The 44,828-nt window shown below is 41.2% G+C and carries 36 protein-coding genes, 6 tRNA genes and 1 riboswitch (1 of these 43 only partly in view); of the genes, 30 read left to right on the top strand and 12 right to left on the bottom strand.

The genetic code is table 11. The features are described 5' to 3' along the window. Positions 1-89: 89 nt before the first annotated feature. Together Q0C76_RS06105 and mprF are read right to left on the bottom strand one after the other, a co-directional pair. Positions 90-1,445: a ClC family H(+)/Cl(-) exchange transporter gene (locus Q0C76_RS06105; RefSeq protein WP_295730990.1), complete on the bottom strand. Its 1,356-nt coding sequence runs from the start codon at positions 1,443-1,445 to the stop codon at positions 90-92. Between the two features lie 30 nt (positions 1,446-1,475). Beyond that, a complete protein-coding gene (gene mprF / locus Q0C76_RS06100; protein WP_295730987.1) occupies positions 1,476-4,061 on the bottom strand; it encodes a bifunctional lysylphosphatidylglycerol flippase/synthetase MprF in 2,586 nt (861 codons plus the stop codon). Between the two features lie 155 nt (positions 4,062-4,216). Here mprF and Q0C76_RS06095 point away from each other — a divergent pair. Continuing rightward, positions 4,217-4,291 (top strand) — tRNA-Asp (locus Q0C76_RS06095). Between the two features lie 52 nt (positions 4,292-4,343). Beyond that, positions 4,344-5,234: an RluA family pseudouridine synthase gene (locus tag Q0C76_RS06090; protein ID WP_295730984.1), complete on the top strand. Its 891-nt coding sequence runs from the start codon at positions 4,344-4,346 to the stop codon at positions 5,232-5,234. A 56-nt stretch (positions 5,235-5,290) separates the two neighbouring features. Here the strand turns inward: Q0C76_RS06090 and Q0C76_RS06085 are convergent, their stop codons facing one another. Then, the gene (locus tag Q0C76_RS06085; protein WP_295730981.1) at positions 5,291-5,884 is read right to left on the bottom strand and encodes a DUF4811 domain-containing protein; all 594 of its coding nucleotides are present in this window, start codon (positions 5,882-5,884) and stop codon (positions 5,291-5,293) included. Next, entirely contained in the window at positions 5,884-7,365 is a 1,482-nt protein-coding gene (locus Q0C76_RS06080) for an MDR family MFS transporter (protein WP_295730977.1), read from the bottom strand. The genes Q0C76_RS06085 and Q0C76_RS06080 overlap by 1 nt, the downstream gene beginning before the upstream one ends. Positions 7,366-7,506: 141 nt before the next feature. Between Q0C76_RS06080 and Q0C76_RS06075 the strand changes: the two genes are divergently transcribed. The 5 genes from Q0C76_RS06075 to Q0C76_RS06055 all read left to right on the top strand — a co-directional run bounded on the left by Q0C76_RS06075 (position 7,507) and on the right by Q0C76_RS06055 (position 12,974). Continuing rightward, a complete protein-coding gene (locus tag Q0C76_RS06075) occupies positions 7,507-7,950 on the top strand; it encodes a MerR family transcriptional regulator (protein ID WP_295730974.1) in 444 nt (147 codons plus the stop codon). Positions 7,951-8,018: 68 nt separating this feature from the next. After that, positions 8,019-8,363 (top strand): hypothetical protein, encoded by a 345-nt coding sequence (locus Q0C76_RS06070; RefSeq protein ID WP_295730971.1) that lies wholly within the window; start codon positions 8,019-8,021, stop codon positions 8,361-8,363. A 70-nt stretch (positions 8,364-8,433) separates the two neighbouring features. After that, positions 8,434-9,600, top strand: coding sequence for an MFS transporter (locus Q0C76_RS06065; protein WP_295730968.1), 1,167 nt, complete (start codon positions 8,434-8,436; stop codon positions 9,598-9,600). A 185-nt stretch (positions 9,601-9,785) separates the two neighbouring features. Continuing rightward, the gene (locus tag Q0C76_RS06060; protein WP_295730965.1) at positions 9,786-11,618 is read left to right on the top strand and encodes a ribonuclease J1; all 1,833 of its coding nucleotides are present in this window, start codon (positions 9,786-9,788) and stop codon (positions 11,616-11,618) included. 132 nt (positions 11,619-11,750) lie between these two features. Continuing rightward, the gene (locus Q0C76_RS06055) at positions 11,751-12,974 is read left to right on the top strand and encodes a CPBP family intramembrane glutamic endopeptidase (protein ID WP_295730962.1); all 1,224 of its coding nucleotides are present in this window, start codon (positions 11,751-11,753) and stop codon (positions 12,972-12,974) included. A 133-nt stretch (positions 12,975-13,107) separates the two neighbouring features. Here Q0C76_RS06055 and Q0C76_RS06050 read toward each other — a convergent pair whose 3' ends face one another. Further along, positions 13,108-14,643, bottom strand: coding sequence for a multicopper oxidase family protein (locus Q0C76_RS06050; protein ID WP_295730959.1), 1,536 nt, complete (start codon positions 14,641-14,643; stop codon positions 13,108-13,110). A 210-nt stretch (positions 14,644-14,853) separates the two neighbouring features. Between Q0C76_RS06050 and Q0C76_RS06045 the strand changes: the two genes are divergently transcribed. The 3 genes from Q0C76_RS06045 (at position 14,854) to Q0C76_RS06035 (ending at position 16,894) form a co-directional block, all read left to right on the top strand. After that, positions 14,854-15,321 (top strand): universal stress protein, encoded by a 468-nt coding sequence (locus Q0C76_RS06045; RefSeq protein ID WP_295730956.1) that lies wholly within the window; start codon positions 14,854-14,856, stop codon positions 15,319-15,321. A 179-nt stretch (positions 15,322-15,500) separates the two neighbouring features. Then, positions 15,501-16,184 (top strand): VIT family protein, encoded by a 684-nt coding sequence (locus Q0C76_RS06040; RefSeq protein ID WP_295730953.1) that lies wholly within the window; start codon positions 15,501-15,503, stop codon positions 16,182-16,184. Between the two features lie 17 nt (positions 16,185-16,201). Next, on the top strand, positions 16,202-16,894 hold the full coding sequence (locus Q0C76_RS06035; RefSeq protein ID WP_295731002.1) for a VIT family protein: 693 nt from the start codon (positions 16,202-16,204) through the stop codon (positions 16,892-16,894). Between the two features lie 119 nt (positions 16,895-17,013). Here the strand turns inward: Q0C76_RS06035 and Q0C76_RS06030 are convergent, their stop codons facing one another. After that, positions 17,014-17,919 (bottom strand): cation diffusion facilitator family transporter, encoded by a 906-nt coding sequence (locus Q0C76_RS06030; RefSeq protein WP_295730951.1) that lies wholly within the window; start codon positions 17,917-17,919, stop codon positions 17,014-17,016. A gap of 136 nt (positions 17,920-18,055) precedes the next feature. On the opposite strand from Q0C76_RS06030, the gene Q0C76_RS06025 reads away from it, so the two are divergent. The 4 genes from Q0C76_RS06025 (at position 18,056) to Q0C76_RS06010 (ending at position 20,774) form a co-directional block, all read left to right on the top strand. Further along, positions 18,056-18,709, top strand: coding sequence for a metal-dependent transcriptional regulator (locus Q0C76_RS06025; RefSeq protein ID WP_295730948.1), 654 nt, complete (start codon positions 18,056-18,058; stop codon positions 18,707-18,709). Positions 18,710-18,802: 93 nt separating this feature from the next. Further along, positions 18,803-19,555 (top strand): threonine/serine exporter family protein, encoded by a 753-nt coding sequence (locus Q0C76_RS06020; RefSeq protein WP_295730946.1) that lies wholly within the window; start codon positions 18,803-18,805, stop codon positions 19,553-19,555. An 11-nt stretch (positions 19,556-19,566) separates the two neighbouring features. After that, a complete protein-coding gene (locus tag Q0C76_RS06015) occupies positions 19,567-20,022 on the top strand; it encodes a threonine/serine exporter family protein (protein WP_295730944.1) in 456 nt (151 codons plus the stop codon). A 77-nt stretch (positions 20,023-20,099) separates the two neighbouring features. Further along, positions 20,100-20,774, top strand: a complete 675-nt coding sequence (locus Q0C76_RS06010) for a phosphatase PAP2 family protein (protein WP_295730942.1) — start codon at positions 20,100-20,102, stop codon at positions 20,772-20,774. 27 nt (positions 20,775-20,801) lie between these two features. Here the strand turns inward: Q0C76_RS06010 and Q0C76_RS06005 are convergent, their stop codons facing one another. Continuing rightward, positions 20,802-21,605, bottom strand: coding sequence for an alpha/beta hydrolase (locus tag Q0C76_RS06005; protein ID WP_295730940.1), 804 nt, complete (start codon positions 21,603-21,605; stop codon positions 20,802-20,804). Between the two features lie 40 nt (positions 21,606-21,645). Here Q0C76_RS06005 and Q0C76_RS06000 point away from each other — a divergent pair, with 40 nt between their 5' ends. The 5 genes from Q0C76_RS06000 to Q0C76_RS05980 all read left to right on the top strand — a co-directional run bounded on the left by Q0C76_RS06000 (position 21,646) and on the right by Q0C76_RS05980 (position 24,897). Next, positions 21,646-22,104, top strand: coding sequence for a GNAT family N-acetyltransferase (locus tag Q0C76_RS06000; RefSeq protein ID WP_295730937.1), 459 nt, complete (start codon positions 21,646-21,648; stop codon positions 22,102-22,104). Between the two features lie 40 nt (positions 22,105-22,144). Beyond that, a riboswitch (Lysine riboswitch) is annotated at positions 22,145-22,321 on the top strand. Positions 22,322-22,383: 62 nt separating this feature from the next. Then, a complete protein-coding gene (locus tag Q0C76_RS05995; protein ID WP_295730934.1) occupies positions 22,384-23,862 on the top strand; it encodes an amino acid permease in 1,479 nt (492 codons plus the stop codon). A 179-nt stretch (positions 23,863-24,041) separates the two neighbouring features. Beyond that, positions 24,042-24,683, top strand: coding sequence for a deoxynucleoside kinase (locus Q0C76_RS05990; protein ID WP_295730931.1), 642 nt, complete (start codon positions 24,042-24,044; stop codon positions 24,681-24,683). Between the two features lie 53 nt (positions 24,684-24,736). Further along, positions 24,737-24,809, top strand: a tRNA-Val gene (locus tag Q0C76_RS05985). Between the two features lie 5 nt (positions 24,810-24,814). Further along, positions 24,815-24,897 (top strand) — tRNA-Leu (locus Q0C76_RS05980). A gap of 211 nt (positions 24,898-25,108) precedes the next feature. Here the strand turns inward: Q0C76_RS05980 and Q0C76_RS05975 are convergent. Then, positions 25,109-26,005, bottom strand: coding sequence for an IS3 family transposase (locus Q0C76_RS05975; RefSeq protein WP_295730928.1), 897 nt, complete (start codon positions 26,003-26,005; stop codon positions 25,109-25,111). Positions 26,006-26,247: 242 nt separating this feature from the next. Next, a complete protein-coding gene (locus Q0C76_RS05970; RefSeq protein WP_295730925.1) occupies positions 26,248-26,538 on the bottom strand; it encodes a helix-turn-helix domain-containing protein in 291 nt (96 codons plus the stop codon). A 220-nt stretch (positions 26,539-26,758) separates the two neighbouring features. Between Q0C76_RS05970 and Q0C76_RS05965 the strand changes: the two genes are divergently transcribed. The 5 genes from Q0C76_RS05965 to Q0C76_RS05945 all read left to right on the top strand — a co-directional run bounded on the left by Q0C76_RS05965 (position 26,759) and on the right by Q0C76_RS05945 (position 28,964). Beyond that, a tRNA-Gly gene (locus Q0C76_RS05965) sits at positions 26,759-26,830 on the top strand. A 5-nt stretch (positions 26,831-26,835) separates the two neighbouring features. Beyond that, positions 26,836-26,909: transfer RNA gene (locus Q0C76_RS05960), tRNA-Arg, on the top strand. Positions 26,910-26,986: 77 nt separating this feature from the next. Beyond that, a tRNA-Pro gene (locus tag Q0C76_RS05955) sits at positions 26,987-27,060 on the top strand. 262 nt (positions 27,061-27,322) lie between these two features. Beyond that, positions 27,323-27,763: a hypothetical protein gene (locus Q0C76_RS05950; protein ID WP_295730922.1), complete on the top strand. Its 441-nt coding sequence runs from the start codon at positions 27,323-27,325 to the stop codon at positions 27,761-27,763. A gap of 337 nt (positions 27,764-28,100) precedes the next feature. Next, positions 28,101-28,964 carry a YitT family protein gene (locus Q0C76_RS05945; protein ID WP_295730918.1) on the top strand — a complete coding sequence of 288 codons (864 nt, stop codon included), beginning with the start codon at positions 28,101-28,103 and terminating at the stop codon, positions 28,962-28,964. 66 nt (positions 28,965-29,030) lie between these two features. Here the strand turns inward: Q0C76_RS05945 and glnA (Q0C76_RS05940) are convergent, their stop codons facing one another. The 3 genes from glnA (Q0C76_RS05940) to Q0C76_RS05930 all read right to left on the bottom strand — a co-directional run bounded on the left by glnA (Q0C76_RS05940) (position 29,031) and on the right by Q0C76_RS05930 (position 33,519). Next, complete coding sequence (glnA, locus tag Q0C76_RS05940; RefSeq protein ID WP_295730915.1) at positions 29,031-30,356, bottom strand: type I glutamate--ammonia ligase; 1,326 nt, start codon at positions 30,354-30,356, stop codon at positions 29,031-29,033. Positions 30,357-30,644: 288 nt separating this feature from the next. Beyond that, a complete protein-coding gene (glnA, locus tag Q0C76_RS05935; protein ID WP_295730913.1) occupies positions 30,645-31,970 on the bottom strand; it encodes a type I glutamate--ammonia ligase in 1,326 nt (441 codons plus the stop codon). Between the two features lie 22 nt (positions 31,971-31,992). Next, entirely contained in the window at positions 31,993-33,519 is a 1,527-nt protein-coding gene (locus Q0C76_RS05930) for an amino acid permease (RefSeq protein WP_295730910.1), read from the bottom strand. A gap of 617 nt (positions 33,520-34,136) precedes the next feature. On the opposite strand from Q0C76_RS05930, the gene adhP reads away from it, so the two are divergent. The 6 genes from adhP to rpoC all read left to right on the top strand — a co-directional run. Further along, positions 34,137-35,162 carry an alcohol dehydrogenase AdhP gene (adhP, locus tag Q0C76_RS05925; RefSeq protein WP_295730907.1) on the top strand — a complete coding sequence of 342 codons (1,026 nt, stop codon included), beginning with the start codon at positions 34,137-34,139 and terminating at the stop codon, positions 35,160-35,162. A gap of 168 nt (positions 35,163-35,330) precedes the next feature. After that, a complete protein-coding gene (locus Q0C76_RS05920) occupies positions 35,331-35,798 on the top strand; it encodes a CtsR family transcriptional regulator (protein ID WP_295730904.1) in 468 nt (155 codons plus the stop codon). Between the two features lie 17 nt (positions 35,799-35,815). Continuing rightward, positions 35,816-38,302, top strand: coding sequence for an ATP-dependent Clp protease ATP-binding subunit (locus tag Q0C76_RS05915; protein ID WP_295730901.1), 2,487 nt, complete (start codon positions 35,816-35,818; stop codon positions 38,300-38,302). 135 nt (positions 38,303-38,437) lie between these two features. Then, positions 38,438-39,028 carry a TetR/AcrR family transcriptional regulator gene (locus Q0C76_RS05910; protein WP_295730898.1) on the top strand — a complete coding sequence of 197 codons (591 nt, stop codon included), beginning with the start codon at positions 38,438-38,440 and terminating at the stop codon, positions 39,026-39,028. 272 nt (positions 39,029-39,300) lie between these two features. After that, on the top strand, positions 39,301-42,891 hold the full coding sequence (locus tag Q0C76_RS05905; RefSeq protein ID WP_295730895.1) for a DNA-directed RNA polymerase subunit beta: 3,591 nt from the start codon (positions 39,301-39,303) through the stop codon (positions 42,889-42,891). A gap of 17 nt (positions 42,892-42,908) precedes the next feature. Then, a protein-coding gene (gene rpoC / locus Q0C76_RS05900) for a DNA-directed RNA polymerase subunit beta' (RefSeq protein ID WP_295730892.1) crosses the window boundary here: on the top strand, positions 42,909-44,828 show its 5' portion. Its footprint extends 1,746 nt past the window's final position; the window shows 1,920 of its 3,666 coding nt (coding positions 1-1,920); it begins with the start codon at positions 42,909-42,911; the stop codon falls past the right edge of the window.

Below are 44,828 nucleotides of genomic sequence, written 5' to 3'. Positions count from 1 at the left end.
AAAAGAAGAACCGTTCGGAATTTTGAGAATTCCGAACGGTTCATTTATTATAAAGGACTTATGTCACAGCCCCTTTTGGCTAACTTTCCTTAATGAGAATGAACAGCCGAAACTGGACCAAACATTTCTTCACGGAGGGCACCATAAATTGGTTTACCACCAAGGAGATCATTAACAATATACGCAATAAACGTCATTAATGTAATGGGGAGGACTTGATCGACTGAACCAATCATTTCGGTTAATAACATAACGGCAGTGAAGGGGGCTCCTTCAATTGCCCCAAAGTAAGCGGACATTGTCGCAACGACGATGTTGATAAAGGCTTGCTCTGGGATGGCCTTGAATTGAATGAGTAACGCAGCAATAATACTGCCCAGGATTGCTCCTAAGACGAGGATGGGCATGAAAATACCGCCGGGCACGGTTGCTCCATAACTAATCATTGATAAGGCAAACCGAATTACAAAGAATAAAATTAGTAGCCAAATCAATTTTGATAAATTTTGTAGATATGCTGGATTAACTCCCATTTTGGCAATTTGGTTAATGAAGACGTGGCTACCACCAAGGATTTGCGGGTTCCAGAGACCGACTGGAATGATGAGGACCAGCGGAATAATGCTATGGTATTGACTAGGTAATTTAGGAACCTTGCTATACCACCAACGGAGATTTAACAAACAGTATTGGTAAAAATAAGCTAATCCCCCAATAACAATCCCAAATAATGCAACATAGAGGTATGAGCTGGGTGGGAGGTTAATGGTAATTGGCAAATACAGACAAGGTTTAGTACCGAAAAATAAAATAGTGACAGCATCGGAACAAATCGCGGCTGCCAAAGCCGTAATCCAGATTTCAGGTTGAAAACTAAAAATAATTTCTTCTAATAAGAACATTGCCCCGGCAATTGGTGCGCTAAAGGCCGCCGAAAGACCAGCCGCCACCCCACAAGACAACAGCGCGCGCGTTAGCTCTTGGCGATCTTTAAAGAGTTGTTCAGCCACCCCCTGGCCAATGGCCGCCCCCATCTGGATACAGGGGCCTTCGCGTCCGAGAAAGAGACCTGGACAAATGGCCAACAGTCCACCAACAAATTTACGCCATAAAATTTGCCACCAATTCATGGCATTTTGATTTTTGAGGATTGCCTCGATTTGTGGGACCCCGGAACCGACTAAGTTAGTTTGGTAGGGGTGCACAATTTTCCCAATTAATAGGGTGATTAAAATCATTAAAATAACATAGCCAATCACTAACCAGTAATTAGTTCGCATGATAGGATAAATTAATTGCAATCCCTGTAATGTTAAATCAATGATGCGACGAAAGAGGCTCACCACTAGACCGGTAATGAATCCAACCAAACACGCTTGTAAAATGAGACCAATAAAATGAGATTTGAATGGGGGATTTAAAACGTCCCGGGCTTTTTTAATCATAAGGCACCTCCAATGATGAATACGTTAGTTTTATTTCCACCATACGATCCAAGAGAAGCGACGTCGTGGTTCGTCAATTCGTTGATTAACCACACTCAACAACGCTAACATTGAATCAATGAGGGAAGATTTTTTACGGAAGACTGTATATTTTGGGAACCAACACGAAGCATACTTGTCCTTATAGTGACGGAGTCCCTGAAATCCATACAAATGGTATCCGTATTCATATATAAAGTGGGCGACTTTTTCTTCAATAAAGCTATATTGGGAAGCACCGACGTTCGATAGTGGTGCCATCCCTAAATCAAAGAATTCATACCCATTGTCTTGGCCATACTGGAACATAGAAACGAAAATTTTATCCATAATTCCGGAAGGTGCATCACGACGGTGGCGCATCAAATCGATAGTTAAAAGCTTTTTACTACCAGTTGGCATCAAGGTGGCAAACGCCACTAATTGTCCATTCGCCGAACGGACTAAAGCGACTGGCGCCTCGTTGATATACTGAGGAGAAAAGAAGCCTAAAGAGAAGCCCTTTTCCACTTCATTTCCCAACCAGTTATCCGAAACCACTTTTAGTTCCTGCATGAGTTGATCGGTGAATGGTGGTTGAACAATTTCAAACGTATACCCCTCACGATCAAACTTGTGCATCAAGGCCCGTTGCGAGCGTTGTTTTTTGCCAGCTAAGGTAAAGTCCGCAAGTTTCACCCAGCCGTCTTCACCGGTTTTGATAAAATCAAAGCCAAATTCATGAAGATCCAGAGTCGTGCTGCTGTTAACTTCATAGAAAACTAATTGATATCCATAACAATCGGCTTCGCGTAAAAACTGTCGAATTGCGGGAACTTTCATTGCCTGGTTACCAACTGGATCCCCCATAATAATTAACTTGTCGTTTTTTCGCCGGTACATGAAAAATAGTTGGTCATGGTGATCAGTAGTGTAATAATAAATGTTTTTATCACATAGCATTGCTAAATGGCTTGTTTCATTGCCGCCAAATTCTTTAATAATTGCGGTGACCCGCGGCTTATCTAATGGTTGCTGACCAGTAAATGGATCCTTGCCACCCATTAAGTAACGGAGAATGAGAAACATGATCACAAAGCCCAGAATTAGGCCCAGAAAACCGGATAACCAGATTTTTTCACCAGGAAAAAGGAGAAACTGCGGAATCGAGTGGTTAGCAGCGTAATGAGGAGTATTAATGATGCCAACAATAATGTAGAGAATTAAACTACCAACGAAAATAATACTATCGACGATGAACTTACCTGTTGAATACTGAAGCTTTTCGCGGTAGGGAACGTGGCGCATTAAAAAGACCAGAATAAGGATGATGAACAGAAAAATTGTTAACGATACTGTACCGAGATTAATAATCGTATTGGTAATACCAATCACAAGAACGATGACTGTCGGCCAATAAGCACGTTTGACTTTCGATTCCAGTCCACGAGCACAGGCTAACATTGCAATGGCAAAGATAATTGTGGTTAATTGGTGGAGGAAGAAGAAAGTAAACGGGTAGAAACGTTGGAGTAAACGATTATTATCCGTTAGATCTGGAACCGAAGCCGCCAGCAACATTAAAATCCCAGAAATATACATAAAACAGGTGATGAGCCAATGAGCTGTTTGCCGAGCAATTGATAGTGGAATATGATCAAAGAATTCATCTAACTGGCTAAATAGGTGATGCACAAAGAAGATGGCTCCAATGATAATCGGGACAATATAATAGAAAACCCGGAATAAAAGAAGCCAGACGATCGTTGTGGCCCGTGGAACGCCTAAAACAGTTAATTCAAACATCATCATGACATCGAAAGAGCCAATGGCTCCAGGAAGCATGGAAACGACCCCTAACACTTGAGCCACCACATAGAGCGGGAAGACGGTCATTAGGTTGATATGGACGTCCATTAACCCACCAATGAGGATAAAAAAGAGCGCCACAAATAGCCATTCTAAGGTGGAACTGAACGTTAATAACGTTTTAATTTGAGGAGTTAATCCCTGAAAAAGTTTTGAGTCATGGCGGCGGGTAAAGAAAAAGACGATGGGAAAGTAGCAACCACCACCAATTAACCAGATGGTGTAACGATTAAAGTGCCCACCGTCATGAAAACCATACATGACAAATAAGGCTAGCCAACACAGAATGGATAAACCAGCAAGCAAGAATACGGCAATTTTGGCAATTGCCAGTAAAATCTCATTCCGGCTGGCTTTTTTACCATAAAAGTAGGCCCGTAACGTGGCGCCGAGTAAGCCGCCGAATCCGGCAATATTGGTTAATGTATTGGTGATCCAACCGCTACGAAAGATATAAAGTTTGCTGAAGTGGCCGGGTAGAAGTTTTGTAATGGCCAGGTCGTAGCCGAGCATTGGTAAAACAGCAATTAATCCACAGATCGTCATTATTAAAATGTTGGATACTGATTGATCCTGCAGGTCCACGCCGACCTGTGCCCAATGGACATCTTTGAAAAAATTACTTAAAGCAATCACAACGAAAACAATGACTGAAGCCACGAAGACGGTTTTAATTACTTTAGCGTATTTATTCCAGAGATTAACGATTTTCTGGAGTGCGTTTGACATAATGAAAGATACTCCTTATTTGTAATAAGTTTATAACCTTATAATAGATTAATCAGCAGGGAGATGCTAGTAACCCATAAGATAAACGGCAAGATTTTGAAAAAATGATTGACGGGGTTATGAAGATCACGTATACTACTAATTGTTGTAAAAATGGTCCGTTGGTCTAGTTGGTTTAGGACGCATCCCTGTCACGGATGAGATCACGAGTTCGAGTCTCGTACGGACCGCTAATCAAAAGCTGGGTTATCCCCAGCTTTTTTCGTATTCTAAGGAGTAATTATGGAAAATACTTGGCAATACCATGGCACGACACCAATAAAAATCAAACGTTATTTAAGTCAATTGGGGATGGGACATCGTCTCTTTAATGACATCAAAAACGGTGATGGTCAGTTGTTAGTCGATCATCGGTTGGTTCGCCCGACAACGCAAATCTTACCAAACCAAACGTTAACGATCCGTGTTCATCCTGAGACGCCAGATAGGGACGTGACAGCTAGTGAAAAACCAATCAAAACGGTTTTTGAAGATGCCAATTGGCTAGTGGTGAATAAGCCGGCAGGTCTTGCGTCAATTCCAGGTCCGACTGAACACCAGGATACGATTTTGAACCGCGTCAAGGGCTATCTCATCCAGCAACAGGATGAAAATCAGCGGCCACACTTAATTACCCGCCTGGATAAATATACGAGTGGACTGCTACTGGTGGCCAAACATCGGGTGGCCTCCAGTATGATTAGTCAGCAAGTTGAACACCATACCATGCAGAAGCGTTATCTTGCACTGGTGCAGGGGAAGGTTCAACCAAAACACGGGGTCGTTCAACAGCCAATTTTACGGGTAGCTGGTCAAGCAGCACGGGTAATTGATTCTGCTGGTCAGCCGGCAACTACAGAATATTGGGTTCAAGCTAGTAACGAGCAGTATAGTTTAGTTCAGTTGCAACTGCATAGTGGACGAACCCATCAAATTCGGGTGCATATGCAATCCCTGGGTCATCCGTTGGTTGGTGATCATCTTTATGGTGGCCCAACAGACTTAGTTACCCATCAAATCCTTCATGCTGACCAATTACGTTTTCGTGATCCGTTTACGGAACGAACATTACAGTTCACGGCACCAATGCCTGAAGAACAATTGATGATCTTAGAACAAATTAATTTAGCATAATCACAAAAAGAAGCGACTGCTGAAATTTTAGCAGTCGCTTCTTTTTATTCAGTAACTTAATTGGATTGCTGACGTAATTTTTGCATCATTGCTGCTTGTTCAGCAGGACTTTGCGTGGTTAATTGCTTTTTGAGCCGTTGAGCCTGTTTAACGGTTACCCGAAGATATCCCTTCGGGTAATAGAGCGTATTGGTTCGATGGACAAGTTTATTATTAATCCCTGATCCAATAAATAAGAATTTAGAGAATTGATTTTGGTAACGCCAGCGAGTTTCCGTTGTAACGAGGCGCGCCTGCTGTCCAGTAGTTGTTTTAGCGGTGCTGTAAGTTAGCTCGTTAGCCTCAGTGTGCTGACTTTGTTTTTGATGTGGTGTGGTTTTATAAATAAACACATTGTCTTGGCCAGAAGTACCAACTGGCTGGTATAAGTTAATGGGGAGCTTTGGCCCGGCCGCGGAGTAAATCACTTTTGAAGTGGTTGTGGTAACCTTCTTCATTCCCCAATGATGGGAATAATTAGCGGTCACTCCAGCAGTAGTGAGCATAAAGAGAATGGCAAACACTCCAGTACCGATTTTCCGCCCCTTTTTTAGAAACATTGAACATAGGTATAGCCCGACCGCGGAGGCAAAAGATAAGTAGATTAACATTAATCGATTCCCTCCTTACTGAGTGAAATTTCTTGAGCGCTTTTATCTTTTAAGAGGAAAGTGGCGAGAAACCCAATGAGCGAAAACGCTACGGCAAACCAGAAAGAAGCATGATACCCCTTTAAAGTAGCATCAATCATTGCTGACTTATATTGTAAAGGAGCAGCCGTTAGGAGGCGCTTGGCTGGTTCGGCATGTTGAGTAACGTTTGTTAAGACGGACATTAAAATGGCTGTCCCAACTGAGGTGGCCACTTGGCGCATCGTATTATTGACGGCCGTTCCATGGGCAATTAAGGAGAGGGGCAGGGCATTCATTCCAGAAGTTGTTACTGGCATCATGACCATCGAAATCCCAAACATCCGCACTCCGTATAAGATGATAATATCAATCGTAGGGGTATCACGGTTGACGAAGGCAAATGGTAACGTTCCAATCGTTAAGATAAACATCCCAGTAGTCGCAAGACGACGCGCCCCATACTTATCAAAGAGATTTCCGGTAATTGGACTCATTGCACCCATAAAGATGGCTCCAAATAGCAAGGTCAAACCAGACCGAAAGGCAGACATTCCGTGAACAATTTGTAAGTACATTGGAATAACAAGTTCGACTGCCACCATTGCCATCATCGTAATGGAACTTAAGAAGGTTGCCAGAGTAAATTCAAAGGTTTTAAAAACTCTAAAATCGAGGAACCGATTTTCGAGATGGTTTTGCCGGAGAACTAGGAGACCAACCAGGATAAAGCCAGCGATAATGGTGATTATGACTTCTGCATTGAGCCACCCCTTGTCACCAACGGTCGAAAAACCATATAACATGCTACCGAAGCCAAGCGTTGAAATAATTAATGAAGGTAAGTCAAGTTTTGGCTGACTAGTTTTAATCACGTTTTTTACTAAGAACGGAGCGAGGACAATGACAATGGCAACGATTGGGGTAATCATTGCAAAAAGATCCCGCCAGGAATAATTGTCAATGACCCAACCAGAAAGCGATGGGCCAATTGCCGGAGCAAGACCAATTACCAAGCCATTAATTCCCATGGCTGACCCGCGTCGTTCTGGAGGAAAGATGGTTAGCATGATGGTTTGCATGAGAGGCATCGTCACACCAACCCCAACTGCCTGGATTAACCGGGCAAGTAATAAAGTACCAAAATTTGGTGCTAACCAAGCAGTAATCGTTCCAATTTCAAAGATAATCATTGCGGAAGTATATAGTAACTTCGTGTTGAAGCGATTGCTGAGGTAAGCACTGACGGGGATCATAATTCCGTTAACCATTAAGAAACCAGTGGTTAACCATTGAACCGTCGAGGTGTTAACGTTAAAGGCCTTCATTAAAGCAGGAAAGGCAGTTGCTAAAATTGTTTGATTTAAAATGGTGCAAAATGAACCGATTAACAAGATGGCGACCATTAGTGTTCGATTGTATGGTTGGCCATTCACGTCAATGGTTTGTTTTTCATCATCCAATTAGAAAACCTTCTTTCATTTCAAGATATTGGCAATAACAAGTAATATAGAACTATCACAGATCTTTGTCAAATTATTTGACAAAGATCTCAGGAAAGCTATTATTAATGATAAAAGATTTATGAAATGGAGGATTGGTTCGTGAAATCCTTAGCTAAGGAGTTACATCAAACATTCTTTAATGACAAATTACAGATTACGTTAAGCGAGCTTAGTGAAGCCTGCGGAGTATCACCAAGTCAAATTCGCTATTGGGAGAAAAAAGGTTATATTCAGTCGACTCAAAACAAGAAAAACCAAAGTCATAAATATACATTCAAAGCATTAAGCGTGGTAATGGGGATTAAGTATTATTTGGATCAAGGGTACACATTATCCACGGCCTTTACAAAACAGCAGCAACAGCGGAACATTATTCGCTGTGTAAAAAGTTTTGCAGTTAATCGAATTCAGGACATTAAATTAAATGGTCAACTGGTTGAAATTGACTTAGGGCCATTGAAAGATGAGCCATTGAAACATGTGGTGGCAATGGTTGAGTCAAATGGTGATACTAAATTAGAATTAAAATCAGCCGAGAATTAATTTAACGAAAACGTTCTCACGGTGTTATTCTGAAGATAGTGATAGATTTAATGAAGGGAATGACTAAAGTGAGTGAGCAATTAGTTGATTATGCAACGCTTGATGATGAGGCTAAAGAGCAAGCACGGCAAGATTTTATTAACTATTATGTTCGACAATTCAAAGTTGATAATTTGGAAGTGATTTCTAGTTTAGCGGATGACCGTGACTTAGCAATGGTCAATCACTTGTTAGAAGAAAATCGATATCAAACAGTTGATCAGTTAATTCCACTATGTGAACGAATGGTCGCTAATTCGTTTGATCTCTTGATTGACAAGCTGGGGGCTCAATTTCAATTAAATGGCGAACCGCAGCAAACATGGTCAGCTTGGGAACAGGCAATTCACGATCAATTACCAGTGGAAGATTAGTTTTGAAATTGTACGGGAGTGTGGTGATTAAGTTTGACACACTCCCGATTTTAATAATGGAGTGCAGCAAATGAAAAATTCATCTGTGTATAGCAGAGATGTCATCATAGTCATGGCAGCATCATTCTTCTTTATGTTTAGTACCATGTTTGTAACACCGTTAATGAATGGTTACGCCCGTAATTTAGGGGCCAGTGCAACATTTGCTGGAATCATCGTCGGCATTATGAGCATTGCGGCAATGTTTTTACGACCGGTCGCGGGGAACCTTACTGACCGCTATTCGAAATTCAGTTTGTCATTGATTGGCGGCATTCTGATTTTAATAGGGGTGGTTGGTTATGTCGTCACGCCCAATAGTGAGTGGCTACTATTGTTCCGTTTAGTCAATGGAACTGGATACGTATTAGATACAGTTTGTATGACTACCTGGTTAGCTTACTTGGTTCCTCGGGAACACGTTGGTGAAGCAATGGGGTTTTATGGACTCATGAATGCGCTAGCGATGGCGATTGGACCAGCAATTTCAATTAATATTTACCGACAGGTTGGTTTTCGCCATGCGATGTTATTATCAGCATTGTCGGCATTAATGATGGTGATTATGATTCAGTTTGTTCAGCGAAAAGGGCGCCCCAATATTAGCCGGCGGAGTAAGATGCATTTTAAAATCATTCAGCGGGATGCGTTACCAGTGGCCATTTTAATTACGCTCTTTGCGTTACCGTATTTTGCTACTCAAGCGGATATTGTTACCTATGTTACCCAACGGCGACTTGATGTGGCGGTTGGCGCATACTTTTTAATTTATGCGGTAATTTTGTTGGGCCTCCGAATTATCTTAAAAAATTTGTTTGATACAGTCAGCTTTGGTTGGTGGTTAATGATTAGTACACTAGCGACTGCCTTTTATCTCATGATGCTCGCAATTATGAAAAGTAATTGGCAAATGGCGCTTGCCGCAGCAGGGATGGCAGTTGGCTATGGCATTATTTATTCGGTTTTGCAATCAACGGCCCTGCTTTTGGCGCCGTTGAATGAACAAGGACTGGCTTCATCGACATTTTATTTAGGAATGGATATTGCAATGTCGTTAGGACCAATTCTAGGTGGAATTATTGATACAATTTTTCCAATTCGTTGGTACTATCCCGTAATGTTTGTCCTGGTCCCATTGATTCTAATTGTTTATGCTATTTATCACCGTCCGTTAAACCACGCAATTCGGAATCATTAGTTGATGGTTCTTCTCAAGAAATTACACTTGTGGTAAACTAACGTTAGTTACTCTGAACGGAAAAATATAACGAGTTTGTTTCACATATAAATAAATCAGTAGCCATTTGATGGGCTACTCTTTTGCCATACCCTTTTAAGGGCATACATACAAGTTATAAATTTAAATATCAAAGGGAAGGTATTATGCAAAAGTTAAAGATCAAAAATAATGAAGTTGCTTTTTACGCAGTTGGTGGGCTAGGTGAAATTGGTAAAAATATGTACTGTGTTCAATTTCAAGACGAAATTGTCATCATTGACTGCGGGGTATTGTTCCCAGAAGACGAACTGCTGGGTGTTGATTATGTTATTCAAAATTATGACTACTTAATCGAAAATAAAGAGAAGATTAAGGGGATCTTCATCACACACGGTCACGAAGACCACATTGGTGGATTACCATTCTTTTTGCAGAAGGTAAATGCACCGATCTATGCTGGACCATTTGCAATGTCACTGATTAAGGGCAAATTGGAAGAAAAACACCTGCTTCGTGATGCTGAATTACATGAAGTGGATGAATTTGATACGGTGCACTTTAAAAAGCTATGGGTAAGTTTCTTTAGGACGACCCACTCCATTCCGGATACGCTTGGGGTAGCAGTCCATACACCACAAGGAACCATTGTTCAAACGGGGGACTTTAAGTTTGATCTAACACCAGTTGGTAATTTACCGGCACCAAACTTCCAACAAATGGCGAAGTTAGGTGAAGACGGGGTGTTACTTTTAACTTCTGACTCGACAAATGCCGAACGGCCACAATTTACCAAGTCTGAACGGTGGGTTGATATTCACATCCGACGCGTTTTTGAACGGATTAAGGGGCGGATTATTTTTGCCTCATTTGCTTCCAATGTTTATCGATTACGGGAAGCAGTCGATGCTGCGTTAAAGCAGGGTCGAAAAATTGCGGTCTTTGGTCGGAGTATGGAAAATGCAATTGAAGCGGGTCAACGGCTCGGTTATTTGAAGATTCCAGAAAAGTCATTAATTGATCCGAATGAAATTAATTCCTATCCACCAGAAGAAGTTATGATTATGTGTACTGGTTCGCAGGGGGAGCCAATGGCAGCACTCAGTCGGATTGCCAATGGTAACCACCGGCAAATTAGTATCCAGCCAGGAGACACGGTAGTATTCTCCAGTAATCCAATCCCTGGGAACACGATTAGTGTGAATGCACTGATTAATAAGCTCGAGGAGGACGGTGCCGAAGTCATCCATGGCTACGTTAACAACATCCACACTTCTGGTCACGGGGGCCAAATTGATGAAGAATTGATGCTGCGCTTGATGAAGCCAAAATTCTTCGCTCCAGTTCATGGTGAGTTTCGGATGCAAAAAATCCATACGAAATTAGCGCAATTGACTGGTGTACCAAAGGATCATTGTTTTATTTTACAAAATGGTGATGTTTTAGCCTTAACGAAAGATACGTGTCGAATTGCGGATCATATTGACAGCATGGGTGACGTCTACATTGACGGTCGTGATGTTAATGACTCAGTTGGTAATCCGGAAATTCGTGAACGGCGGATGCTTTCTGAGGAAGGAGTTGTTACAGCAATTGCGGTCATTGATATGAAGGACAAGCAGATTGTCGCAGGACCCGATATTGTTTCACGGGGCTTTGTTTATATGCACGAATCCCAAGAACTAATTAAGGCGGCTAATCATGAAGTTTTCTGGGCAATTCTTAATACCTTTAAGAACCACGCTCATGCAGATCGGCGGGTAATTAATCGAACGATTGTAAGCCGGCTGCAGAAATTGCTTTATCAACGGACCGGACGGCGACCAGTTATCATACCAATGGTCACAATTTTGAATGATGAGAAGCGTAAAGAAGTTGGAAGTCGTCGTGAGCATCGTGGTAGCGGTCATCATCGTAATTACCGAGGACACCACTCATCACGTGAAAAGCAGAATCATGAAGCAAAAGAGCATCAATCCAAGACTCCGGTAACGGAATAAACTAAAAGCGCACGAGAAATCAAGTGATTCTCGTGTGCTATTTTTATGCCAATCCCAAATTAACCTTTTGATTAGTTTCGTAGTTTGTTATTATCGAAGTAGCAATTATTTTTTTGAAATGGAGGAACTAAAATGTCAGGAAGAGATTACCTCCACATTTGGTATTTAGCCCAGTCAGCAGTAATTTTATTCCTATTACTTTTGATTGGGGCTTGGGAAGCCTATCATGGAATTAAGCTGGTGGTTGTCATTATTCCGGTGGCCTTAATAATGTTACTGGCGATGGTCAGTGCCATTTTAGATCATCAACCCAAGTGGCTATTATTGATTAATCGCTGGTTACAGGCAATTTGTCAACCACTCATCTTAACGATAATTTGGGGAATGGTTACCCGGATTTTGATTGTCCGTCTCCAATTACCAGCACGGGGGATTGTTGCCTTAGGTATGATTTATTATGTGGTAATGTTTGCGCCGTTTGCCAGTGAGATTGGTGGTCAGCTTCAGTGGACAGTTGGTCGAATTATCTACCTTTTTTGGTGGATGAATACTGTATTGGCAATGGAAATCGCGTTTCCACTTAAATTTGCCGGTCCCCACGCTTTTGCGGTTTTAATTACGACTGGTGCAGTGGGAGCAATTGCCTACTTTGTCATGGTGACGACTGTCATGCGGGCCTGGAAATTATCATGGCCAGGCATTAAGCCCCAATTTGGTTGGGGGTTTAGCTGGTGGGTTCTCCTAATCCTCATTCTAGTTGATCTTTGGTTTACTTACTGGAATGCTTATGGAACCGGTAACCGCTGGCAAAATATCTTAACAGCATATGATTTCGCGTGGAAGCGGCCGACTGGGACGTTAACGATGCAAGCCTTTGAAGCCGGTGTGGCGGAGGAAACGCTTTGTCGATTTGGCTTCTTGGGATGCTTGTTGTACGCATTTCGCCAGTTTAAAAATCGAATTCCCATTGCGGTGGTTATAAGTTCCGCATTGTTTGGATTAATGCACTATTTTAATTTAATGGGCCAGAGTTTTTCAATGACCACGGTTCAAGTGCTGAGTGCATTTTCGATGGGGATGTTTTTTGCCGTTGTCTATTTGTATACTGGACAACTCTGGATTACCATGTTAATGCACTTTTTACTGGACTGGACTAGTTTTACGGTTTCTGGAACATCGGTTATGACTGGAGCTGCTGGAACGATGGATTGGGTAACATTGGCGGTTGAAATGATTCTGTTTATTGGAACTACCATTTGGATGATGTTTGGTCCACGGCGTCAGGTAATGAAGCGTCACGCTGACCGATTAATTGGGGAAGATCAACATTTTGGTTTTCGCTTAGAATTTAATTAACACGAACAGCATTGTTAATATGATTGATTCTGAATTTGAGTAAAAAAGAGCGCTTCACCGTTCGGCTGCTGCCGAGCACTGGAGCGCTCTTTTAGTCTGTGTTATTAGGATTTGGTCTTGAAATGAGCTAATTTTACATTGTTTCGCCCATCTTTTGATATGAATCCATGCCACCAAGCCACAGTTGATCCATCGAAACCCCGCGTTCTTTAGCAAATGCTTTCATCAGGGTCATGTGGTTCATTAAATGATATTTTTTATCTGGATCTGCGGGATCAATAACTTTGATTTGGGCCATCATGCCGCCATCCTCGTGTTCGATGATATGGCAATGATACATAAAGACTCCAGGAACGTTAAACCAAACTTTAATGCGTACGTGTTCTTGCGGGTTGACTACTACGGTGTCTTTCAAACCAGTTTCATTTGGCAATGGTGCCTGTCCGTTTCGTGAAATAACGGTAAACGCACAACCATGCATGTGGTATGGATGAATCATTCCAGGACGATCATTTGTATTTTCAATATCCCAGATTTGGACTTTCTTCATTGGCATTTCATAATCAATTCGATCCATCTTAAATTTCTTACCATTCATCGCAACGGACTCATCGCAACCATCTAGTGTGACATAGTGGATTCCTAAGTCTTGATCAACAGCTGGGTCTGGCGTGGTAAACAACTGCTCAGGAATGTTGGTATTGTCAGGGGTAAACTGATGAATTCGGAAGTGAATCAATGGTGTATCATCGCTATACAAAATGACCTCATCACCAGGTTGATATTGACCAAAGTCGACTACAATTTCTTGCCGTTCTGCGGCTGTAATCATTAATTTAGTCATTTTTACTGGGTGGGGAAGAAGGCTTAAGTCGCCGGCAATTTGAGTGAATGGTAAATTGTCGGAGAAATGCAGGCGCCATTCGCGTCGGTTGGCACCATCCAAAAATCGCAAACGAACCTTTTGGGTAGTGACGTCAAAGAAAGGATTAATAGTCCCGTTAATCATTGGAGTTGGACCCATCACACCGTCTGGATCATAATCAGCCCGATAGTCCCATTGGTTATGATCGTGAAAGTGGCGGTCTTGGAGAATGACTGGAAGATCATCGACACCATAATTCCGCGGTAACGGTAAGCTGGCTTCATGATCGTCCTGGACGATCGCTGCTGCAGCTAGGCCATGCCAAACCTGTTCAGCAGTGGATGGACAAGGGTGGGCGTGCAACCAAACCATCGCTGCTGGTTGATTAATTTTAAATGTAATGTCGCGACTTTCTCCAGGATAGACAGGTGCATGACAACCGCCGTCTTCAATGGGGCCGGGGATAGCTAATCCGTGCCAGTGAAAAGTCGTCACTTCTGGCAAATGATTAACGAGATGCATGTGGATTGTTTTACCCTTTTTAAAAATAACGGTTTTGCCCAGTAAGGGAGCATTGTATCCCCAAGTTTTGGTCTTTGCTCCTGGCAAAAGCTGAACTTCACCTGTTTGTGCAACAATGGTGTAGTACATATCAGTGGCCGTTTCTTGATCTGGCTGAAGAATTTCCGGCACGTTTAATGGTTGTTGTGAGGTAGTTGGTTCCTCGAGTGGAATATAACCACCATCATGATAGTCATAGGCTGGTTCATCGTAAAAGTAATGATTAATAATCTGATTAGCCATGCTGAAGCCTCCTTAATTAGTTACAGGTCTATCATACTCCTTTGTTGCAAAACTTTAAGGAAGATTTTGCTGTTTTTAAAAAAGGTTTAGGCGACGCTAAAAAATATCATTTACAAAACAAAAATAAGTAGTAGTATGGTTAATGGAAACTTGTTGAAATCAGTTCATGATAAAAAAGTGACTGATTTGTGAAGAGAGGGGAAAACATTAATGTTTAAGATTGAACCGAAAAAATTTAACAAGATTTTGGTTGGCGTTGACGATGCACCAGATGCGCGTGCAGCATTTTCATATGCGGTCGACAAGGCCAAACGTGATGGTTCTGAAATTGGGATCGTCTCTGTCTATGAAACTAATGAAGTGAACGTTTACCAAGCTTTGGATCGAGACTATGTTCACTCTAGCCGTGAAGAACTTAAGAAACGGATTAATGAATATGTTGAAGCGGCCATTGATTATGGTGTGGACCCGAAGAAGATTACAGCCATTATTGATGAAGGAGATCGTCCTGCTGAACGGATTTGCAATCATGTTATCCCAGAATTCCATCCAGATCTATTAGTAGTTGGTTCGATTGGCAAACCAGGCAATCGTCATACAGTTGGCTCACAGGCTTCATACATGGTTAAACATTCTGGTACTTCTGTTTTCGTCATTCGCACGGAATCCGAAAAATAAATCAGTAATTAGTTATTAAATAATAAGAAAGGACGTTGTCACCAAAACGGACAACGTTTTTTATATGTATAATTAATTTAAAACGGTTCTAATATATATAACTAATTACTGCAAAATGCTTTCTTTTATTAATCAGTTAGTTTATAATGGTTCTAAAATAGTTCAAGGGAGTTAGCAAAATGGCAAAGAAAATGTCATTATCACAGAAAATTAATGTCATCCGGGCGACGGTGATGGGTGCCAACGATGGAATTATTTCTGTTGCGGCAATTGTTATCGGAGTCGCAGCAGCAACTAATAATAGTTATTCCATTTTGATTTCTGGACTTTCGGGAAGTTTAGCCGGAACCATTTCAATGTGTATGGGGGAGTATGTCTCAGTAAGCAGTGAAAAAGATTCACAGCGAAAAGCAATTGCTGAAGAAAAGGAACGTTTAAACCTTAATCCGGCAGGCGAATTTCACTATGTTAAACAAAAATATTTAGACCAGGACATCGATCCAAAGTTAGCTGAGCAAGCGACTCAAGAATTAATGGATAAGGATGCCTTAGTGACTGGTGTCCAAGAACGTTATGGGTTTAATCCGCGTGAATTTACGAGTCCCTATGCGGCCGCAATTTCGTCCTTTATTTCTTTCCCGTTAGGTTCAATTTTACCAATGCTAGCGGTTACTTTATTTCCACCAGAGTTACGAATTCCGGCCACTGTTGGGGCGGTCACCATTGCTCTAATTATTACTGGATACTTGGCAGCGGTTTTGGGTAATAACCCTAGTCGACTGAAATCTGTAGTTAGAAATACCATTTCTGGATTACTGACGATGGGAGTCACATTTCTCATCGGAATGTTATTGAAACGCTAGTCGGGGGAATATAAATGATGGAAAGTAAACGTACGAATAAACCCAAACAAACCATGCAAGAGAAACTTAATACCCTGCGAGCAGGGGTGCTTGGCTCGAATGATGGGATTTTAACGGTTGTTGGTGTCTTGGTTTCGGTAGCGGCGGCCACAACGGATAAATTCACAATCTTTATTGCAGGACTTTCTGATCTCTTAGCTTGCGCGTTTTCAATGGCGTGTGGAGAATATGCATCAGTTAGTACTCAAAAAGATACGGAAACTTCCGCAGTTGATCGGGAAAGTAAATTATTAAAGACGGCTTATCAAGATGAACTTGATGCAGTAACTAAGCATTACACAGACAAAGGTGTATCAATAGCCACTTCGCAAGCGATTGCTCGCGATTTGTTAGCCAAGAAACCATTAGAAACGGTAGTGCGAGTAAAGTATGATATTGAATTGGGACACTATTTAAATCCTTGGGATGCAGCCTTTGCTTCACTATTTGCTGCAGCAGCTGGTGGTCTCTTACCATTGATGGCCATGACGTTTGTACCCGGTAATGGTAAGTGGGTAATGACGATTCTTGCGGTCGCCTTAACCAGTGCTTTGACTGGATTTATTAGTTCAAAGTTAGGAAACGGTTTGGTTAAGATTGCAGTGATTCGCAATATTGTGATTGGTCTCATTACGATTACCATTCACTATGGTGTCGGTAAATTATTTTAAGATCATTAGAACAATTCAAAAACGCCTAATTAGCAGGCCTTTCTGCTAATTAGGCGTTTTTGGATGACCATAATAGGACACTATTTGCTGGCGTGATGAATTGGTCGCTACTTTCTCAATTATTGACAAAGATGAACTTCATCATCATTAGTATCAAACATTTTTTCGTCACGTCCCCGTTGACATTCAGCTTGGAGAGTGATGTGGCTAATGTTATATTTAGTGCTAAGCAATTGTTCAATTTGGTGATAAATCGGTTCACATTCACTAATTTTCATGTCTCGACAGTTGATATGTGCGGAAAAAATAATGCGGTGTTCATCCATTGACCAAGCATGAATATGGTGGATATTTTTAACACCTTCAATTGCTAGAATATCGTGTTCAATTTGTTCATAATTTAACTGCGGTGCTGACTGCATTAAAATTTCAATGGTCTTTTTAACGATCGGCCAGGCTTCGAATGCAATGTAAATCGCAACGGCAATTGTTAGCAACGGGTCGAGCCATGGAACGTTGACGTACATTAAGATGATTGCCCCAATTATGACAGCAACCGAGGAAAGGCTGTCGCTTAGAACGTGAAGATAGGTTGCCTTAATATTGAGACTATCATGGCTTCCTTCATGAAGGAGGATCGCTGATAAGAGATTAGCGATTAAACCAATAATGGCAACGATTAACATTACCTTTCCGTTAATCGGGGTCGGCTTTTCTAAACGTTGAATGGCTTCGACAATCAGAAAGATTGACATTACAATCAAGAAAAGTGCATTGAGGAAAGCAGAAAGAATTTCTGCCCGACGATAGCCAAAAGTTCTTCGGCTGTTTTCTGGCTTACCAGAAATCGTTTGCGCAAAGTATCCCATCACAATTGAGAGCGAGTCGCCAAGATTATGAAAGGCATCTGATAATAACGCTAAACTGCCTGAAACTACTCCACCAATAATCTCGACGACTGTAATCGTGGCATTTAAAAGCGTCACGGCCAAAAAGCGGCGACCATTAATTTCATGTTTATCCATTAATTCTGGACTCCTTTAAAAATATTTATAACAAAAAAGTTAGGTAATCCAAATTTGTTGACTTAATAATATGATATAATCGTTTTGTGTTCAACTTAAAATATAAATTAGAATGAAAGAAGGCTGATGGCGATCCATGACGCCAATGAAAGAAGATTACCTGAAGATTATCTTTGAACTTGGCGGAGGCAAAAAGAAGGTCTCCAACAAAGACATTTCACTTGGACTGGGAATTGCGGCCGGTTCAGTAACCGAAATGATTTCAAAGCTTTCGGAAGAAGGATTAGTCGCACATGAACCTTATGCAGGAATTTCACTAACTCCTAAGGGAGTTCAACTAGCAGCAGAACTTGTACGGAAACATCGCCTCTGGGAAACTTTTTTGGTGGATAAGCTGGGTTACAATGTCGCAGATGTCCATCCTGAAGCGGAAGTATTAGAGCATAAAACGAGCGACCGGCTTGCGACTGCACTAGACAGTTTTTTAAACCATCCCAAAAATTGTCCGCACGGGGGAGTCATTCCTTCAGCCGATGGGCACTTTTCTGATGTTAGTCATCGATTATTAGCGGATGGCCAGGATGGTGAAGAGGTTATCATTGAACGGTTCCTAGATAATCATGAATTGCTAACTTATTTAGCGGATCTGGGATTGCATTTACATGATCGCCTGCGAATTATTAAACATGAACCTTTCGAAGGACCGATTGTGGTTGAACGGTTAGCGGATCAAAGCCAGATTATGGTTTCGTTTAAAGCTTCACACAACATTTTTATTAATGAAGTATAATCAGATTTCAAAGGGGGTTGGTGCATGCCAGCCTCTTTAATCTGTTATGAGATTTTGTTTGTTACCCACAAGCAAAGGAAAGGTGGTTAAGTCATGACGGCATATAATTCGAGTCAATTAGCAATTAATTGCGCGTTATTGGCCGGACAATTGCTCATTGAAAACGGTGCAAATATGGAACGGGTTAATGACACAATGTATCGGATTGCAGAAAATGCTGGGCTCCATGCCTTTCAAGCCTTCACTACAGTTACCGGGATTGTGGTTTCTGCAGAACATCAATCGAATGCTCAGGCTGTTGATATTCGTGCTCGTCACAATGACTTAAGCAAGGTGGCACGGGTGAATGAAATTTCGCGTCAATTTGCAACTCAAGAGATCAGTTTGAGCGAAATGTATAATCAACTCAAACGGGTTGATAAAGGAACTCCACAGCTATCAGTATTAACTCAATGTATTGGGGCAGCGGTATTAAGCCTGACTTTAATGATCGTTTTTACTGGAGACTTCCGTGATAGCTGGGCGGCATTTATCATTGGTGGCGCTTGTTACTGGGTTTATCTTTACTTACTGCGAAAATTTAAAGTTAAATATATGGGTGAATTTGTGTCTTCCTTGTTAATTGGCGGGTTGGCAGTTTTAACAACTGAACTCGGCTGGACTGGTAATTTGAATGACATCATTATCGGCAGTGTCATGCCATTAGTACCCGGCGTGCCATTAACGAACGCCGCGCGAGATTTAGTTTCAGGCAACCTAATTAGCGGACCAACCCGGGCCCTTGAAGCAATTATTACTGCGATGGCAATTGGGTGTGCAATTGTGATTGTTTTACGTTATGCATAGGAGGAATTCCGATGATTTGGCATTTAATTTTGGAATTTATTTTAGCGGATGTCGCAACCATTTGTTTTGGAATCCTCATGAATATTCCGCATAAGGCATACCTACCAGGGGGAATTATTGGGGGAACGGTCTGGATTTTTTATATCTTGATGTACTATCATCTTCATTTAGGATTAGCGATGAGTAATTTGCTGGCCGCAATTGCTATCTCAGTGCTCAGCCTAATGGCGGCACGACGCTTCCGTTTACCCATGATTATTTTCAATGTTCCGGCGTTAGTTTCTTTTGTGCCTGGCGGACAGTCTTACCAAGTGGTGAGAAACTTTGTGCTTGGCAATAATGGAACCGCAATGTCGTATCTTTACCAGGTCATCGTGATTGCTGGGGCCATTACACTTGGATTTGGGCTAGGTGATGTTATTAATGCAGCATTGCACTATCGACCAAAAAAATGGAAAAATCGGTAATGATCTGGTTAAGAAATCATTAGTCTGGATAAATGTATGTTATACTCAACAGGATAAATTCAACAGGAGACGAAGTTATGTTAATTGAAAAAGATTCAGGACGGTGGAAACGCCTCATTGTTAGTGGTGTCTTGTTCATTGTGGTTGCGGCAATGATTTATAAAAATTCCATGTTAAGCGGCACGATTGATACGGTCCTTCAAGCACTTTTCGCTAGTTCACATCCCAATGTTCATTCAGGCGGACGGACGCTAATGGTTTTGATTAGCTTTTTGGGTAGTCCCAAGATGGATTTAGTTTGGACTTTTATTATTGCATTCTTTCTGTGGGGCTTTAAGTATAAAATTCCTGCTTTATGGGCGATTTGCACTGTTATTGGTGGTGACGCTTTAGGCTTTATTGTGAAGCACCTGGTTAAAAGAGCGCGTCCAGCTCAACATATGGCTAAGGATGACGGATTCAGTTTTCCTAGTGGGCACGTTCTCGGCTTCTTTTTGGTAGCTGTAGTGCTTTTTCTCGTAGTGATTCCACTTTTTAGAAGTGCCGCGTTAAGGGTGATCTGTCAGTTATTATTAATTGTCTTTGTTGCACTGCTGGCAGTGTCCCGAGTCTACTTGTTAGCACATTATCCATTTGATACAATTGGCGCGATGCTACTAGGTTATGCTTGGCTACAAATTGCTGAATACCTCTATATTTTCTTTGCACCACGAATTAGTAATTGGCGAATTGTTCATCATTCATACTACTAAAAAATGCCGGGTTAACCCCGACATTTTTTAGTAGTTTAGTAACCATTCATCGGCCAGCGCGACCCAGTGGGCAACGTGTGGCTGATCACCATCCCGATGATGAGCAACGAGCTGATTAGCAATATCCATGCCGTGTGGCCCGTGAGTGAATAAGTGTATTTCCTGGGAAATATTAAATTTTTTCAATGCCAAAGCATAGTTAAATGAATTTTGAACCGGAACGAACGGATCATCCAGAGTGTGCCAAATAAATGTTGGAACATTTGCTTCATTGACATGGTAGCTTGCGCTGTATTTTTGAGGATCGGCTGTCCATTGAGAGATCGTATGCGAGTCAGCTGGGAAACCCGCATCCAGGTCAATGACGGGATAGCCTAGAACAATTTTGGTTGGCTGTAAAATTTGATTGGGACAATGGCATAGTTGACTGAACCATTTAGTAGACCAATAGTCATTATAAAGTGCTGTAACATGTCCACCAGCAGAAAAACCGAGGATAAAGAGCTGGTCACTTAAGCACCATTCTGCTTGTTTTTGTTTCACAGTCTTAACGGCCTGGGCGAGATCAATTAATGGTTGGGGATATAATGGTGTTTGCTCAGACAAAAATGTGTAGCGCAAGATGAAAACTTGGTATCCACGAGCAGCAAAGGCAATCGCGGTTTTTTCGGTCTCTTCTTTAGGAATGTGGGTCATTGAGCCACCCGGCACAATAATTAATGGTGGAAATTTCTGCCAAGGACTATGTGGGGTCGGTGTTTGGAGATAGGCAGTTAGAGTTGCATGAGTAGCGTGGCGTTCATTCTGTAAAGGTAGCTGGATAATTTTCATTTTTGATTCCTTTCCAAGTAAATTATTAAGGGTAATTATAGTGGAAAATCAACAACAAGCAAAACAGAACATTAGCATTCGAAGATTGACGGTTGATGATCAGCCAAAACTATTGGCGTTATTGCAGGATCGTCAATTAGCAGCCAGTGCTGGGCTTCAATTAAGTGCTGATTCACAATTTCAACGGTGGGTGATTCAAAATTGGCTAATACAAGCGGAACTATATGGAATCTGGCATGGAAGCCAGCTGGTGGGAGTTGTTACTATTTTCCCATATCAAAATGGCGGTGAGATAGGCTATTTTATTCAACCATCATTTCGGCATCAGCATATTATGACGATGGCCGTCGGTAAAGTGCTACAAGTAACCCAATTTAGAGTTATTAGAGCGGAAGTCGCTGTGAATAATGTTGCATCTCAACATGTGCTGATAACCAATGGCTTTAAGTTAAAAGCCAATTTACCGCAGCTCTTCCAGTATTACTGGCTGGGAAATTAGCTTTGCGCGTTCCACGTTTTCATGTATAATGGGAATGTTATTAAAGAGAAGAGGATGCAGTCGTTATGAGTATTTCCCGTTAATAGTGGGTAAACACTGACGGATTAAGAAATGAACGACTGCCGAAATTATGGTTAATTTACCATGACCATAATTGGGTCGTATTGTGAAAGCATGCGAACTGTCGTAAGGATATTTACGGGGCGCTTCAAAGATTATACTAGCAATGGTCTTCTTTTGAGTGCGCTCAGAAGAAGTTTTTTTATTTGGAGGATTATCGTGACAAAAGAGACAGCTAACCACGGTCAAGTTCATCGTTCACTGAAAACTCGTCACTTATCAATGATTGCGCTAGGCGGTTCGATTGGGACTGGATTATTCATCGCAAGCGGCTCAGCAATTACGTCAGCTGGGCCTGGTGGAGCATTAATTGCTTATACGATTATGGGGATTATGGTTTATTTTTTAATGACCAGTTTGGCAGAAATGGCAACCTACATCCCATTGACAGGTTCGTTTGCGGCATATGCTAGTAAATTTGTCAGTCCCGCCCTGGGGTTTGCGCTTGGGTGGAACTATTGGCTGAATTGTGCAATTACCGTTCCCGTTGAGGCGACAACAGTGGGATTAGTGATGAATTTTTGGTTTCCCCACGTTCCTTCCTGGGTGTTTAGCGGAATTACATTTGCGTTAATTTTTCTCATTAATTACTTATCTGTTAAATCATATGGAGAGACAGAATTCTGGTTAGCGCTGGTTAAAGTGATTACAGTGATTGTGTTTCTAATTGTTGGTGTGCTAGTCATTTTTGGTATTATGGGCGGTCGTGGACCAGTTGACCTACAAAACTTTACATACAAGAAAGCGCCATTTGTTCACGGAATTTCTGGAATTGTGAACGTCTTCCTAGTTGCTGGATTTTCTTTCCAAGGAACAGAAATGATTGGGATTGCTGCTGGTGAATCAGAAAATCCAGAAAAAAGTGTTCCAGAAGCGATCAAATCAACCTTCTGGCGAATTTTGTTATTCTACATTTGTACAATTTTCGTGATTGCATGTATTTTGCCGTATACTGACAAAAACTTGCTGAGTTCAGATGTTACCGATATTGTTACGAGTCCGTTTACCCTTGTTTTTAAACGGGCTGGTTTAGCAGCGGCGGCGAGTGTGATGAACACGGTCATTTTAGTAGCAGTTCTTTCATCCGCCAATTCATGGATGTATGCCTCCACCCGAATGCTCTTTTCGCAGGCTCGCGAAGGATTTGCATGGCGGATGTTTGGCTACGTTAATAAGCGGGGAATTCCAATTTATGGTTTAGTTGGAACCACGGTTGTCGGGTTGTTAATTTGGTTTACCCAGTTCATTGGGCCACAAGCTTACAATTATCTAATTGGTGCTTCAGGATTGTCTGGATTTATTGCCTGGTTAGGAATTGCGATTAGTCATTATCGGTTTCGGCGAGCCTTTGTGAAGCAGGGACATGATGTTAGTGAATTGAAGTATCATGCGTCGCTATTTCCGTTTGGCCCGATTTTTGCTTTCATTTTGTGTGTTGTCGTCATTTTGTGTCAAAATTTAGATGCTTTTGTAAAATTTGATTGGCAAAGTATTGCTGTGACCTACATGACGATTCCAGTATTTATTGTTCTATATCTGTACTATAAGTTAAAATATGGCAGTCACCTCATTCCGTTAGAAAAGGTTGATTTATCACGGAAAACGAAAGGTGAAAGTTACGAAGCAGAAGATAACTAGAAAAGAGTGCTGAAATTTATTTTCAGCACTCTTTTGTTTCACTTGAATTCAGGTGTGATGATGAATGATCATAGAAAATCAGTTGATTAATTAATTCAACATTGTCAGCAAACCAAATCATTTAATGATACAATGTTCTTTGTCGCTTTAAATAATTTTAATGGAGGAATTGATTCGTTATGATCGTGTTAGCAGGAACCATCGGGGCAGGAAAGACGAGTTTAACTAAAATGTTGGCACAGCATTTAAACAGCCAACCCTTTTTTGAGTCTGTAGATGACAACCCAATTTTGCCACTCTTTTATAAAGATCCACAAAAATATGGTTTTTTGCTGCAGATTTACTTTTTAAATCGCCGATTAGATGAGATTAAGGATTCCTTTACGAATGATTTGAATGTCTTAGATCGGTCAATCTTTGAAGATTCATTATTGTTTCGGTTGAATGCGGATTTAGGACGGGCCACCCATACTGAATCAGATATTTATACCTCATTATTGGATAATATGATGGAGGAACTTCCTGATGAACAGCATCAAAAGGCTCCGAGTTTGTTGATCCATATTCAAGTATCTTTTGAAACCATGCTGAAACGCATTAAAAAGCGTGGTCGTTCGTTTGAACAAATTGATAAGGATCCGAGCTTATATAATTACTATCGTGAATTGAATGAGCGTTATCGGAAGTGGTATGAACAATATGATGCGAGTCCGAAGATGGTCATTAATGGTGATCAGTATGACTTTGTTGAAGATGACGTGGCGGCAGCTGAAGTTTTAAAACTAGTTGATCGAAAGTTAACAGAATTGAATCTTAAATAATGCTTGACGAGGAAAGTGAAGTAGCTTAAACTAATTAAAGTTACTTTGATTTTGGAGGATTAGCTCAGTTGGGAGAGCATCTGCCTTACAAGCAGAGGGTCACAGGTTCGAGCCCTGTATCCTCCACTTTTGCGGATATGGCGGAACTGGCAGACGCGCAAGATTTAGGTTCTTGTGTCTTTATGGCGTGGAGGTTCGAATCCTCTTATCCGCATTTACTAGGGTTCATCAACCTTATTAATCCTTGATATATCAACGCTTTATGTGGGTATATTAAGGATTATTTTTGTTTATTTAGGTATATTATGCACACAGTTGTGCACACGCTTTTTTACCGTGTGCACGGAATTAAACTAAGAAGAAGTTGTATCGATTGATTTGACGGCCTTGAAGTGCAACAAAAAAGTTAGACAAAAATTGAATAGTTAAGACGCTAAGGTATGATTTCGATATTCCACCGGGGTCATACCTTTTGTTTTTAATGAAATTCGTTTGTAGTTAAAGTAATGAATATATTGTCTTGAAAGCTTTTTGAGTTCTACTAGGTCTTTGCATGGTGGAAATCCATCCAGCAGTTCCGTCTTGAACAGATGGAAGAAGCTTTCGATAGGCGCATTGTCTAAACAATTTCCCTTACGGGACATGCTTTGCACAAAGTGATGATCAGTCAATCTTTGCGTATAGTAATCCAACTGGTAGTGCCATCCTTGATCGGAGTGAATGATCGGGTGCACATGATCAGGTAAATTGGTAATTAACTCCTTGAAGGTATTGATGATTAACTGTTGATTAGGGTGAGAACTGATTTGAAATGCCAGGACTTCCTTGCTTGCCTCATCATTGACTGAAGAAATGTAGGCCCACTGATTATTGGCTAGTCGAATCTGAGTAACATCCGTATGCAAGACTTGATAAGGCCGAATTTGATCAAACTTCTGGTTCAATAAATTATCCGCAATCTTACCCATTTGTCCTTTGTAAGATGAGTATTTACCATTTCGATGACGATTAAATAGCGTTACTTGAACATTCAATTCAGCCATTAACTTATTCACAGTCATGTCAGCCAAATGAATACCCATTGCGCGCAACTGGTGGTTCACGCGACGATAGCCATAGGTCCACCGCCCCCGAACACAGCCTTGCTTAGCAATCCGAAGGATTGTTCGTTTTACATCTGCATACTTATCGTGCTTATTAGCAAGACGTTTGCGTTCATCATAATAGGTTGCCTTTTTCAGGTGCATTATTTGGAGAATTGCACTAACTGGATATTGTTCTTCCTTGGGTAAAACTGATTGATCTGCCCTGATCTGATCCACTATTTGTGTTTTCTGTCTGGCCTTGAGGGTCCGAACAGGGTCAGCGATTTTTTTAAGACGTCACGCTCTAACTTGGTTTGATGAAGTTCTTGATTTTTCTGTGCTAGCTCTTCCTTCAAGCGTTCTATTTCTGTTTTATTAACTAGATGACGCATTTTCTTCTTAGAATGATTCACTTTGGGGTTCCTACCTTTGTGGTGAGGTTTCAAAGCTTCAATTCCATCGTTTTGAAACTGTGAACGCTATACAGAAATCTGAGATGGCAGCACATCAAATCGAGCAGCAACTGAAGTCATCGATTCCTCGTGAGTTTGGTAGTAGTCTATCACATACAATTTAAAATCTACACTGAAAACACGTTTACTTTTGCGATGCCGAAAGGCATCGATTCCTTGAAGACGAAAGCGTTGAACCCATTCATTAATACGCTGGCTAGAAACATGATATTTGTTGGCTAAATCATTAAGGCTGTGGGAGGTTGCCAGATATTCGTGAACAATTTGCGATTTAAACTCTGCTTGATATTTTGTCATATAAAAATGCCTCACAATCGTTAGAACTTTGTTTAACAATTATGAGGCACTTCACCTTTGTGCCCGCCTTTTTTTGTATGCTAAAATTAGGTTTTAAAAAGATCCTAACCTGCTGATGCAAAATTACGTTATTTTTTAATTTTTGATATTGACGGCGCTCAATAAAACTAGTATCATTAAAAACTGTTGAAGGAGTTCAACAGTTGAAAAATTATTTGATGCGGAAGTAGTTCAGTGGTAGAACATCACCTTGCCATGGTGGGGGTCGCGGGTTCGAATCCCGTCTTCCGCTTTTTTGCACCCATAGCGCAATTGGATAGAGTGTCTGACTACGAATCAGAAGGTTGCAGGTTCGACTCCTGCTGGGTGCATCGTCTTATCTGCGTGGCAGGATTCTTTCGAGAATTTGCTGCGCTTCTTTTATAAGTGACATAAGACGTGGTAATTTCGGAAATTAGCTCAGCTTGGTAGAGCGCTGCGTTCGGGACGCAGAGGTCGCAAGTTCGAATCTTGTATTTCCGATTGATAGATAGTAAGAGCTGTTATAGCAAGGTAATAAAGCCTTGCTATAACAGCTCTTTATGTTTATAAAACTAGATGGGTGCTTTACTGATGCTGACTATCAATAAGAGGCAAGAGAATTAGTGCAAAGCAATCGTCCAGTAACAGTGGACAGAATTTTAGGTGGATTTTTCAAAACGGTATAATCCATGATAGAGCAGTTTTTGACAATTAAATAGAATCATGGGAAAATACATTTCGATTCGTGAATGGGAGGATTAAAATGAAAAAAATTATTACTATGTTAGCAGGGGCTGGACTGATTTTGTCACTAACCGCGTGTGGAAATCAGCAGAATTCAGATTCCAATCAAAGTCAAGCAACTGAGAACTCACAAACGTCCACTAAAGCTCAATCAAGCCATCATACCAATAACAGTTCTAAAACTAATCAAAATAGTCAGAATCAGTCATTAACAAGTTCTACTAGCCAAAGCAGTCAGGCTAAGACGATGACAACCAGTCAGGTTATCGCACGGGTAGCTCAGCTAAAGAATGTGAATCTAAACGGTGGTGATAAAATTTATGTAACTCCAACTGGAACGCCAAATGTTTTTAAGATTTATATTAAGGGAGCTAATCAGGATCCACAGGTGGATAGTATTGTGGATCACTATGTCTATAATGGAAATACGGATGTCCTGTCGCAAGCGACTGATCGCTAAAAATTACCAAAGAGGTTGTGACATAAGCTCTATAACTGAGCTGAAGGACGAATAGCGCAGTGCACAAATGATCTCTAACGCCCGGCAAAGTCGAACACTAGAGACCTATTTGTGATTGCGGGGGCGTGAAAACGAAGTCATAAATGACTTCTGTCACGCTCCCTTTTTTAATGGTTAGATTATGGGTTGATTCTCTAAAAAACATTGACCTGGGGGATACTGGTTCCATTTTGAATAATTGACATTAAGTTATTAATCAAAAAGTGCTTACCCGTCTTTTTAAAGCGCTTTCGAAATGCTAAAATAAGGACGAACGCAAACGAAAAGAGGGATTGTTATGGCCAGAAAGCAAAAGACAGAGGTTTTGGAAACAGTCAAACGAGTTTGGATTGCATTAGTATATGGTGTGATGTCAGCAGTGGGCGTTAACATGTTTTTGATGCATGCCAATTCTTATTCATCAGGTCTACTGGGGTTATCGCAACTATTGCAAACGATTTTTTTGCTTTTCCATGTCCATGTCAGTATGAGTTTCTTGATGGCCATCTTCAATATTCCCTTGTTTATCTTCGCCTGGCGCGTTTTTGGAATGCGCTATATCCTTTTTTCCGGTTTAGCAGTCTTAGCTAACATTGTGTTTCTTGCTGTTATTCCGAAGGTATTGTTGGTCACAGAGCCCCTTACGAATACGCTAGTTGGCGCTTCCCTAATTGGGATGAGTGTTGGTTGGTGTTTTAACAATGGCTTTACGACAGGTGGGGTAGATATTCTAGTTACCTACTGTCAGAAACGTTTTCATAAAAATGTTGGCATGTTCGCCAATGTTATTAATGGGTTTATTTTACTGGGTGCAGTAATCTTTTTTGGCCCAGGAAGAATTGTTTATAGTTTAATTGGAATGTTAGTAACCAATGGCTTGATGGACTATATGTACGTTTCACAAACTGATGTTAGTGTCACAATTTATACTAAGCACGCTCAAAAGCTTATTAAACCTTTGCAGGGATTTGCACATGGTGCAACCTTATTGCATGGTACTGGTACTTATACAGGTGAACCTACTGATATTATCTTGGTAGTAACGCCACGAGGACAACTGGCGTTTATTAAGAAAATGGTTAAGTCGCTTGACCCTGAAGGGTTTATTAGTATTCAGCGTTCTGATGTTGAACTAGGGAAATATCGTCATTATTCAATGTAAAAATTAAGCCGTAGGCAAGCACCAATCAATAAAGGTACTGGCCTACGGCTCTTTAATTAGTTGATTTTAAGCATTAAAGTAATGCTTGTGTTCCCACGTTGTTACGTTGGTCTTGTATTCTAACAATTCTTGCTTCTTAAAGCCTGCAAAGAATTCAACAAATGTTGAGCCCAGGGCATGAACGAGAATTGGGTCGTTTTCCAAATTAGCGATTGCTTGATCTAAAGAACCTGGCAATTCAGTGATTTGCGCCTTGTCTCTTTCAGCAGCATTCATCTTGTAAATGTTGCGTTCAACTGGAGCCGGAGCATCAAGCTTATTTTCAATTCCATCAGTACCAGCAGCCAGAATTGCAGCGATAAAAATGTAAGGGTTAGCTGACGGATCACCAGAACGTAATTCTAGTCGAGCTACTTTACCTCGCCCAGCAGGAATTCGTACTAACGGGGTCCGGTTATCAGTAGCCCAAGCGATGTAGGTTGGGGCTTCATATCCAGGAACCAGCCGTTTGTAACTGTTAATGGTTGGGTTAGCAACAGCAGTAAATGCAGGGGCGTGTTTTAATAAGCCAGCAAGGTAGTGTAAGGCCGTTTTGGAAAGGCCCTTGGTGCCGTTTGGATCGTCAAAGGCATTTGTTTGACCATTAAATAAAGATTGATTAAGGTGCATTCCGGAACCGTTAATCCCAGTAATTGGTTTTGGCATAAAGGTCGCTGCTAAGCCGTGCTTTTTAGCAATTTCTCGAACCACTAGCTTAAAGTATTGGATTTTATCAGCAGTGTGTAAAGCATCGTCAAAGCGGAAATCAATTTCATGTTGACCGGCAGCAGCTTCGTGATGGGCGGCTTCAATTGAGAAGCCCATAGCCGTTAAAACATTCGTAATATCACGGCGGCAAGCTTCACCAGCATCTTTAGGTTCTGTATCAAAATAAAAGGCATCATCATTAACTGTCATCGTTGGCTGACCATTTTCATCCCGTTTAAATAAAAAGAATTCAGGTTCGGCACCGATGTTGAGCGCGTCAAAGCCCATTTTCTTGACTTCATCAAGGTTTTTATGAAGAATCCCACGGGGATCACCAGCATATGGCGTGCCATCAACATTATAAACGTCGCAAATCATGGCCGCTGTTTTGTCAGTACCTTCTGTCCATGGATAAATCACAAAAGTTGATGGATCAGGTTGAAGATACATGTCGGCATGTTCAATTGGTAGAAATCCGGCAATGGAAGAACCGTCAATCTTAATTTCATTATTTAGAGCATCGTCTAAAAGTGCGATTGGAATTTCAATATTTTTAAAAGCGCCTAAAGCATCCGTAAAGCTCATCCGTAAGTAATGAATATCTTCATCCTTAGCGATTTTTTTAACATCAGTAGCAGTTAACATGATTGAATCTCCTTTAATCCTTAAATTGGTCTAACAAAAAGTATGGGGATATACTAATACGAAAACTTAGGCTTGTGAATAGTTTTTGGTAAAGCAAGTAAAAGCTAAAGTGAAAACGGTCTACATGGTTAAAATAGTAATTGATCAAAGGGGAATCCGATTAATTAAATAAAGATATCAAAAACCAGCAAGGCGGAGATTAAGACCTTGCTGGTTTAAAGGAGAAATGTATGAATGTGTAATCAGAATGGATCAATTAGTAGGAGAAAAATATTAACGATGCGTTAGTTAGTTATCAAAGTATTGCTTGTGTTCCCAATCAGTAACGTTAGTTCTGTAATTATCAATTTCTTGTTGCTTTAATTCGGTAAACTTGTCAACGAAGTAGCTGCCAAGAGCATTCTTAATCACTTCATCATTATTCAGGTCGTTAATGGCTTCACTTAAGGAACCTGGTAGTTCAGTGATGTTAGCATCCTTTCGTTCTGCAGCCGTCATCTTGTAGATGTTACGTTCAACTGGATCTGGAGCCATGATCTTCTTGTTAATACCGTCAATTCCAGCAGCCAGAGCGGCAGCAATTGCGATGTAAGGGTTAGCAGTTGGATCACCAGAACGTAATTCTAGCCGGGTAAGTTTACCACGACCCGCTGGGACACGAACCAACGGTGTCCGGTTGGAAGTTGACCAAGCAACGTAGGTTGGGGCTTCGTAGCCAGGAACTAATCGTTTGAAACTATTGATCGTTGGGTTGGCAACCGCGGTAATTGCCTTTGCGTGGGCAAGAACTCCACCTAAGAAGTAGAGTGCAGTGTCGGAAAGTCCCTTTAAACCATCAGGGTCATCAAACATGTTTTCACCGTTCTTAAAGAGTGACATGTTTAAGTGCATTCCAGAACCATTAATTCCCGTAATTGGCTTTGGCATGAAGGTTGCACAGAGACCAAAGTCTTGGGCAATCCGCCGAATGGTTAGCTTAAAGTATTGAACGTTATCAGCGGTGTAGAGTGCTTTGTCATACTTGAAGTCAATTTCGTGTTGACCCGCAGCGGCTTCGTGGTGGTCAGCTTCAACGTCAAATCCCATTTCTGTTAAGGTATTTGCAGTTTCACGCCGGCAAGCTTCACCAAGGTCCTTTGGTTCGAGGTCAAAGTAGAATCCATCATCGTTAACCTTCATTGTTGGGTTGCCATTTTCATCGGCTTTAAAGAGGAAGTATTCAGGTTCAGCACCGATGTCAAAAGTGTCAAATCCCAACTCTTTAACTGCGTCTAATTCGCGCCGCAGGATACTCCGTGGATCACCAATAAATGGCGTGCCATCAACATTATGAACGTCACAAATCATTGAAGCCGTCTTGTTTTTGTCAGCAACCCAAGGATAAATCTTCCAAGTGTTGGTGTCTGGATAAAGATACATATCAGCGTCTTCAATTGGTAGGAACCCTTTAATTGAAGAACCATCAATTTTAATCTTATTGTTTAAAGCATCCTCCAAAAGGGCGATTGGAATTTCGATGTTCTTGAGAGCACCAAGTGCGTCAGAAAAGGTCATCCGTAAGTAGCGAACATTTTCTTCTTTAGCGAGTTTCCGTACATCATCAGCTGTAATCATAATTAGTTACCTCCCTAATTAATTACTTGTTTTGTTGAGCTAACTCTTGATCTTCTTCCTTAAGATACTTAGCAACATCTTTGCTCCATTTGTCATGGTAACGGTACATAATCAGTGGTAAGATTCCCACGATTACAACCATGATTAAGAGAGTAATGACATAAGTTGAACGAAGATGGGTTGGAGTACCTTCGGCCGGGATAAAGGTAATGAAGAAGGCCATTAAAGTAATCACAAATCCAATTACCGCAACAGCAATGCTGAAGCCACGGCTCTTACTCATCCGGTATGTCCGATGAAGATGTTCGTACTTGCTCTTTAAGACGATGTAAGCAACAATCATCATCAGATAAACCATTAAGTATTGAGCGGTAGTAGCAGCCATTGAAACATTGAAAGCAAAATCGGCGTTTTCACCGCTATCAAATGTAATCATTAGGGCGGTAATCGTAACAACAATTGCCTGAAGGACAACAATCCGCATTGGGACACCACGCTTATTTGGCTTAGCAAAGTATTTTGGCATATATCCTTGACGGGCAGCGACGAATAATCCTTGGTTAGGACCGGCTAACCAGTTACTTAATTCACCAATAATGCCACAAGCTAAGAGAATACCAACAATTTTGCCAAGCAAATCGCCGGGTAATCCGATTGAAGAAAGTAGGTGTCCATAGGTGTAAACAAAACCAGTACTATTTTGGATATCGGCTTTTGGAACTGTCATCGCAATGGATAAGCTTCCCAAAAGGTCAAAACAAATGGCGGTTAGTGCTAAACCAAGCATTACTTTTGGATACTGGTTTGGATGTTCCAAGTTCTTGACATGTGGAGCCTGAGCTTCTCCACCACAGAATGCTAAAATAAATGGAACAAATGCTACTAATGTGGTGCCGTTAAATTTACTTGGAATCATCGAGTGCCAAGTAAGATGAACATAAATTGGATTGCCTTGGATTAAATAGGTTATGAACACCAGAATCAGTAAAATGACTGGAGTAGCAATTCCTAATCCAAAAAGCCATTCAGCAATTTTACCAACCCGTTTTTCACCAAAGTGTTGAATTAACACACATCCCCAAAGGATGATCATCATTAACCCGAATCTCACCAACGGTTGTGTGTTGAACCATGGCGTATTAAAGGCAATTGAAAATGCACCAATTACGAAGTACATCATCGTGTCCATTCCAACGGTAATGTGAATCCATTGGTAAAACATTGCTGTCCATCCGGACTTTTCACCGAGCGTCCCTTTGACCCAGGTGAAGATTCCTCCATCAGCCCAGCCATCGATTGAAGCCATTTCCCCAGTTTCTTGAGTAATTGGTAAGAACCAGAGAATGCCGGCAATTAATAGCCAAAATAATGAGGTTGCTCCAGCCTTGCCAAACGGAGCAAATTCGTCAACAGAAATCACAACAGAACAAGACATGGCAAAGAGTTTTAAGCCAGTTAATTGGTTGTACTGCTTTGTACTATTATCTAGTGTTTTGTCGTGGTTAAAATGTGGTCCGCTATGTGGACCGATAGCTGGTATATCAGCCATTATCACCATCTCCCACGAAAATCATCACTAGTGCTTTGCACTAGTTCTAGTGGAAAAAATAACCTGTTAAAACTAAAGATGTCTTGAAAGGACCTTTCACCTTTAATTATTGACAAAATTTATCAAATGTCACTATACACAATTTGATATCTGTCCAAAAATCAGTATTTTTTCAATGTAATATGTCTAATAACTTAATTTAATTAAGATAAATAAACTTTTATTTAATTTAATTAAGAAGAGGTTACGCTAGAGATTAAAACGATTGCAAGACTTAATAAGCGATGAAAACGATTTCTTTATTGTTGTATTAAAGGATGTGTAAACTTTTCAATAAATTATTAACTAATAATTATTTTTACAAAAATATATTACTGTAAAAAAAGATAAATAGAAATGTCTAACTTTTGTTTAGTAAGTGAAAATAATAACAAATAATTAGCAACTTTGGTTTCTGATTGTAGTGCCTGATAACACGAGGATCATCGCGATTGTTAGATGAGCGGTCTAGTGTGTTTATTGTTAGAATGTTCAATCTTTCACTTTATTTTTATGGAATTTCTGTTACTATAGAAGACGTAAACGATTTCAAAAAAGCAAAAGGAGATTTTAGCACTATGAAAGCTGCTGTTATTAATGATCCAGTTGATGGATACGTTACTGTCAAAGACGTTCAACTCCGTGACTTAAAGCCAGGAGAGGCATTAGTTGATATGGAATACTGTGGTTTATGTCACACTGACCTCCACTGTGCCGCTGGTGACTTTGGTAAGAAACCGGGTCGGATTATTGGTCACGAAGGAGTTGGCCGTGTTTCAAAGGTTGCTCCTGGTGTTACAAGCCTTAAAGTTGGTGACCGGGTATCAATTGCTTGGTTCTTTAAGGGGTGTGGCCACTGTGAATATTGCTTAACTGGTCGTGAAACTCTTTGCCGAAATGTTCTAAACGCTGGTTACACTGCTGATGGTGCTATGGCTGAACAATGTATTGTTCCAGCTGACTATGCTGTCAAGGTTCCAGAAGGACTGGATCCAGTTGAAGCAACATCATTAACTTGTGCCGGAGTTACGATGTACAAGGCTTTGAAGGTTGCTGATATTAAGCCAGGTCAATGGGTATCCATTGTTGGTGCTGGTGGTTTGGGTAACCTTGGGATTCAATTTGCTCACAATGTGTTTGGCGCGCATGTGATTGCTGTTGATGGTAACCCAGACAAGCTAGAAGCTGCCAAAGAAAATGGTGCTGAAATTTGCATTAACCGTCATGACAACAATGTTGATGAACAAATCCAAGAAAAGGTTGGTGGCGTTCACGCAGCTGTTGTTACTGCCGTTACCACTGCTGCATTTGATCAAGCGGTTAACTCCCTTCGTCCAGATGGTAAGCTGGTTGCGGTTGCCTTACCACAAGGGGATATGAAACTGAATATTGCTAAGACGGTTCTTGATGGAATTATTGTTGCTGGGTCACTTGTTGGTACCCGTCAAGACTTAGCTGAATGTTTCCAATTTGGTGCCGAAGGTAAGGTTCACCCAATTGTTAAGACACGGAAGCTTTCTGAAATCAACGATATGATTCAAGAATTAAAGGATAATAAGGTTGTTGGTCGGAACGTTGTTGACTTTGTTCACAACAAGAACTAACAATTAATCTAATTTGAAAAACAGTTCGTGGTTGTTTCCACGGGCTGTTTTTGCTATCTTATGATTTAATATGTGATGAATTTGAAATGATCGTTCATTGAAAAAGGCGTGTCTGCTATAATGAGAGTAACACTAAGGTCAATATTAGTCAGGGATGGGGATGATAGAATGGAAGAAAAAAGTATCTCAGATATTATTGAAGGGTATTTAAAATCAATTATGGCTGATGATGAGAAAGTCGAAATCCGTCGTTCTGAGATTGCTAATCATTTTGATGTAGTTCCATCGCAGATTAATTATGTTATTAAGACACGCTTTACATTGCAAAACGGCTACTTGGTTCAGAGTAAGCGTGGCGGTGGTGGTTACATTCGAATTGAACGGGTCAACCTAATTGATGACGTGGATGTCTTGGACATGTTAATTAATACGATTGGGCAATCAATTACTGAAAATGACGCTTTTACGATTATTCAAACCCTATTTACAGAAAAAGTGATTACCCAACGTGAAGGTGATTTAATGTTGGCTGCCCTTTCAAAAGAGACTCTTGGCAGGTCAACCCAGGATGACTCAAATCAGTTACGTGCACGTGTTTTGATCGCGTTTTTAAATCGTCTTCGTTATGAAAGTTAACTGAAAGGAGAACATTGATGGCAGATTTCTTATATACCCCGAATGCTCAATCAGCTTTAAACATTGCACAAGAACAGGCGCGTTATTTTAAACATCAAGCAGTTGGGACGGAGCACTTGCTGTTAGCACTTAGTTTAGAAAAAAATGGGGTGGCTGCTAATTTATTACGGCAATTAAACGTTACGACTGACGACCTACGTGAAGAAATTGAACGATTTACTGGCTATGGTACGATGACTAAACTCACAGCCAATAGTTATTTACCATATTCGCCAAAAATGCGTGAGATTCTCTCGGTGGCTGGTCAACTAGCCCGACAGTTGGGAATGACGCAAGTTGGTACAGAGCATTTGATGCTTGCACTGCTAAGTGATAGCAATATTTTATCCTCCCGCATTCTGGGTAGCCTCAATGTTGATGTTCCCCAAGCACGTCGGACTCTTTTGCGTCGCTTAGGGGTAAGTAACAGTAAGCAACGATTGAATACCAGGTCAAGTAATGTTCGCCAGGGTGCTCACAAAACGCCGACCCTGGATAAATTGGCGCGAGATTTAACCAAAATTGCGCGGGAAGAAGACCCAGACCCAGTGGTTGGTCGTGATTCAGAAATTAAAAGAGTTGTTCAGATTTTGAGCCGTCGAACCAAAAATAATCCAGTTTTGGTTGGTGAACCTGGAGTTGGGAAAACCGCAATTGTCGAAGGCTTAGCACAACTAATTGTGCAGGAAAAAGTCCCGAGTGATTTAGTTGGCAGCCGATTGATGATGCTCGATATGGGATCGTTAGTTGCTGGAACGAAGTATCGTGGTGAATTTGAAGATCGTTTAAAGAAGGTCATCGAAGAAATCTATCAAGATGGTCATGTCATCTTATTTATTGATGAATTGCATACGTTAGTGGGTGCTGGCGGAGCAGAAGGGGCGATTGATGCTTCAAATATTTTAAAACCTGCCCTAGCACGTGGTGAACTTCAACTAATTGGTGCCACAACGTTAGATGAGTATCAAAAACATATTGAATCAGATTCAGCATTAGAACGGCGTTTTGCAACGGTCACGGTGGATGAACCAACGAAGGATGCGTCGGTTGAGATTTTGCGTGGCATTCGTCCTAAATATGAAAAGTATCACCATCTTAAAATTACTGACTCCGCATTAGAAGCTGCTGTGGCATTATCTGATCGCTATATTACCAACCGCTTTCTGCCAGACAAGGCGATCGACTTAATGGATGAGGCCGCCGCGATGAAGCGAATCGATGGACAAGGACGCAATACAACGTTTGCAAAGCGGATGCATCAATTAGAGGATTTACGTGAGCAAAAAGAGCTGGCAATTGAACAGCAAGATTTCGACCAAGCCGCTAAGCTTCGCCAACAAGAATTAAAACTAAAGGAAAAAGTTGATGAAGAGAAAACACGGCGCCAAAAAATGGAAGCACAAGATGAATATTCACTTAAGATTGATGATCATGATATTGCCAAGGTTGTTTCAGAGTGGACAGGCGTGCCGTTAACGCAGCTGAAAAAGAAAGAGAGTGAACGACTGGTTCATCTTGAAAAGGGACTTCATCAACGTGTCGTTGGTCAGGATGAAGCAGTAACGGCCCTCGCGCGTGCAATCCGTCGTGCACGAAGCGGTCTCAAAGATCCCCGTCGTCCAATTGGATCGTTTATGTTCTTAGGCCCAACTGGTGTGGGTAAAACGGAATTAGCGAAAGCGCTGGCCGCAGAAATGTTTGGCTCTGAAGACAATATGATTCGGATCGATATGTCTGAATATCAGGAACGGTTTAGTGCGAGCCGCTTAGTTGGTGCTGCTCCTGGTTATGTTGGCTATGAAGAAGGCGGTCAATTAACTGAAAAGGTTCGTCAGCACCCGTATTCTGTCGTTTTGCTTGACGAAGTCGAAAAGGCAAATGTTGACATTTTTAACTTATTACTACAGGTTTTAGATGATGGCTTCTTAACTGATTCTAAAGGTCGCAAAGTTGATTTTCGCAACACCGTTTTGATTATGACTTCGAATTTAGGGGCAACCCAGCTCCGTGATGAAAAAACGGTTGGCTTTGGTGCCCAAGACGTTCAGGATAACTATGCGGCAATGAAAGCGGCTATTCAAGGACAACTAAAACAACATTTTCGTCCGGAATTTCTGAATCGAATTGACGAAACGATTGTCTTCCATTCATTAACGAAGGATAATCTACATCAGATCGTGAAACTGTTGCTGAGAGGACTTATCAATCGGGTAGCAAAACAAAACGTGAAGTTGAAATTTACGCCAGCAGCGGTTGATTTAATTGCAGCCGATGGCTTTGATCCGGAATATGGTGCTCGGCCACTTCGGCGATCAATTCAAACTTTGGTTGAAGATCCGCTTAGTCTCGCCCTGCTTTCGGGTGAGGTTGAAAGTGGTACCACAGTAACCGTTGGTGCTCGCCAGGGCAAACTTAATTTTACGAGTATGCAAGCTGGGCATAAGCAACCGCTTGTAATAAAGTGATCACGGTAAATGTATTTACAAATAAAGTTATTACGAATTTATTGAAAAAATTGTTAAATAAGGTAAAATGTTTTTGTCAACCGAAAAATAATTGATATTTGGTTAAACTGGATATGAGAAAGGCTCGTTTGAAATATGAGAAGATCTGAACAATTAGCAAAAACTAGGACGGCAATTATGAAAACAGCGACAAAGCTGTTTTTAAATAAAGGTTTTGGGGAGACATCCACCCGTGATATTGCTAAAGAAATTGGGATCACTCAGCCTGCTTTATATCACCACTTTAGCGACAAAGAGGTTTTGTTTCTGAATGTTATGACCAGTCATGGGAGCCGTGTCCGTCAAGAAATTAACCGGGTGATGCGGGAAAGTGAATCGACAGGGGAAGATCGTTTATGGGAGTTGGTAAAGACCTTCTTGCGGCTTCACCCTAAGGATATTTATGAACAATGGCAAAGCGCTGGTGACTTGCTGAGCCAAAGTTCAAAGCGAAAGCTCAATGTGATTTTTATGATTGATTACATTGAACCTGTTTCCGAATTTTTTAAACAGTCGGATATTAAAATCCGGCCAGATGTTTTGCCTAAGGAGGCTGCTGAATTATTTATTGCGAGTTTAAGCCCGATGTTTAACTCGTTTCAGAAGTTTGGCGGGCGTTCTATTACTCAGGAACAACGGAATCGCATCATTTTAGATGTTTTTCTCAATGGATTAAATCAACGCTAAAAGATTCAATTATCAGATAACGGCTAACCGATGAGGTGGTCGTTTTTTATTATCGTGAGAGTTGACTTCATTAGTTAAAACGATTATAATTCTAGGGTATTTAAATGTAAGTTCAACGATTGTAATGATCTATTGTCCATTGCAATCCTTATAAATCCCAAAGGTAGTTGCCGGCTGCTTTTGGATTTTTTTTGCTCAAAAGTTATGTTTTTTACTAAATGTAATCAAAATGTAACATTTGGCATGTTGAACTTACCCAACAAATTAGAGAGGTGAATACTTTGGCCGGACATTTAGTAAAATACGGTAAACACCGTACCCGTCGTAGTTATTCTCGGATTAAGGAAGTCCTTGATCTACCGAACCTGATTGAAATTCAAACTAATTCATACAATTGGTTTATGGATAAAGGGATCCGGGAAATGTTTAATGACATTATGCCAATTGACGATTTTCAAGGTAAGCTTTCCTTAGAATTCGTTGATTATCAACTTATGGAACCCAAGTATACTGTTGATGAGGCACGTGAGCATGATGCTAACTATTCAGCACCGCTTCATGTAACATTACGGTTGACGAATCACGAAACTGGAGAGATTAAGTCTCAAGATGTCTTCTTTGGTGACTTCCCATTAATGACTGACCAAGGGACTTTCATTATTAACGGTGCAGAACGGGTAATTGTTTCCCAATTAGTGCGTTCTCCTGGTGTTTACTATAATGAAGAAACTGATAAAAATGGTCGGCCAAGTTATGGTGCCAACTTCATTCCAAACCGTGGAGCATGGCTTGAATATGAAACTGATGCTAAGGGAATTTCGTACGTAAGAATCGACCGGACACGGAAACTGCCATTAACAGAGTTAGTTCGTGCCCTTGGTTTCGGCTCTGATGATGAGATTATTGAAATGCTTGGTGGAAATTCTGATTCACTGAGTGTAACCTTGGATAAGGATGTTCATAAGGATGCTGAGGATTCTCGTGTTGAAGAAGCATTAAAGGACATTTATGAACGACTTCGTCCTGGTGAACCCAAGACAGCAGATTCTGCACGAAGCCTGTTAACGGCGCGTTTCTTCGATCCAAAGCGATATGACATGGCTCCAGTTGGTCGTTACAAGACTAATAAGAAGTTAAAGATGAAGTATCGTCTTCTTGGTCAAACCTTGGCAGAAACGTTAGCTGATCCAGAGACTGGTGAAATTTTGGCTAACAAGGGTGACGTTGTTACTAAAGAGGTTCTGAAAAAGTTAGAGCCAGCTTTGGCAAGCGACGATTTTAAGATGGTTACTTATACACCATCTGATGAAGCGGTTGTGACTGCTCCAGTTAAATTACAAAAAATCCTGGTATACTCCAAGAAAGATCCAGAACGGGTAGTGCCAATTGTTTCAAATGGTCATATTCCATTGGAACTCAAGCATATTCAACCTGCTGATATTATTGCATCAGTTAATTACTTCTTTAATCTGCAAGAAGGTATTGGTTCCACTGATGATATTGATCACTTGGGTAATCGACGGATTCGCTCAGTCGGTGAATTATTACAAAATCAATTCCGGATTGGTTTAGCACGGATGGAACGGGTAGTCCGTGAACGGATGTCAATTCAAGATATTAATACGGTTACACCACAACAGTTAATTAATATCCGTCCAGTTGTCGCATCCATTAAGGAATTTTTCGGTTCATCACAACTTTCCCAATTCATGGACCAAACTAATCCACTGGGTGAACTGACCCATAAGCGTCGTCTTTCTGCTTTAGGGCCTGGTGGTTTAACCCGTGATCGTGCTGGTTATGAAGTTCGGGACGTTCACTATACTCACTATGGACGGATGTGCCCAATTGAAACGCCTGAAGGACCAAACATTGGGCTGATTAACAGTCTATCGTCCTATGCTCGGGTTAATAAGTATGGATTCATTGAAACGCCATATCGTCGTGTTTCTTGGGAGACCCATAAAGTTACGGACAAGATTGACTACTTAACAGCTGACGAAGAAGATAACTACATCATTGCTCAAGCTAACACTAAGCTGAATGATGATGGTTCATTTGCTGAAGATGAAATTATGTGTCGTGATAAGGATGACTATATCTCGACAACCGCTGAGAATGTTGATTACATGGACGTGTCGCCTAAGCAAGTAGTCTCTGTTGCTTCTGCATGTATTCCATTTTTGGAAAACGATGACTCTAACCGTGCCCTGATGGGGGCCAACATGCAACGGCAAGCGGTTCCGTTAATTAATCCTCACGCACCTTTGATCGGAACGGGGATTGAATATAAGGCTGCTCACGACTCAGGAGTTGCATTAATTGCTAAGTATTCAGGAACTGTCGAATATGTAGATGCACGAGAAATTCGGGTTCGCCGCGATGACGACACTCTTGATGCTTACAAGTTAATGAAGTTCCGTCGTTCTAATGGTGGGAAGAACTATAACCAACGCCCAATTGTTAAAGTTGGTGAACATGTGGATGCCGATGATATTTTGGCTGATGGTCCATCGATGGAACAAGGAGAGTTAGCGCTAGGCCAAAACCCATTAATTGCCTTTATGACTTGGCAAGGTTATAACTTCGAAGATGCCATTGCAATTTCCGAACGCTTAGTTAAGGATGATGTTTACACTTCTATTCATATTGAATCTTATGAATCTGAAGCACGAGAAACAAAGCTTGGACCTGAAGAAATGACCCGTGAAATTCCAAATGTTGGTGCGGATGCATTAAAGAACTTGGATGATAACGGTGTTGTTCGTGTTGGGGCTGAAGTTCATGATGGAGATATCTTGGTTGGTAAGGTTACACCAAAGGGAGTAACCGAACTATCAGCAGAAGAGCGGTTGCTACACGCTATTTTTGGTGAAAAGTCGCGTGAGGTTCGTGATACTTCACTCCGTGTGCCTCACGGTGGTGGCGGTATTATCCAAGACGTTAAGGTCTTCACTCGTGAAAATGGTGACGAATTGTCGCCTGGTGTCAACAAGATGGTTCGAGTTTACATCGCTCAAAAACGAAAGATTCAAGTTGGTGACAAGATGTCCGGACGTCACGGTAACAAGGGGACGGTTTCCATTGTGGTTCCTGAAGAAGATATGCCGTACATGCCAGATGGGACGCCGATTGACATTATGCTGAGCCCAATGGGTGTGCCATCACGGATGAATATCGGACAAGTTATTGAATTGCACTTGGGAATGGCTGCTCGTGAATTAGGTATTCATATTGCAACACCTGTCTTCGATGGTGCGACTGATAAAGACGTCTGGGATGCTGTTAAGGAAGCCGGTTTGCCATCAGATGGTAAGACGATTCTTTATGATGGTCGGACTGGTGAACCATTTGAACAGCGGGTTGCAGTTGGTGTGATGCACTACCTGAAACTTGCCCACATGGTTGACGATAAGATTCACGCTCGTTCCATTGGACCATACTCGCTGGTTACACAACAACCACTTGGTGGGAAAGCTCAGTTTGGTGGACAACGGTTTGGTGAAATGGAAGTTTGGGCTTTGGAAGCATATGGTGCAGCCTACACACTTCAGGAAATCTTGACCTACAAGTCAGATGATGTTGTCGGACGGGTTAACACATACGATGCCATTATTAATGGTGATCGCATTCCAAAGCCGGGTGTTCCAGAATCATTCCGTGTCTTAGTTAAGGAATTGCAGTCATTAGGACTTGATATGAAAGTTCTTGATGATAACCACGAAGAAGTGCAATTAAAGAACATGGATGAAGATGTGATTGATGTTCGTAAGTCCGCACAGCATGCGCAACAAAAACAACAGGAAGCAACATCTTCTGACCAATCAGCACAATCTGAACCAAATGAAGCTAAACAAGACTAAAAAAGGAGGACAGCCCTTTGATTGACGTCAATAATTTTGAAAGTATGCAGATCGGGTTGGCTTCACCTAATAAGATCCGGAGTTGGTCGTATGGTGAAGTGAAAAAGCCAGAAACGATTAACTATCGAACTTTAAAGCCCGAAAAAGAAGGTCTGTTTGACGAACGAATCTTTGGACCAACCAAGGACTACGAATGTGCTTGTGGTAAATACAAACGAGTTCGTTTTAAGGGATTAGTATGTGATCGCTGTGGGGTCGAAGTTACTAGTTCAAAAGTTCGTCGTGAACGGATGGGCCACATTGAATTAGCTGCTCCGGTATCACATATTTGGTACTTCAAGGGAATTCCATCACGGATGGGGCTTGTTTTGGACATGAGCCCACGCGCATTGGAAGAAGTAATCTACTTTGCTTCCTACGTGGTTTTAGATCCAGGTGATACGCCATTAGAAAAGAAACAGTTACTGACGGAAGCTGAATACCGTGATAAGAAGGCTGAGTACGGCGATCGATTTACAGCAGAAATGGGTGCTGAGGCGGTTCAAAAACTTTTGAAGGATGTTGACCTTCAAAAAGAAGCCGATGAACTGAAAGCTGAATTAAAGGATGCTACCGGCCAAAAACGGACGCGTGCTGTTCGCCGATTGGACATTTTGGAAGCATTTATCAAGTCTGGTAATAAACCAGAATGGATGGTAATGGATGTAATCCCTGTGATGCCACCTGACTTGCGACCAATGGTTCAATTGGAAGGTGGACGGTTCGCTACTTCTGATCTGAACGATCTTTATCGGCGGGTTATTAACCGAAACAATCGTTTGAAGCGATTACTGGAATTAAATGCTCCAGGAATTATTGTGCAAAACGAAAAACGGATGTTGCAAGAAGCGGTTGATGCTTTAATCGATAATGGTCGTCGTGGTCGTCCGGTTGCTGGGCCAGGTAATCGTCCATTGAAGTCTCTCTCTCACTTGTTGAAAGGGAAACAAGGACGGTTCCGTCAAAACTTACTGGGAAAGCGGGTTGACTACTCTGGCCGTTCCGTCATTGATGTTGGTCCATCTCTGAAGATGAACCAAATGGGACTCCCTATCCCGATGGCCTTAGAATTATTTAAGCCATTTATTATGCACGAATTAACCAAACGCAAGATGGTTAATAATGTTAAGGCTGCTAAGCGCATGATTGATAAGCGTGACGATAAGGTCTTTGATGTTCTCGAAGATGTTATTAAAGAACACCCGGTATTGCTGAACCGGGCACCTACTTTGCACCGGTTAGGGATTCAAGCGTTTGAACCAATTTTGGTTTCTGGTAAGTCAATGCGGCTACACCCATTAGTATGTACAGCATACAATGCGGACTTTGATGGTGACCAAATGGCTATTCACGTGCCATTATCAGATGAAGCTCAGGCGGAAGCACGACTATTAATGTTGGCTGCTCACCATATTCTTTCGCCTCGTGATGGTGAACCAATTGTGGCACCTTCACAAGATATGGTTATTGGTAATTACTACATGACTACGGAAGATAAGGGTCGCGAAGGCGAAGGAATGATCTTTAAGGATGCCGATGAAGCTGAAATGGCCTATCGAAATGGTTATGTTGCATTGCAAACACGAGTAGGTGTTCAAGTTGCCGCTTACCCTGAGAAGCCGTTCACTGATGATCAACGTGACAAGGTAATGGTAACCAGCGTTGGTAAATTATTGTTTAATAAGATTCTGCCAAAGGATTACACATTCATTAATGAACCAACTGATGATAATCTGCAAAATGGTGTTCCTGATAAGTACTTCCTCGATAAGGGTGAAGATATTCATGAATACCTGGAAAATGCTCCACTTGTTCCACCATTCAAGAAGGGCTTCTTATCGGATATCATTGCTGAAATCTACAAGATTTATAAAGTTACAGAAACCTCTGAGTTTTTG

It is taken from the genome of uncultured Limosilactobacillus sp., from assembly GCF_934202705.1.
In the GTDB taxonomy this organism is placed as follows: Bacteria; Bacillota; Bacilli; order Lactobacillales; family Lactobacillaceae; genus Limosilactobacillus.
Note: the sequence above shows the minus strand (reverse complement) of the source record. Positions and strands in the feature narration are given on the sequence as shown.

What these genes read in the sequence shown, in the direction of transcription:
- mprF (WP_295730987.1), bottom strand. Translation starts at nt 4,061, where the DNA reads ATGTCAAACGCACTCCAGAAAATCGTTAATCTCTGGAATAAATACGCT.
- Q0C76_RS06105 (WP_295730990.1), bottom strand. Translation starts at nt 1,445, where the DNA reads ATGATTAAAAAAGCCCGGGACGTTTTAAATCCCCCATTCAAATCTCAT.
- glnA (WP_295730915.1), bottom strand. Translation starts at nt 30,356, where the DNA reads ATGTTAACTGCTACTGATGTTAAAAAAATCGCTAAGGATGAAGATATT.
- Q0C76_RS05990 (WP_295730931.1), top strand. Translation starts at nt 24,042, where the DNA reads ATGATCGTGTTAGCAGGAACCATCGGGGCAGGAAAGACGAGTTTAACT.
- Q0C76_RS06005 (WP_295730940.1), bottom strand. Translation starts at nt 21,605, where the DNA reads ATGAAAATTATCCAGCTACCTTTACAGAATGAACGCCACGCTACTCAT.
- Q0C76_RS06055 (WP_295730962.1), top strand. Translation starts at nt 11,751, where the DNA reads ATGTCAGGAAGAGATTACCTCCACATTTGGTATTTAGCCCAGTCAGCA.
- Q0C76_RS05945 (WP_295730918.1), top strand. Translation starts at nt 28,101, where the DNA reads ATGGCCAGAAAGCAAAAGACAGAGGTTTTGGAAACAGTCAAACGAGTT.
- Q0C76_RS05915 (WP_295730901.1), top strand. Translation starts at nt 35,816, where the DNA reads ATGGCAGATTTCTTATATACCCCGAATGCTCAATCAGCTTTAAACATT.
- Q0C76_RS05920 (WP_295730904.1), top strand. Translation starts at nt 35,331, where the DNA reads ATGGAAGAAAAAAGTATCTCAGATATTATTGAAGGGTATTTAAAATCA.
- Q0C76_RS06010 (WP_295730942.1), top strand. Translation starts at nt 20,100, where the DNA reads ATGTTAATTGAAAAAGATTCAGGACGGTGGAAACGCCTCATTGTTAGT.
- Q0C76_RS06040 (WP_295730953.1), top strand. Translation starts at nt 15,501, where the DNA reads ATGGCAAAGAAAATGTCATTATCACAGAAAATTAATGTCATCCGGGCG.
- Q0C76_RS06015 (WP_295730944.1), top strand. Translation starts at nt 19,567, where the DNA reads ATGATTTGGCATTTAATTTTGGAATTTATTTTAGCGGATGTCGCAACC.
- Q0C76_RS06020 (WP_295730946.1), top strand. Translation starts at nt 18,803, where the DNA reads ATGACGGCATATAATTCGAGTCAATTAGCAATTAATTGCGCGTTATTG.
- Q0C76_RS05950 (WP_295730922.1), top strand. Translation starts at nt 27,323, where the DNA reads ATGAAAAAAATTATTACTATGTTAGCAGGGGCTGGACTGATTTTGTCA.
- Q0C76_RS06050 (WP_295730959.1), bottom strand. Translation starts at nt 14,643, where the DNA reads ATGGCTAATCAGATTATTAATCATTACTTTTACGATGAACCAGCCTAT.
- glnA (WP_295730913.1), bottom strand. Translation starts at nt 31,970, where the DNA reads ATGATTACAGCTGATGATGTACGGAAACTCGCTAAAGAAGAAAATGTT.
- Q0C76_RS05910 (WP_295730898.1), top strand. Translation starts at nt 38,438, where the DNA reads ATGAGAAGATCTGAACAATTAGCAAAAACTAGGACGGCAATTATGAAA.
- Q0C76_RS05930 (WP_295730910.1), bottom strand. Translation starts at nt 33,519, where the DNA reads ATGGCTGATATACCAGCTATCGGTCCACATAGCGGACCACATTTTAAC.
- Q0C76_RS06030 (WP_295730951.1), bottom strand. Translation starts at nt 17,919, where the DNA reads ATGGATAAACATGAAATTAATGGTCGCCGCTTTTTGGCCGTGACGCTT.
- Q0C76_RS06065 (WP_295730968.1), top strand. Translation starts at nt 8,434, where the DNA reads ATGAAAAATTCATCTGTGTATAGCAGAGATGTCATCATAGTCATGGCA.
- adhP (WP_295730907.1), top strand. Translation starts at nt 34,137, where the DNA reads ATGAAAGCTGCTGTTATTAATGATCCAGTTGATGGATACGTTACTGTC.
- Q0C76_RS05970 (WP_295730925.1), bottom strand. Translation starts at nt 26,538, where the DNA reads ATGACAAAATATCAAGCAGAGTTTAAATCGCAAATTGTTCACGAATAT.
- Q0C76_RS06035 (WP_295731002.1), top strand. Translation starts at nt 16,202, where the DNA reads ATGGAAAGTAAACGTACGAATAAACCCAAACAAACCATGCAAGAGAAA.
- Q0C76_RS06085 (WP_295730981.1), bottom strand. Translation starts at nt 5,884, where the DNA reads ATGTTAATCTACTTATCTTTTGCCTCCGCGGTCGGGCTATACCTATGT.
- Q0C76_RS06090 (WP_295730984.1), top strand. Translation starts at nt 4,344, where the DNA reads ATGGAAAATACTTGGCAATACCATGGCACGACACCAATAAAAATCAAA.
- Q0C76_RS06060 (WP_295730965.1), top strand. Translation starts at nt 9,786, where the DNA reads ATGCAAAAGTTAAAGATCAAAAATAATGAAGTTGCTTTTTACGCAGTT.
- Q0C76_RS06045 (WP_295730956.1), top strand. Translation starts at nt 14,854, where the DNA reads ATGTTTAAGATTGAACCGAAAAAATTTAACAAGATTTTGGTTGGCGTT.
- Q0C76_RS06025 (WP_295730948.1), top strand. Translation starts at nt 18,056, where the DNA reads ATGACGCCAATGAAAGAAGATTACCTGAAGATTATCTTTGAACTTGGC.